At 66.7% G+C, this 56482-nt stretch carries 51 protein-coding genes and 1 tRNA gene (2 of these 52 only partly in view); 32 read left to right on the forward strand and 20 right to left on the reverse strand.

Annotated features, from left to right (window positions below; translation table 11 throughout):
- From DK847_RS01170 to DK847_RS01185, 4 genes are all read left to right on the forward strand, one after another.
- A protein-coding gene (locus DK847_RS01170; RefSeq protein ID WP_111195786.1) for an extracellular solute-binding protein crosses the window boundary here: on the forward strand, nt 1–543 show its final stretch. 618 nt of this gene lie to the left of the window's left edge; only the last 543 of its 1161 coding nucleotides appear in the window; its start codon lies off the left edge, out of view; its stop codon occupies nt 541–543.
- 155 nt (nt 544–698) lie between these two features.
- Complete coding sequence (locus tag DK847_RS01175) at nt 699–1784, forward strand: ABC transporter ATP-binding protein (protein WP_111195787.1); 1086 nt, start codon at nt 699–701, stop codon at nt 1782–1784.
- The gene (locus DK847_RS01180) at nt 1777–2781 is read left to right on the forward strand and encodes an ABC transporter permease (protein ID WP_111195788.1); all 1005 of its coding nucleotides are present in this window, start codon (nt 1777–1779) and stop codon (nt 2779–2781) included. Before DK847_RS01175 ends, DK847_RS01180 begins: the two co-directional genes overlap by 8 nt.
- Nucleotides 2778–3671: an ABC transporter permease gene (locus tag DK847_RS01185; protein ID WP_245414491.1), complete on the forward strand. Its 894-nt coding sequence runs from the start codon at nt 2778–2780 to the stop codon at nt 3669–3671. The genes DK847_RS01180 and DK847_RS01185 overlap by 4 nt, the downstream gene beginning before the upstream one ends.
- 27 nt (nt 3672–3698) lie before the next feature.
- Here DK847_RS01185 and DK847_RS01190 read toward each other — a convergent pair whose 3' ends face one another.
- Both DK847_RS01190 and DK847_RS01195 read right to left on the reverse strand, forming a co-directional pair.
- On the reverse strand, nt 3699–4394 hold the full coding sequence (locus DK847_RS01190; protein WP_161957089.1) for a Crp/Fnr family transcriptional regulator: 696 nt from the start codon (nt 4392–4394) through the stop codon (nt 3699–3701).
- 145 nt (nt 4395–4539) lie between these two features.
- The gene (locus DK847_RS01195) at nt 4540–5550 is read right to left on the reverse strand and encodes a zinc-binding alcohol dehydrogenase family protein (protein WP_111196304.1); all 1011 of its coding nucleotides are present in this window, start codon (nt 5548–5550) and stop codon (nt 4540–4542) included.
- A 62-nt stretch (nt 5551–5612) separates the two neighbouring features.
- Here DK847_RS01195 and DK847_RS01200 point away from each other — a divergent pair, with 62 nt between their 5' ends.
- The 3 genes from DK847_RS01200 (at nt 5613) to DK847_RS01210 (ending at nt 11473) form a co-directional block, all read left to right on the forward strand.
- Complete coding sequence (locus tag DK847_RS01200) at nt 5613–7064, forward strand: mannitol dehydrogenase family protein (protein ID WP_111195790.1); 1452 nt, start codon at nt 5613–5615, stop codon at nt 7062–7064.
- Nucleotides 7061–8233, forward strand: coding sequence for a mannonate dehydratase (gene uxuA / locus DK847_RS01205; protein WP_111195791.1), 1173 nt, complete (start codon nt 7061–7063; stop codon nt 8231–8233). The genes DK847_RS01200 and uxuA overlap by 4 nt, the downstream gene beginning before the upstream one ends.
- A 171-nt stretch (nt 8234–8404) precedes the next feature.
- Nucleotides 8405–11473 (forward strand): autotransporter outer membrane beta-barrel domain-containing protein, encoded by a 3069-nt coding sequence (locus tag DK847_RS01210; protein WP_111195792.1) that lies wholly within the window; start codon nt 8405–8407, stop codon nt 11471–11473.
- A gap of 12 nt (nt 11474–11485) precedes the next feature.
- Here DK847_RS01210 and DK847_RS01215 read toward each other — a convergent pair whose 3' ends face one another.
- A complete protein-coding gene (locus tag DK847_RS01215; protein ID WP_111195793.1) occupies nt 11486–11914 on the reverse strand; it encodes a YccF domain-containing protein in 429 nt (142 codons plus the stop codon).
- Nucleotides 11915–12021: 107 nt separating this feature from the next.
- On the opposite strand from DK847_RS01215, the gene DK847_RS01220 reads away from it, so the two are divergent.
- Together DK847_RS01220 and DK847_RS01225 are read left to right on the forward strand one after the other, a co-directional pair.
- The gene (locus DK847_RS01220; protein WP_161957090.1) at nt 12022–13149 is read left to right on the forward strand and encodes a metallophosphoesterase family protein; all 1128 of its coding nucleotides are present in this window, start codon (nt 12022–12024) and stop codon (nt 13147–13149) included.
- Nucleotides 13146–15791: an AAA family ATPase gene (locus tag DK847_RS01225; RefSeq protein ID WP_111195795.1), complete on the forward strand. Its 2646-nt coding sequence runs from the start codon at nt 13146–13148 to the stop codon at nt 15789–15791. Before DK847_RS01220 ends, DK847_RS01225 begins: the two co-directional genes overlap by 4 nt.
- Here DK847_RS01225 and DK847_RS01230 read toward each other — a convergent pair.
- From DK847_RS01230 to DK847_RS20750, 3 genes are all read right to left on the reverse strand, one after another.
- Entirely contained in the window at nt 15788–16543 is a 756-nt protein-coding gene (locus tag DK847_RS01230) for an SDR family NAD(P)-dependent oxidoreductase (protein WP_111195796.1), read from the reverse strand. The two genes, DK847_RS01225 and DK847_RS01230, sit on opposite strands and share 4 nt — an antisense overlap.
- A 10-nt stretch (nt 16544–16553) precedes the next feature.
- Nucleotides 16554–17201, reverse strand: coding sequence for a VOC family protein (locus tag DK847_RS01235; RefSeq protein WP_111195797.1), 648 nt, complete (start codon nt 17199–17201; stop codon nt 16554–16556).
- A gap of 101 nt (nt 17202–17302) precedes the next feature.
- Nucleotides 17303–17464 carry a hypothetical protein gene (locus tag DK847_RS20750; RefSeq protein WP_193548167.1) on the reverse strand — a complete coding sequence of 54 codons (162 nt, stop codon included), beginning with the start codon at nt 17462–17464 and terminating at the stop codon, nt 17303–17305.
- 321 nt (nt 17465–17785) lie between these two features.
- Between DK847_RS20750 and DK847_RS01240 the strand changes: the two genes are divergently transcribed.
- The 3 genes from DK847_RS01240 (at nt 17786) to DK847_RS01250 (ending at nt 21631) form a co-directional block, all read left to right on the forward strand.
- Nucleotides 17786–18367 (forward strand): BA14K family protein, encoded by a 582-nt coding sequence (locus tag DK847_RS01240; RefSeq protein WP_146256001.1) that lies wholly within the window; start codon nt 17786–17788, stop codon nt 18365–18367.
- 159 nt (nt 18368–18526) lie between these two features.
- The gene (locus DK847_RS01245) at nt 18527–18883 is read left to right on the forward strand and encodes an ArsR/SmtB family transcription factor (RefSeq protein WP_111195799.1); all 357 of its coding nucleotides are present in this window, start codon (nt 18527–18529) and stop codon (nt 18881–18883) included.
- A gap of 720 nt (nt 18884–19603) precedes the next feature.
- A complete protein-coding gene (locus DK847_RS01250; RefSeq protein ID WP_111195800.1) occupies nt 19604–21631 on the forward strand; it encodes a PKD domain-containing protein in 2028 nt (675 codons plus the stop codon).
- On the opposite strand, the gene DK847_RS01255 is transcribed toward DK847_RS01250, so the two are convergent.
- Together DK847_RS01255 and DK847_RS01260 are read right to left on the reverse strand one after the other, a co-directional pair.
- Nucleotides 21591–23051 carry a phosphohexomutase domain-containing protein gene (locus tag DK847_RS01255; protein ID WP_111195801.1) on the reverse strand — a complete coding sequence of 487 codons (1461 nt, stop codon included), beginning with the start codon at nt 23049–23051 and terminating at the stop codon, nt 21591–21593. The genes DK847_RS01250 and DK847_RS01255 overlap by 41 nt on opposite strands.
- 12 nt (nt 23052–23063) lie before the next feature.
- A complete protein-coding gene (locus DK847_RS01260) occupies nt 23064–24506 on the reverse strand; it encodes a mannose-1-phosphate guanylyltransferase/mannose-6-phosphate isomerase (protein ID WP_245414492.1) in 1443 nt (480 codons plus the stop codon).
- A 337-nt stretch (nt 24507–24843) separates the two neighbouring features.
- Between DK847_RS01260 and DK847_RS20500 the strand changes: the two genes are divergently transcribed.
- A complete protein-coding gene (locus DK847_RS20500; protein ID WP_161957091.1) occupies nt 24844–25197 on the forward strand; it encodes a MarR family winged helix-turn-helix transcriptional regulator in 354 nt (117 codons plus the stop codon).
- A 6-nt stretch (nt 25198–25203) separates the two neighbouring features.
- On the opposite strand, the gene DK847_RS01270 is transcribed toward DK847_RS20500, so the two are convergent.
- A complete protein-coding gene (locus DK847_RS01270; RefSeq protein ID WP_111195803.1) occupies nt 25204–25758 on the reverse strand; it encodes a hypothetical protein in 555 nt (184 codons plus the stop codon).
- Nucleotides 25759–25999: 241 nt separating this feature from the next.
- Here DK847_RS01270 and DK847_RS01275 point away from each other — a divergent pair, with 241 nt between their 5' ends.
- The 4 genes from DK847_RS01275 to DK847_RS01290 all read left to right on the forward strand — a co-directional run bounded on the left by DK847_RS01275 (nt 26000) and on the right by DK847_RS01290 (nt 31834).
- Nucleotides 26000–26203: a YgaP family membrane protein gene (locus tag DK847_RS01275; RefSeq protein ID WP_111195804.1), complete on the forward strand. Its 204-nt coding sequence runs from the start codon at nt 26000–26002 to the stop codon at nt 26201–26203.
- A gap of 94 nt (nt 26204–26297) precedes the next feature.
- The gene (locus DK847_RS01280) at nt 26298–27287 is read left to right on the forward strand and encodes an efflux RND transporter periplasmic adaptor subunit (RefSeq protein ID WP_111195805.1); all 990 of its coding nucleotides are present in this window, start codon (nt 26298–26300) and stop codon (nt 27285–27287) included.
- Nucleotides 27284–30514 (forward strand): efflux RND transporter permease subunit, encoded by a 3231-nt coding sequence (locus tag DK847_RS01285; protein WP_111195806.1) that lies wholly within the window; start codon nt 27284–27286, stop codon nt 30512–30514. The genes DK847_RS01280 and DK847_RS01285 overlap by 4 nt, the downstream gene beginning before the upstream one ends.
- Before the next feature lie 27 nt (nt 30515–30541).
- Entirely contained in the window at nt 30542–31834 is a 1293-nt protein-coding gene (locus DK847_RS01290) for an NAD(P)/FAD-dependent oxidoreductase (protein WP_111195807.1), read from the forward strand.
- Here the strand turns inward: DK847_RS01290 and DK847_RS01295 are convergent.
- The 4 genes from DK847_RS01295 to DK847_RS01310 are packed head-to-tail and all read right to left on the reverse strand — an operon-like array spanning nt 31831 to nt 35769.
- The gene (locus tag DK847_RS01295; RefSeq protein ID WP_111195808.1) at nt 31831–32586 is read right to left on the reverse strand and encodes an SDR family NAD(P)-dependent oxidoreductase; all 756 of its coding nucleotides are present in this window, start codon (nt 32584–32586) and stop codon (nt 31831–31833) included. The genes DK847_RS01290 and DK847_RS01295 overlap by 4 nt on opposite strands.
- A gap of 10 nt (nt 32587–32596) precedes the next feature.
- Complete coding sequence (locus DK847_RS01300; RefSeq protein WP_111195809.1) at nt 32597–33628, reverse strand: proline racemase family protein; 1032 nt, start codon at nt 33626–33628, stop codon at nt 32597–32599.
- 12 nt (nt 33629–33640) lie between these two features.
- Entirely contained in the window at nt 33641–34873 is a 1233-nt protein-coding gene (locus tag DK847_RS01305) for an NAD(P)/FAD-dependent oxidoreductase (protein WP_111195810.1), read from the reverse strand.
- Between the two features lie 8 nt (nt 34874–34881).
- A complete protein-coding gene (locus DK847_RS01310; protein ID WP_111195811.1) occupies nt 34882–35769 on the reverse strand; it encodes a dihydrodipicolinate synthase family protein in 888 nt (295 codons plus the stop codon).
- Between the two features lie 81 nt (nt 35770–35850).
- Here DK847_RS01310 and DK847_RS01315 point away from each other — a divergent pair, with 81 nt between their 5' ends.
- The gene (locus DK847_RS01315) at nt 35851–36582 is read left to right on the forward strand and encodes a GntR family transcriptional regulator (RefSeq protein WP_111195812.1); all 732 of its coding nucleotides are present in this window, start codon (nt 35851–35853) and stop codon (nt 36580–36582) included.
- A 39-nt stretch (nt 36583–36621) separates the two neighbouring features.
- The gene (modA, locus tag DK847_RS01320; RefSeq protein ID WP_425358677.1) at nt 36622–37434 is read left to right on the forward strand and encodes a molybdate ABC transporter substrate-binding protein; all 813 of its coding nucleotides are present in this window, start codon (nt 36622–36624) and stop codon (nt 37432–37434) included.
- 83 nt (nt 37435–37517) lie between these two features.
- Here the strand turns inward: modA and DK847_RS01325 are convergent, their stop codons facing one another.
- Complete coding sequence (locus DK847_RS01325; RefSeq protein ID WP_146256002.1) at nt 37518–37964, reverse strand: hypothetical protein; 447 nt, start codon at nt 37962–37964, stop codon at nt 37518–37520.
- Between the two features lie 484 nt (nt 37965–38448).
- Here DK847_RS01325 and DK847_RS01330 point away from each other — a divergent pair, with 484 nt between their 5' ends.
- Nucleotides 38449–38838: a hypothetical protein gene (locus DK847_RS01330; protein ID WP_111195814.1), complete on the forward strand. Its 390-nt coding sequence runs from the start codon at nt 38449–38451 to the stop codon at nt 38836–38838.
- A 61-nt stretch (nt 38839–38899) separates the two neighbouring features.
- Here the strand turns inward: DK847_RS01330 and DK847_RS01335 are convergent.
- From DK847_RS01335 to mnmA, 3 genes are all read right to left on the reverse strand, one after another.
- Nucleotides 38900–38976, reverse strand: a tRNA-Met gene (locus DK847_RS01335).
- A 37-nt stretch (nt 38977–39013) separates the two neighbouring features.
- Complete coding sequence (locus DK847_RS01340; RefSeq protein ID WP_161957092.1) at nt 39014–39835, reverse strand: CDP-alcohol phosphatidyltransferase family protein; 822 nt, start codon at nt 39833–39835, stop codon at nt 39014–39016.
- Nucleotides 39836–39953: 118 nt separating this feature from the next.
- On the reverse strand, nt 39954–41102 hold the full coding sequence (gene mnmA / locus DK847_RS01345; protein ID WP_193548168.1) for a tRNA 2-thiouridine(34) synthase MnmA: 1149 nt from the start codon (nt 41100–41102) through the stop codon (nt 39954–39956).
- A gap of 183 nt (nt 41103–41285) precedes the next feature.
- Here mnmA and sciP point away from each other — a divergent pair, with 183 nt between their 5' ends.
- From sciP to DK847_RS01370, 5 genes are all read left to right on the forward strand, one after another.
- Complete coding sequence (gene sciP / locus DK847_RS01350; protein WP_111196308.1) at nt 41286–41564, forward strand: CtrA inhibitor SciP; 279 nt, start codon at nt 41286–41288, stop codon at nt 41562–41564.
- 100 nt (nt 41565–41664) lie between these two features.
- A complete protein-coding gene (locus tag DK847_RS01355) occupies nt 41665–42267 on the forward strand; it encodes an NAD(P)H-dependent oxidoreductase (protein WP_111196309.1) in 603 nt (200 codons plus the stop codon).
- Nucleotides 42264–44126, forward strand: a complete 1863-nt coding sequence (locus DK847_RS01360) for a monovalent cation:proton antiporter-2 (CPA2) family protein (RefSeq protein WP_111195816.1) — start codon at nt 42264–42266, stop codon at nt 44124–44126. Before DK847_RS01355 ends, DK847_RS01360 begins: the two co-directional genes overlap by 4 nt.
- A 163-nt stretch (nt 44127–44289) precedes the next feature.
- On the forward strand, nt 44290–45231 hold the full coding sequence (locus tag DK847_RS01365; protein ID WP_111195817.1) for an aminotransferase class IV: 942 nt from the start codon (nt 44290–44292) through the stop codon (nt 45229–45231).
- 2 nt (nt 45232–45233) lie between these two features.
- Complete coding sequence (locus DK847_RS01370) at nt 45234–45950, forward strand: sulfotransferase-like domain-containing protein (RefSeq protein WP_204508202.1); 717 nt, start codon at nt 45234–45236, stop codon at nt 45948–45950.
- Nucleotides 45951–46061: 111 nt separating this feature from the next.
- On the opposite strand, the gene DK847_RS01375 is transcribed toward DK847_RS01370, so the two are convergent.
- Nucleotides 46062–46442: a flagellar export protein FliJ gene (locus DK847_RS01375; protein WP_111195818.1), complete on the reverse strand. Its 381-nt coding sequence runs from the start codon at nt 46440–46442 to the stop codon at nt 46062–46064.
- A gap of 396 nt (nt 46443–46838) precedes the next feature.
- Between DK847_RS01375 and ctrA the strand changes: the two genes are divergently transcribed.
- Nucleotides 46839–47549 (forward strand): response regulator transcription factor CtrA, encoded by a 711-nt coding sequence (gene ctrA, locus DK847_RS01380; RefSeq protein WP_111195819.1) that lies wholly within the window; start codon nt 46839–46841, stop codon nt 47547–47549.
- Nucleotides 47550–47631: 82 nt separating this feature from the next.
- Here ctrA and chpT read toward each other — a convergent pair whose 3' ends face one another.
- A complete protein-coding gene (gene chpT / locus DK847_RS01385) occupies nt 47632–48273 on the reverse strand; it encodes a histidine phosphotransferase ChpT (protein ID WP_111195820.1) in 642 nt (213 codons plus the stop codon).
- Nucleotides 48274–48401: 128 nt separating this feature from the next.
- Here chpT and cysQ point away from each other — a divergent pair, with 128 nt between their 5' ends.
- The 5 genes from cysQ to bchJ all read left to right on the forward strand — a co-directional run bounded on the left by cysQ (nt 48402) and on the right by bchJ (nt 53119).
- Nucleotides 48402–49181: a 3'(2'),5'-bisphosphate nucleotidase CysQ gene (gene cysQ / locus DK847_RS01390; RefSeq protein ID WP_111195821.1), complete on the forward strand. Its 780-nt coding sequence runs from the start codon at nt 48402–48404 to the stop codon at nt 49179–49181.
- A 138-nt stretch (nt 49182–49319) separates the two neighbouring features.
- The gene (locus DK847_RS01395; protein WP_193548169.1) at nt 49320–49916 is read left to right on the forward strand and encodes a DUF1134 domain-containing protein; all 597 of its coding nucleotides are present in this window, start codon (nt 49320–49322) and stop codon (nt 49914–49916) included.
- A gap of 132 nt (nt 49917–50048) precedes the next feature.
- Nucleotides 50049–50855, forward strand: coding sequence for a hypothetical protein (locus DK847_RS01400; RefSeq protein ID WP_146256003.1), 807 nt, complete (start codon nt 50049–50051; stop codon nt 50853–50855).
- A 75-nt stretch (nt 50856–50930) separates the two neighbouring features.
- The gene (gene bchE / locus DK847_RS01405; protein WP_111195824.1) at nt 50931–52526 is read left to right on the forward strand and encodes a magnesium-protoporphyrin IX monomethyl ester anaerobic oxidative cyclase; all 1596 of its coding nucleotides are present in this window, start codon (nt 50931–50933) and stop codon (nt 52524–52526) included.
- Entirely contained in the window at nt 52523–53119 is a 597-nt protein-coding gene (gene bchJ / locus DK847_RS01410; RefSeq protein ID WP_111195825.1) for a bacteriochlorophyll 4-vinyl reductase, read from the forward strand. Before bchE ends, bchJ begins: the two co-directional genes overlap by 4 nt.
- 67 nt (nt 53120–53186) lie before the next feature.
- Here the strand turns inward: bchJ and DK847_RS01415 are convergent, their stop codons facing one another.
- Nucleotides 53187–54803, reverse strand: coding sequence for a CmcI family methyltransferase (locus tag DK847_RS01415; protein ID WP_146256004.1), 1617 nt, complete (start codon nt 54801–54803; stop codon nt 53187–53189).
- Between the two features lie 142 nt (nt 54804–54945).
- Here DK847_RS01415 and ilvD point away from each other — a divergent pair, with 142 nt between their 5' ends.
- Nucleotides 54946–56482: the 5' portion of a dihydroxy-acid dehydratase gene (gene ilvD, locus DK847_RS01420; RefSeq protein WP_111195827.1), read on the forward strand. 188 nt of this gene lie beyond the right edge of the window; 1537 of the gene's 1725 nt are visible here — the first part of the coding sequence; its start codon is at nt 54946–54948; the stop codon falls past the right edge of the window.

Genomic DNA, 56482 nt, shown 5'->3' on the forward strand with positions numbered 1-56482 from the left:
GGCAAGATGCCGTCCAACCGCATGCTCGACGGCTACAAGGACGAAGAGAACTTCAAGAAGCTGTGGGACCCGATCCTCGCCTTCGCCATCGAGCACAAGGCCTGGGTGAAGCAGTTCTGGGATTCGGCCGACAACACCAAGTCGGGCCTGATGGAGAACGACGTGTGGATCGGCCAGACCTGGGACGGCCCGCCGATCTCGCTCAAGAAGGCCGGCAAGCCCGTCAACTACCAGGCCCCGATCGAGGGCGCCATCACCTGGGTGGACGGCATCTCGCTGCTGAAGTCGGCGAAGAACACCGATCAGGTCTATGCCTTCCTCGAATATCTCCAGACGCCGGAAGTCTCGGCCCAGGTTGCAGAAGGCTCGGGCTACAACCCGGTCGTCAACGGTGCTGACAAGTTCCTCTCCGACCAGGCCAAGCAGATCTTCCAGCAGGCCTATCCGGGCGAGTCGCTGATGAACCTCTGGCCCTGGCCGGCGGAACCCACCTGGTACGCGGAAATCCGCAGCCAGTACGTGGACAAGTTCAAGGCCGCCTGATCGAGCCTTCACAACTCTTGCGCCAGCCCCGCGATCCGCGGGGCTGGTTCATTTTCAGGCCACGGTTGGTTCTACTTGAATTCCACCGGGCGACGATAGAAACTCCGGCCAAAGGCCGCAGCAGACGGCCAGTATCAATTCAGGGGTGGCAGCACATGAGTGCGGGCGTTGAACTCGATCACATTACCGTCCGTTTCGGTCAGTTCACCGCCGTGGACGACGCCACGCTGGACATCCGGGGCGGCGAATTCTTTTCCTTCCTCGGCCCCTCGGGCTGCGGCAAGACCACGATCCTGCGCACCGTCTCGGGCTTCCTCGATCCGTCCCAGGGCAAGGTCCGGATCGGCGGACAGGACATGGCGGGGATCGGCCCCAACAAGCGCCCCACCGCGCTGATCTTCCAGAACCTCGCGCTCTTCCCGCTGATGACGGTGGCCGACAACATCACCTATGGCCTGCGCGTGCGCGGCGTCTCGAAGGAGGAGCGCAGGAAGCGTGCGGGCGAGCTGCTCGACCTCATCGCCCTTCCCGGCCAGGGCGACAAGCTGGTGAGCGAACTGTCCGGCGGCCAGAAGCAGCGCGTGGCGATCGCCCGCGCGCTGGCCGTCCAGCCCAAGGTGCTGCTCCTCGACGAGCCGCTCTCGGCGCTCGACCTCAAGCTCCGCCAGCACATGCGCAACGAGCTGCGCGCCATCCAGCAGCAGGTCGGCATCACCTTCATCTACATCACCCATGACCAGGGCGAGGCGCTCACCATGTCGGACCGCATCGCGGTCATGTCCGACGGCGTCATCCAGCAGGTGGCCGACGGCAAGACCGTCTACGACCACCCGGACACCCCCTTCGTCGCCTCCTTCGTGGGCGAGAACAATCCCTTCGCCGGCAAGGTGGTCTCCGCCGACGGCGAGCATGCCGCCATCGAAACCGCCCATGGCGTGCTGCGCGGCCGCAACGACAGGAAGCTGAAGGCCGGCGACCGTGCCATTCTCTTCGTGCGCCCTGAGAGCTTCCGGCTGGGTGCCGGCGCGTCGGATGCGACGATCGTCTCCGAAACGCTCTCCAGCGCCTTCGAGGGCAATGCCACCCACGTCTTCCTCAAGGGCTCGACCAAGAAGGACATCACCGTCACCGTCGCCCGCCACGGCAGCCACAGGATCCCGGCGCAGGGCGAAGCGGCGGCGATCCACTTCGACCCCTCGATGGGCGTCGTGCTGCCGGAAGGGAAGATGGCCCGTGAGTAGCCGCCTCTTCGTCTTCCTCGTTCCGCTGGTCGTCATCGCCATCTTCTGGTTCATGGCGCGGGCCGAGAAGGGCAAGCATCACGATCCGACGCACAAGGGCTTCTTCGAGCGCAACGGCACGGCGCTCGGCATCGTCTTCATCGCGCTGGTGGCCTTCTGGACGCTGTTCCTCGTCACGCTGCCCTATCTCTACATGGTGGTCGAGAGCTTCCACCCGAAGCTGCCGCCCGCCCAGCGCGGCGGCCCGACGGACGTGCTGACGATCGCGCAATACAAGTCCTTCTTCATCAACCCGGTCGACAACGAGATCAACACCACCCACATCTGGGCCTTCGTCTTCTCGATCATCACCTCGGTGCTGGTGACGGCCGTCAACTTCGCCATCTGCTATCCGCTGGCCTATTACATGGCCCAGGCCGGCACGGCGCAGAAGGTGCGCCTCATCATGCTGGCGCTCATCGTGCCCTACTGGGTGAACGAGATCCTGCGCGCCTTCTCGCTGCGCCTGCTGCTCGCCTCCAAGGGCCTCATCAACCAGGCGCTCATGGGGCTCGGCATCACCTCGACGCCCATCGACTTCCTGTCGATCAATGTCGGCCTCTATGTCGGCCTGTCCTACGCCTACCTCCTCGTCATGATCTTCCCGCTCTACAACGCGATCGAAAGCCTCGACAAGAACCAGATCGAGGCCGCGCGTGACCTGGGCGCCCCCTGGTGGAAGATCCACCGCGACGTGGTCATCCCCTATGCCAAGCCCGGCATCGCGTCGGGCTGCACCATGGTCTTCATGCTGGCGGCGGGTTCGCTCGCCGCACCGCAGTTCCTGGGCGGCCCGTCCACGCTGTGGTTCACCTCGATCGTCTATGACTTCTTCTTCCAGGCCTTCAACTGGCCGCGGGGTGCAGCCTATGCCTTCATCCTGCTCACCGCCTGCATCGCCTTCGTGCTGCTGATGCTGCGAATGTTCAAGGTATCGCTCGGGGAGACGATCAAGTGAGCTCGAAACTCGTCATGAAGGCGATGATCGGCTTCTACATCGCCCTGTTCTTCCTCTATCTCTTCGGCCCGCTCGCGGTGATGAGCGTCACCGCCTTCAACACGCCCAGCTACCCTCAGGCCATCCCCTTCGAGGGCTTCACGCTGGACTGGTTCGTCAAGCTGTGGAACCACCGCGCCATGATGGAGGGCCTGAAGAACTCCATCATCATCGGCCTCGGCGTCGTCGCCGTCTCCGTGCCGGTGGGGCTTGCCGCCGCCATCATCATGAACCAGATCTACCACCGCGCGCGCAGCACCTTCTATCTGGTCACCGTCTCGCCGGTGCTCACCCCCGGCGTCATCATCGGCATCTCCACCGTCATCTTCTGGAAGGACATGATGGGGATGACGGATGTCACCAAGGCGTGGTTCTACAAGGGCATCATCCTCGCCATCCTCGGCCAGTCGAGCTTCGTTGCGGCCTATGCGCTCCTGATCATCATGGCCCGCCTGCAGCGCTTCGACCGCGCGCAGGAGGAAGCCGCCCTCGACCTCGGTGCCTCGCACCCGCAGGTCTTCTGGCACATCCTGCTGCCCTTCCTGAAGCCCGCGATGATTTCCGCCGGCGTCATCGCCTTCCTCTCGAGCTTCGAGAACTACAACACCACGACCTTCGCCATCCTCGCCGACAAGACGCTCGTCACCGTGCTCGCCGGCGAAGTCCGCCAGGGCACCACGCCCGCCTTGTCAGCCCTCGCCGTCATCATCATCGGCCTCTCGCTCCTCGGCGCCATCATCTACGAGGTGATGAAACGGCGCGAGGAAGCACAAGCCGAACGCAGCAAGGAAAACGCCAAGATCGCCGAGAGAAGCGACCTCGGCGAAGCGGGGCCCGCGGGGCTGAAGTAAAGGCCCCGAACCCTCCCCGGAAAGCCTTCACCCCACCGCCTCCACCACCCTTCCCGCCAGCTCCGACTTCGCCACCTTCATCGCGAGGTTCCGGTTCATCGCCGCGGTGAGGGCGCCGCCCAGGGCGGGCTTGGCGTCCATCGCCTTCTTCAGGTCCTTGGAGGTCCAGACGAAGTAATAGCAGCCGCGCTCCAGCGTCACCGTGGCGGTGGCCGGACGGTCGAGCAGGAAGGCGATTTCGCCGATGAAGGTTTCGGGCTCGGTCAGCGCGCGGCGTCCGGCCTTTTCGATCAGCACCTGGCCGGTGAGCACGAAATAGAGCTGGGCCAGCGGCTGGCCCTCGCGCGTCACCACCATCTCGGCCTCCGCGCGGCCCTGCCGGGCGAGCTTGAGGAGCTGGCGGAACTGGCCCGGCGTCAGGTCATGCAGCACGTCGAACAGGCGGCGCTCCTCATCCGTCAGCGCGAAGTGGCGCTGCTCGGCCAGGATCATCCCGATCATCCACAGGTTCACCGCCACGAACAGCGAGCTCCAGAAGATCGCGCCCCACAGGGGCGTTGCCGGCGCCAGCCAGAAATACAGGATGTAGACCACGTCGCCCGCGATGATCAGCCCGCGCAGCAGGATCTGGTTCCGGAACAGGAAGCCAGCGAGATAGAACAGCGCGGCGATGTGGACGATGTTGTCCTTGTGGAAAATGCCGTCGAAAAGCGTATCCGTCACGATCAATGCCCTCCCGCCCGCAAGGCTAGGGTGGAAGCCCCGGGCGATCAACGTTCGATTGGCTATTTCGGGAGTATGCGCCTTTCTAGCACGGCGAGCGCGCGCTGTCAAGGACTATTATCCTGAAATGGAATATTCGCCCTTGCTAAAGCTCCAGCACTGCCTTCACCGTGCCCGCCTCGGGCCGGATCCATTCGGGCATCCGCTCCCCCGCCTCCCACAGCGGTGCGCTGTGGGTGCGGATGGCGCGGGTCGGCACCTGCCCCGCCCGCATCGCCCGCATCACCGTCGCGAAATCGGCCAGCGTCGCATTGCGGCTCGAGAGCAGCGTGGTCTCGCGCCTGTGGAACTCCGGGTCGCTGAAGGAAATGTTTCCCTGCACGATCGAGACCAGCACATAGGTCCCGCCATGCGCCACGAAGCCGAAGCCGCGCTCCATGGCCCTCGGGCTGCCCGTGCAGTCGAACACGCCGTCGTAGAACTCGCCGTCGGTGTTCTCCCTCATCCGCTCCACGTCATGCTCGCCCAGCCGCACCGTGTGCCGCACGGCCTCGAGCCGGCTGGCGAAGGCCAGCCGGTCCTCGCGGCCATCCAGCACCGTCACCTCGGCCCCGGCGAGGCCCGCAAAGATCGCGACGCCCACCCCGATCGGCCCCGCACCGACAACGAGCACCCGCTGCCCGCGGCTCGCCTTCGCCCGCCCCACGGCATGGGCGCCGATCGCCAGGAACTCCACCATGGCGGCCTCGTCGAGCGTGATCCCCTCGGCCCTGAACAGGTGCGTCTCGGGCAGCGAGAGGTATTCGCACATCCCGCCGTCGATGTGCACGCCCAGCACCTTGAGGCTGGTGCAGCAATTGGTCTTGCCCGCCCGGCAGGCGATGCACTGCCCGCAGTGCAGATAGGGCACGATATAGACAGGCTCGCCCGGCTTCAGCGCAGAGCCTGGCCCCACCTCCACGATCTCGCCCGAAAGCTCATGCCCCATCACGCGCGGGTAGGTGAAGTAAGGCTGGTTGCCCTGGTAGATGTGCATGTCGGTGCCGCAGACGCCGATGCGGCGGATCTTCACCAGCGCCTCGCCGGGCTTCCGCTCCGGCACGGGGTAGGTCACGATCTCGATCTCACCGGGGTTGCGGCAGATGACGGCGCGCATCGTCTCGGGCATGGGCGATCCTTCTTGAGCGGAGGAGCCTTGTATAATAGCACTGTGCCCCGATGACGAGGCTTTCACTCAAGACCGCGCGGCCCGCCTATGACCCGCAGCTCACCGACATCGGGATCGTGCATCTCGGCGTCGGCGCCTTTCACCGCGCCCACCAGGCGGACTACACCGATGCCGTGCTGGCGAAGGGCGACCGGCGCTGGGCCATCCTCGGCGCCAGCCTGCGCTCGGCCGACACGCGCGATGCGCTGCGCCAGCAGGACTACCTCTACACGCTGGCCGCCTCGGACGAGTCGGGCGAGCGCTGCAAGGTGATCGCGGCCCTGCGCGGCGTCCTTGTGGCCCCGGAGAATCCGCAGGCGCTGGTCGAGGCCATGTGCCTGCCCGGGGTGAAGATCGTCTCCCTCACCGTCACCGAGAAGGGCTACTGCCACGACCCGGCCACCGGCACGCTGAATGATCAGCACCCGGACATTCTCCACGACCTCGCTACTCCCGATGCGCCGCGCTCCGCGCCCGGCTTCCTCGTCGAGGCGATCCACGCCCGCAAGGCCCGCGGCCTGCCGCCCTTCACCGTCCTGTGCTGCGACAACCTGCCCGCCAACGGCCGCACGGTCGCGAAGGTGGTTGCGCGCCTCGCCGAACTCCGCAGCCCCGCGCTTGGGGCCTACGTGGCGGAGCACGTCGCCTTTCCCGCCACCATGGTGGACCGCATCGTGCCCGCCACCACGGATGCGGACCGCGCCCGCATCGCTGCCGCGACAGGTCTCGATGACGCGTGGCCCGTCGTCACCGAGGCCTTCACCGACTGGGTGATCGAGGACCACTTCCCGCAAGGCCGGCCGGACTGGGCCGCGCGCTTCGTCACCGACATCGCCCCCTTCGAGACGATGAAGCTGAGGCTCCTCAACGGCGCCCATTCCTCGATGTCCTATCTCGGCTACCTCGCCGGCCACGAGACCATCGCCAGCTGCATGCAGGATGCGGCATTGGCCCATTTCGTCAGCTGCCTGATGAATTCGGAGGTGACCTCCACCCTCACCGTTCCTCCCGGCACCGACGTTGCGGCCTACAAGCAGGCCCTCCTCGGCCGCTTCCGCAATCCGGGCCTCCGCCACCGCTGCTGGCAGATCGCCATGGACGGCTCGCAGAAGCTGCCCCAGCGCCTGCTCGGCACCATCCGCGACCGGCTGAAGGCGGGAGAGCCGATTGACGCCCTCGCCCTCGGTGTCGCCGCCTGGATGCGTTACGTCACGGGCGTCGACGAGACGGGCGGCGCAATCGACGTGCGTGACCCGCTGAAGGACGAGCTCCGCGCCAGGGCCGATGCCGCGGGCCTCGATGCGGAGCGGCTCGCCCCTGCGCTGCTCGGCATCGAGGCGATCTTCGGCCGCGATCTGCCCGTTGATCCCCGCTTCACCGCCGCCGTCACGGCAGCACTCGACAGCCTGATCCGCCACGGTAGCAAACAGACCTACGAGACTTTCCGGAGCACGCACCCATGAAGCAGACCTGGCGCTGGTTCGGACCTGACGACCCCGTGACGCTGGCCCATGTCCGTCAGGCGGGTGCGGTCGGCGTCGTCTCCGCCCTCCACCACATGAACCGCGGCCAGGCCTGGACCGAGGACGAGGTCATGAAGCGCAAGGCCGAGATCGAGGCGGCGGGCCTCAGCTGGGACGTCTGCGAGTCGATCTCCGTGCCGGAGCCGGTCAAGACCCGCACCGGAAACTTCCGTACACTGATCGACAATCACAAGGCCTCGCTCCGCGCCGTGGCCAAGGCCGGTGTGAAGGTCTGCTGCTACAACTTCATGGCCATCACCGACTGGACACGCACCGACCTCGACTGGCCTCTTTCCAATGGCGGCACCGCGCTGCGCTTCGACGTCGTCGACTTCTGCGCCTATGACGTCTTCATCCTGAAGCGCCGCGATGCGGAGGCCGATCACCCGCCTGAGCGCATCGCCGCCGCGCGCCAGCGCATGGCGGCGTGGCCCGAAGGCAAGGCCGCCCAGCTCGAGCGCAACCTCATCGACTGGGTCCCGGCGCGCGAGACGGTCTATGACCGCGCCAGTTTCCTGAAGCAGCTCGACGCGTACCGCGACATCACCGTCGAGGGCCTGCGCGAGCACCTTTTCCTTTTCGTCCGCGAGATCTCGGAGACCGCGGAAGAGGTCGGCATCAGGCTCGCCATCCACCCCGATGACCCGCCCTTCCCGCTCTTCGGCTTGCCGCGCGTCAACTCCACGGAGGCCGACACCCGGAAGCTGCTGGACGCCGTGCCCAGCCCCGCCAACGGCGTCACCCTCTGCACCGGTTCCTATGGCGCGAACCCGGCGAACGACCTCGTACGGATGGCGCGCAGCCTTGGCCCCCGCATCCACTTCGCGCACCTCCGCAACACGACGCGCGAGGCGGACGGCTCGTTCTACGAGGCCGAGCATCTCGACGGCGACACCGATATGATCGGGGTGGTGGCCGCCCTCCGCGATCTCGAGACCCGTGAGGCACGCGAAATCCCCATGCGCCCCGACCACGGCCACCTCATCGTCGATGACTTGGCCAAGAAGGTGAACCCCGGCTATTCCTGCATCGGCCGCCTCAAGGGCCTCGCCGAACTCCGCGGCGTGATGCGCACCGTGGATGCCTACCGCGCAGGAGTCGTGCAGTAGTTTCACCCGTAGGTTGTTTTGCGCCTCGTGACGCAGCCTTAGATTCGTTCAGCGAATCAATTCTGGTGATTATCAAAATCTCCAGTTGACTCCGCAGTCATTTGGAGTCCGCAGGTCAGTCTGTCCAGGCGCGTCCCAGCCACATTCCCACGCCAGCAAAATCGGTACACCGTGAACACTCGCTCACTCGTGCAGCGCGCGATCCCTTTCGCATGGCTGCTTCTCAGCTCCACCCCGGCGGTGGCCCAGCAGGTCATCAACGGCACGACAGTCACGGTGCCGAGCCTGTCGCAGCCAAGTCCGTGGAACACCGGCGCCCTGACGGTCGGCAGCACCGGCACGGGCACGCTCAACGTCGGGGCCGGCGGCGTGGTCAATTCCACCGCCAGCACCCTGGGCTCCACCGCGGCCGGCAGGGGAACGGTGAATGTCAGCGGCGCGGGTGCGAGCTGGACGGCTGCGAATGGCGGCGGCGCGACGCTCACGGTGGGCAGCCTGGGCGCCGGCTCGCTCACCATCGGCAATGGCGGCCGCGTGCAAACCATCGGCAACGCCTCCGCCAATGTCGGTTCGGCAACGACCGGCACCGGCACGGTGACGGTGACGGGAGCAGGCTCGTCCCTGTCGGTCGCCAATGCCCTCTTCATCAACGCGGGCACCATGCAGGTCGCGAATGGCGGCTCGTTGAGCGCCGCCACGGCCACCCTCAATGGCGGGTCGCTGTCGCTCACGGGAAGCGATTCGAGACTGTCGCTCGTCAACAACATCTTCATTCGCAACGCCGCATCCGTCATCCTCGCCGATGGCGCCCAGGCGACGAGCTTCCGTGTCTGGATCGGCGAGCAGGCCTCGGCAGCCACCTCCCGCCTCACCGTGCGCAACGGCGCGCGCTGGATCATGGATCCTTCCCTGAACCCGCTTACCTACAGCGTGCTCACGGTGGGCCGGCGCGCCAATGGCGAGCTCCTGATCGAATCGGGTGGCGTGGTGAGCGGCGTCCGCACCACCATCGGCGGCGAGGAAGCCAGCAACGTTCCGAACGTGTCGGGCGTCGTGACGGTGGCGGGCAGCGGCTCCCTGCTCGCCACCAGGGAGTTCATGAACGTCGGCGAACTGGGCACCGGCACCCTGTCGATTTTGCAGGGCGGCACCGTCACCAGCGGAAGCGCCACCGTCGGAACCCTGCCAACGGGGCACGGCAGCATCACGGTGGATGGTGCTGGCTCATCGCTCATCGTCGGCCAGGCGGCGTCCGGCCTGTCGCGCACCTTCGTCGTCGGCAACAACGGCAACGTCAACAGCCTCACGGTGTCGGGCGGCGGCCTGGTGGAGGCGCATGACAGCTTCACCGTGGGCCGCCAGCTGGGCGCCCATGGCAACAGCGTCACCGTCACCGGCGCGGGCTCGAAACTGTGGGTCGACGGCGGCTTCGCAGTGGGCCGCAACGGCGCCAACAACAGCACGCTGGTGCGCGACGGGGCACGGCTCGAGACCTTGGACCAGGCCTGGATCGGCGGTGCCGCGGGCTCGCCCGCCATCGGCAATCACGTCGACATCACCGGCGCGGGCACCATGTGGCTGCTGGGCGGCGACCTCCACATCGGCAGTGCAACCTCGCCATTGAAGGACGGCGTGGAGGACACGCCGCCCCCGGTGGTGACGGCCACGGCCGCCAACAACTACCTGCTCGTCAGCGGCGGCGGTGCGGTGACGCAGACGGGTGGCGGCACCACCATCGGCGCGGGCGGCAACCAGCTGCTGGTCGACGACAATTCCACCTTCACCTCGGATGGCGCGATCAGCGTGGGCGATGGCAGCCACCTGTCGCTCGGCGCCGATGCCCGCGTCAATGGCGGCAGCCTGGCGATGTCCGCCGGCTCCCAGCTTGACGTCTTCGCGCAGGAGGGCAACTCGTCGCTCCTCAGCTTCAGCGGCAAGGCGGAGCTGGGCGGAACCCTCAGTGCACTGATCGATGGCCGCAGCTCGCTCAGCTATCGCTTCCTCGTGCTGGAAGCCGGCGAGGTCGACGGCACCTTCGACAGGGCCGTGCTGAACGATTACTCGGCGAACCTCGGCTGGACGGTCCAATACACGCCCGAGCAGGTTTGGCTGCAGCTCAACGCCATCATCGGCGACGTCGAAGGGCTCAACGAGAACCAGCGCAACGTGGCGGACTCGCTTGATGACTATTTCAACAGGGGTGGCCAGCTGCCACCGAGCTTCGTTCCCATCCTCGGCCTCACCGGCAGTGAGCTGGGCCAGGCGCTGAGCCAGCTTTCGGGCGAGGTGGGCGCCAGCGGCGGGGCCGCCGCCGCGGCGAGCGCCAACACCTCCTTCCTGCGAAGCATGCTGAACCATGCGGCACCCGCCTGCGAGGCGCGGCGCGAGGATGATCCCCTGCGGCGCTGCGAACATGCCGTCTGGGCCGCAGCCTTCGGCAGCACGGCGGAGCTGCCCGGCAACGGCGCCAAGGGCAGCCATGACACCACCATCACCACGTCGGGCCTTGTCACCGGCTGGGACTATGCGAAGGACGACATGCGCGTCGGCGTGGCCATCGCCGGCGGCGGCACCGGCTGGAACCTCGATGGCAGCGGCATGGGCAATGGCGATGCCACCTTCCTGCAGCTCGGCGCCTATGGCACCAAGCAGATGGGCCAGGCCTATGCCGCCCTCGCCGGCGCCTATGCGCTTCAGGCCATGTCCACCGAGCGCCGCGTCACGGCGCTGCAGGACGAGTCGCTCGATGCCGACCTGATCGCGAATGCCGTCGCTGGCCGCGGCGAGGCGGGCTATCGCTTCGGCGCCGCTGCGGGCCTCGGCGTCACACCCTATGCCGCGCTGCAGGGCCAGGCCATCAGGCTGCCCGGCTATGATGAAAGCGGCACACTGGATGATGGCAGCTATGCGCTGTCCTTCAATGCCACCACCACCACCGCGGTGCGCAGCGAGCTTGGCCTCGGGCTCGACATGGACACCGCCGCCGCGGCGTTCTCCGCCCGCGCTGCCTGGGCGCATGACTGGCTGAACGACGGCTATGCCCGCGCCGGATTCCAGTCGCTGCCGGGCACCAGCTTCATCGTGAATGGCGCGGAGGCGCCTGCGGACATTGCGCTGGTGTCGCTCAGCGCCGAAGCGGACCTGTCGGAGCAGACCGCCGTGACGGCCCGCTTCGACGGTGAATTCGGCGCGGATTACCAGAGCTACGCCGGCACGCTGGCGCTCACCTATTCCTGGTGAGCGCCCGCTCGCTCAGACGCGCGGGTGGGCCGGCATGCCGGCCTCGTCCTTCGGCACGATCATCTTGCCCACCGGCCACAGCGCGATGCCGGCGAGCTTCAGGTGCGCCCAGGCGAAGGGAATGCCGATGATGGTGATGGCCAGTGCGATGGCCCACACCACGTGCATCAGCGCCAGCCACCAGCCGGCGAGAACCAGCCAGATGATGTTGCCGATGGTGCCGAGCGGCCCGGTGCCGATATCCTCCTGGCCGGTGTGCCGGTCGCGCGGCACGGCCGTGTAGCCGAAGGGCATGAGCGTATAGAGCGCGATGTTGACCGCGGCGCGCGCCCAGGGAATGCCGATGATGGTCACCGCCATGATGACGGCCGCGACCAGCCAGCCGAAGGCCATCCAGGCGCCGCCCAGCAGGATCCAGATGATGTTCAACAGCAGGGACATGGTGACCTCCAGATTTCTCGGCCAGACATATGGGGAGTTGCGCGCGCTTTCGCCAGCGGAATCTTGCGGCGGTTGACCCCCGTGCGCCGGGCTTTCATGCTGGCGCCATGCGATTCATCCACACCGCCGACTGGCAGATCGGCAAGCCGTTCCGGAACTTCGGCGAGAAGGAGAGTGTGCTGCGCCAGGCGCGGCTTGCCGCCATCGAAACGATCGGCCGCCTCGCCGTGGCCGAAGGGGCCGCCCATGTGCTGGTGGCGGGCGACCTCCATGACACCGAGGCCCCTGCCCAGAAGACCCTGCTCGAACCGCTGGAGCGGATGCGCAATTTTCCCGGCGTGGCGTGGCACGTCATTCCCGGCAACCATGACTATCACCGCGGCAATGGCCTGTGGGACCGCGCCCGGGCGCTGGGCCTGCCGGGCAACGTCCACCTGCACCTCACGCCCGAGGCGGCAGCGCTGGGGGATGACGCCGTGCTGCTCCCCGCGCCGCTGCGCCGCAAGAGCGAGGTGAACGATCTCACCGAGTGGATGGATGGCGCCGGCACTGCCGCGGGCAAGATCCGCATCGGCCTCGCCCATGGTTCGGTGCAGGGCTTCGGCGCCAGCGGCGAGGCCAACAACCCGATCGCCGCGGACCGCGCGCGGCGCGCCGGCCTCGACTACCTCGCACTGGGCGACTGGCACGGCACGCTGCAGGTGGGCCCCGCCACCTGGTATGCCGGAACGCCGGAGGCCGACCGCTTCAACAGCCAGGAAGTGGGTCAGGTGCTGCTGGTCGAGATCAGCGGACCGGGCAGCCCGGCCAGGGTCACCGCGCATCGCACCGGCGCCTATCGCTGGATCAGCCAGGCGGAGCAGCTTTCCGCCGCAGCCGACCTCGAGGGACTGGAGCGCCGCCTGCGGGCATTGCCCGATCTCCCGAACCTTCTCATGCGGCTCGACCTCACGGGCACGCTGGATCTCACCGCGCGCGCCGATCTCGCGCGCCGCCTCGCCGCGCTCGAGGCGGCGATGTTCTGGCTGGAGCCAGACCTCGAGGCGCTGCATGTGCGCCCCACCCTGGCCGACCTCGAGAAGATCGACTTCGACGGCGTGCTGCGCGAGGCAGCCGAGACACTGCGCCTGCAGGCGGAGAATGCCGGCCTGGGCCCCGTGGAGCGCCGCCGCGCCGAGGAGGCGCTGGTGCAGCTCTACCTCCTCACCCGTGACAGCCATGGAGAGGCGGCATGAAGCTCAGCCATGTCTCCGTCGAAGGTTGCGGCCGCTTCGGCACGCCGGCACGCATCGAGGGCTTCGGCACCGGCGTCAATATCCTCTCGGCGCGCAACGAGGCCGGCAAGTCCACGCTCTTCCGCGCCATCCGCACCTGCCTGTTCGAGCGCCACTCCTCCACCGCGAAGGACATTGCGGCCCTGGCCACCGATGGCCTGTCATTGCCCGTCTCGATCCGCGTCGGTTTCGAACATGGCGGCAGGCAGTATGAGATCGCCAAGTCGTTCCTCAAGGGCAAGAGCGCCAGCCTGACGCGCGACGGGGTGGAGATCGCGCGCAACGCGGAAGCCGACGAACATGTCTGGGACCTGCTGGGCATCGCGCCCCGGTCGACGCGCGCCCTGGACGAGGCCAGCTACGGCCTGCTCTGGGTCCAGCAGGGCCACTCCTTCGCCCTGCCGGAGCCATCGGAGGCGGCGGCAAGCCAGCTCAATGCCGTGATCCAGCAGGAGGTGGGCACACTCGTCGGCGGCGAGCGCGCCCGCCAGCTGCTCGCCACGGTGAAGGACGAGCTCGGCAAATACCTCACCGACAGCGGCAGGCCGCGCGTGGGCGGTGCGCTCCATGCCGCGATCGAGGAGACCGCCCGGCTCACCGCCGAACGCCTCGATGTCGACAACCGCCTCGCCGCCCTCGACGCCAAGCTCGACGAACTCGGCCACCAGCGCGCCGAGCTGCGCAGCGCCGGCGACCACGCCATGGCCGCGCAGATGAAGGCCGATCTCGAAGACACGCGGCGCAAGCTGGCGGAGGCCGAGACGGCAGGCGAGGAACTGAAGCGGCTGCGCGACGACGAGCGCCAGGCCCATGAACTGGCGGAAGCGCAGGAGGGCAGGCTGCAGGAACTGAAGCGCCGTGCCGCCACCATCGACGCGCAGCGCGCGCGGCTGAAGACGCTGGCCGGAGAAATTGCCCCGCTGGAGCAGGAGATCGCAGCCGCCACCGCGGCCCTCGACGAGCTGGCGCGCCGCCGCAAGGCGCTGGGCGATGAGGCCGATGCGCTGGAACGCGAGGAGCGCGAGCTGGCCCGCCTCGCCGATCTGGCGGAGAAGCGCGCACGCCGCGCCGCACTGGCCGGGCGCCTCGACAGGCTGCAGCAGCTGCGCGGCCGGGCCGCCGCCAACGAGGCCGCCCTGAAGGCCGCGCTCGTCGATGAGGCCGCACAGAAGGCGCTGGACGCGCTGGAAACCGAGGAGGCGAAGCTGCATGCCCGTCTCGACGCCGGCGCGCCGCGCGTCGCCATCGAGGCGAGGCCCGGCGCGACGGTGATGATCGATGGCACGGCGGTCTCCGGCACCGCCGCGAAGTCGGTCACGCAGCCCGTGGTCATCACCGTGGGCGATGATGTGGCGATCACCGTGTCGCCGCCGCAGGCCACGCGTGAGGCGGCCGAGGCGGCGCTGGCCGCCCACCGCGAGAAGCTCAGGGCCCTGCTCGCCGCCTGTGGCGCGGCGGATGCCGCGGAGCTCCGCCGCCTGCGGGCCGAGCGCGTGGCGCTGGAGGACCAGGCCCGCGACATCCGGGCCGAGCGCAACGCACTCGCCCTCGGGGACGGGGTGAACGCCGAGATCGACCGGCTGCAGGCGGCGATCGGCGAAATCGACGCGGCCGCCGTGGACGAGGCTGAAGCCGATGCTTCGGCTCTGGATGCGCGCAAGCAACAGGCCACCGAGCGGCACAGCGCGCTGCGCGCCGCACTCAGTGGCGTCACGGCGCAGATCGGCGCCCAGGGCGATCTGCTCGGCAAGCTGCGCGAGGCCCGCGCCTCGCTCGCCGGCCAGGCGGAGCAGATTCATGCCGGCCTCGCATCCGATCTCGCGCTCTTGCCCGATGCCGGGCGCGACAGGATGCTGGGTGACTGCGACAGCGAGCTTGGCCGCCGCCGCGACGCCCACCGCGTCAAGGCCGCCCTGCTGGCGGAGAAGCAGGCCCAGGCGCCGGAGGACGGCGCGGTCGAGCGGCTGCGGGCGCGCATGGACCGCCTGGCCGCAGCCATGAAGGGCCAGCAGGAAAGGCTCGACCAGTTGCGTGAGCGCATCGCCAGGCTCGAGGGCGAGGTGCAGGTGGCGGGCGGCGACGGACTGGGTGAACGCGCCGCGACGCTGGCACTGCAGCAGCAGATGGCGCTGGCCGAGGAAGCCCGCATCGCCGAGCGCGTCGAGGTGCTGAAGCTGCTGCGCCGGACGGTGGAGGAGAGCTACGCCCAGCGCCGCGAACAGCTGAACGCGCCGCTCCGCCGCCACCTGAAGCCCTTCCTGCATGACGTGTTCCCCAGGGCGGAGATCGAACTCGGCGAGAATTTCGCCATCGCGGGGCTGAGCCGCTCGGGCCCGGCGGCAGAGCTGTTCGGCCGCCTGTCGCTGGGCACGCAGGAGCAGGTGGCGGTGCTGGTGCGCCTCGCCATGGGCGCCATGATCTGCGAGCGCGGCGCCGACGTGCCGATCATCCTCGACGATGCGCTGGTGTTCTCGGATGATGACCGCATCGAGCAGATGTTCGACGCCATCAACCGCGCCGGCCGCAACCAGCAGGTGATCGTGCTCACCTGCCGGGCGCGCTCCTTCACCTCGCTGGGCGGGACCCAGCTGCAGATCGTCTAGAGATAGGCGGCCCCCGAGGCGATGCTCTCCGCCCCGTCCAGCGTGAACACCGCGCCCGAGGCATAGGCCGCCTCGTCGGATGCGAGGTAGACGTAAAGCGAAGCCAGCTCTTCCGGCCTTGCGTGGCGCTGCAGGGGGATGATGCCGTTCACCTCTGCCAGCATCTCGGGCGAATATTCCGCTTCCTGCATCGGCGTCATGGTGTAGCCGGGGTTCACCGCATTGACGCGGATCTTCGGCGCCAGCTCGATGGCCATGGTGCGCATCATGGCGACGAGCGCGCCCTTCGAGGCGTTGTAGTCGGCATAGTGGCGATAGGCGGTGACGGCGGAGGTCGAGGCCGTCATCAGGATCGCGCCGCCCGCGTCCTGCGCCAGCATGTGGCGCGCCGCCAGCTGGCTGACATAGAACACGCCATGCACGTTGACCCGCATCACCCGGTCGAACTCCTCGCGCGGAATGTCGATGAAGCTGTGGCGGATGGAAATGCCGGCATTGCAGATCAGCACGTCGAGGCCACCCAGGCGGTCCAGCGACTGCGCGAAGGCGCGGTCGACGCCCTCGGGGTCCGCGACATCGACCGCCGCCACCACGGCAAGGCCGGGGAGTTCCGCGGCGATGGCCTTGGCATTGGACGGGTTGCGGCACCATACGGCGACGCGCGCCCCCTCGGCCAGGAAGCGCCGCGCCACCGCGGCGCCGATGCCGGTGGACCCGCCGGTGACGATCACGCGCTTTCCCTGAAGCCTCATCGTCTCCTCCTCAGATCACGTAGCCGCGCGGCACGGGCGCGAAGGACTGCAGCGTCATCCGCCCCTTTTCGCTTTCGAGCACCACTTCCACCCGCGCCTCCTCGGCGGCGAGCACCGGGATCTCGAGGCCCAGCGTGCCGAACAGGGCGCGCAGGCGCTCGGCCTCGGGCGTGTGGATCAGGAAGGTCGCGATGCGCCCGCCGCGCGGCGCCGAGCGTGCGGGATGTTCGCTCTCCCGCCAGTCGATGAAGAACGGCACGAGCGAGCCGAAGCCATGGCCCGAAAGCCCCCAGCACACCCAGTCGAGGCGCTTGCCATCAGGCTTGAGGCGGCCACCGGGAACCAGCGCCCCGCCGGCAAGACCGGCCGCTGCAGCCCTTTGCGCGAGCTCGGCCAGATCCACGCCGCCCACGGCCCAGTGATAGAGGCCATGCCCGCGCAGGCCGGCCACCTCCGGGTCGAGGCGCGCCTGGTCCTGTGCCGTGTCGCGGCCGAGAATTTCGAGATAGGTGGATGGCCCCAGGGAAAGAAGCGCGTTGGCGGTGCCTTCGCCCGGATGCTCGCCACCGTAGACCGGCTCCGCATCCATCTGCGCCGCGAAGTGGCGGCACCCATGGTCGAGATCGGCATTGTACCAGACGAGATGATCGATGCGCATGCCGGCATATGAGCCGAGGCCGCCGCATCTGTCGACATGCCGGAAGGCGAAAGGCCCGGTGGTTCTGCCACCGGACCCTGAATTTGCTCGCCGGGTGCCTGCTAGCGCTTGTCGTCGCCGCGGCGCTCGCCGTCGCGCTCGGCACCGCCCTGCTGGCGCTGCCCGCCGCCCTGCTGGTCCTGCTGGCGCTGCCCGCCACCCTGCTGGTTCTGCTGCTGACCCTGGCGCTTGTGGTCGTTCTGGTTCTGATTCTGGTTGGCCATGACTGGTTCCTCTTCATCAGTTTGCCGCGGGCCGCATGGTGCCGCCCGCAGCAGGTCAACGTCCGCGGCCGCGGGGGGTTCCGGGCCGGAACATCACGACGGCTGCCACCGTTGCAACCGCTGGCCGCGCGGGGGATGACCACAATTATTTTCCCTTTCAACACGATTCCGCCACGTTCATCGCTGAAAGGAACGTTCGGCAACCTGTTCCTGCGCGTGGTTGAGTTTGACCAGAAGGCCGGCGTCACCGACGTCCACGCAAAAGGATTGGCCGAAAGGCTGTTGGGGCAAGTGGGGCACCTTCTGGGAGTTTCAAGCAACATGAAACCTATTGGTATTGGCCTGCTGGCAGCAGGCCTGATTGCGGCTGCAACCGTGCTGACCAGCCTGCCCGCCGCGGCGCGCGGCGGTGGCGGCGGCATGATCTGGATTCCCCCCATGGGCGGGGGAATGGGTGGTGGCATGGGCGGCGGCCGCGGCGGCGGCTGGGGCCCGGGCAACAACTATGGCGACCCCGGTGGCTGGGCAGCCAACCCGCGGGGCGGCAACTACCATGGCGGCAAGCCCTATCAGGGCTGGGGCAAGGGCAATGGCTGGCGCGGCTGGAACAACAACACGTGGTACGGCAAGAACTGGTACCGCAATGGCCGCTGGTATGGCCCGCGCTACCGCTATCGCTACCCCGGCTTCAACTACTACTATGGCGGGTTCTGGTATCCGTGGCCGTGGTGGAGCAGCACCTGGAACTTCCAGATCGGCGAAAACTACGGTTACGCCGGCGGCGGCTATGGCGCGCGCCACGTGGCCTGGTGCCAGGGGCGCTATCGCAGCTACAATGTGCGCACCAACACCTTCACCGGCTATGATGGCCGCCAGCGACGCTGCAACAGCCCCTATGATTGACGGCAAGTGACCCGCGGGCGCGTCAACACGGCGCGCCCGCCGACCTGCAAGACTGCCTGCCCGGCGACAATCTGCCAGCGGAACTTCTGCTACAGCGGCGGGTGATGACGCATGGGCAATGCGCCCTCGCATCCCATTGTTCAACTTCGGCGTGACAGAATGAGCATCCTCGATTTCCCGACAGCCTCCCGCAAGGACCGCAAGGAGGTGATCGCCAAGGCGCGGCGCGCCACCGACATTCTCAAGTCGCTCTCGCATGAGGGCCGCCTGCTCATCCTCTGCCTGCTCACCGACGGCGAGAAGTCAGTCTCCGAGATCGAGGACCTGATGGACATGCCGCAGGCCGCCGTGTCGCAGCAACTCGCCCGCCTGCGCCTCGACGGCCTCGTGGCAGCGCGCCGCGACGGCCGCAGCATCTTCTATTCCATCGCCAGCGATGACGCCGCGCGGCTGATCTCGACCCTGCATGACATGCTGGGCGGCCAGCGGCGCCCTGCCACCCGCCGCCGCCACTGACGCCGGAAGGGCGCCCCACATCTCCGGCGTTAACCGGCTTGTTCACCTGAGCGGCGTCCTCTGCTCCCGCTGGGCCCTCCCCAGCGCTGCATCAGATTCAGGCGCAAGGCCCGTTGCACATTAACCAGGCTGTCCACTCCGGCACGCGGCAGGAACGTCACGTCAACCGCACCGGCCCTGTCAGCGTGAGGAAGCGGTAAACGCGCCAGCCGCTCCTCATCGCCAAGCTTGAAGAGGGCATTCACCATGTGCTGGTGCAGGTGACCCTGCGCCAACCGTACGCCGCAGTCCGGAAGATCGCTGCGAGCGGGCGCACGCCACACAGGGTGAAGTGTGTGTGCGAAACGCGACGCAGCGGGACCCACTGCAAGATTTACTATAGCGAAATCACCAGGGTAAACGGCCGGTGACTCATCAGGCGTTGCATTTGCGGATGTTCGCTAGGTGAAATCAACGATGCCACCGACGCTTGGTATACGTGTTAACTCAAGTGGTATTTACCCTAACTTGCCCGCAATAACCCTAATATCGGCATCTGCTGTTCAGCGCGAAAACACACGCCATAAGTAAGCACGCGGATGTTCATATATAAGTTCTCCCAGATTGTGGGAGCGCAAATTACCTGACAGTTTTTCGTCCTATGTGAACTCCGTGAAGAGACGATCTGCAGCAGCCCGGACGGGCGCAGTCGCTGCTCACGAAGGAAGGCGTAGGTTGGTTATGATTACGGGTTTCAGGCGCTTCGCGCAGCTGCTGTCGGCATCACTTGCAGTTGGTTCCATGCTTGCGATGGCCAATGTTGCCCTGTCCCAGCAGATCGTGCGTGAGCGTATCCGGCCCGCCTTCCCCGAGATCAATTTCACCGAGCGCCAGCTGGTGGGCAGGGCTGCGGTCGACCGCCTCGGCGCGCGGCTCCCTGAAATTGCAAGCTGGTACGGCACGAGCGCGGAGCAGTTCCGCAAGCAGCTGCTATTCGATCGCGGCATGCGCATCGACAGCAAGGGCCGGCTGTTCGTCGTCGAGGAAATGGAAGCACCGCTCCAGGCCGTCACCACCGGCGCGCCGCAGAACGTGGTCGACGGCCTGCTTTCGCCGCTCGAGCAGACCTTCCAGCTGCACAGCAAGCCGGGCTCCAACCGCACCATCTACCTCGATTTCGACGGCGCCGCGCTGACGGGTACGGCGTGGAACTCCGGCAGCGGAACGATCTACGCCAAGCCCTTTGACATCGACGGAAATGCCGCCGCCTTCTCCACCGCCGAGTTGGAGCGCATCCAGTACATCTGGCAGCGCGTGGCCGAGGATTACGCAGCCTTCGACGTTGACGTGACGACCCAGGCCCCCACCCCGGACCGCCTGTCGCGCAGCGATGCCAACGACCAGATCTTCGGCACCACGGTGCTGATCACCCACAACAGCGGCGTCTACAACTGCTCGTGCGGCGGCATTGCCTATGTCGGCGTGTTCAACAGCACGACCGAGAAGTACAAGCCGGCCCTCGTCTTCTACAACATGCTCGGCAACGGCTCCGAAAAGGCCGTGGCGGAAGCGGCCTCGCACGAGGCCGGCCACAACATGGGCCTCAGCCATGATGGCAACGCCAGCACCGCCTATTACGCCGGCCAGGGCACCGATGCGCTCACCGGCTGGGCGCCGATCATGGGCGTTGGCTACTACAAGCCGCTCGTGCAGTTCAGCAGGGGCGAATATGCCGGCGCCAGCAACAAGGAAGACGACTTCGCGGTGGCACAGAGCTACGGCCTTCCGCTGCGCGCCGACGACTATGGCAGCTCGATCTATGCCGCTGCCCCCTTCCCCGGCCCCGGCGGCACGCAGGACGGCATCATCGAACGCGCGAGCGACGTCGACGTGTTCTCGATCAGCGCGGCAGCCGGAACCTTCACGGCGGCACTTTCTCCCGCCGGCCGCTCGGCCAATGCCGACCTGGTGCTGACACTGATGAACAGCGCCGGCGCGGTTCTGGCGACCAGCAACCCGCAGAATGCGCTCAATGCCGCCATCACCTATCAGATCCCGGCGACGGGCACCTACTACATCGCAGTGCGCGGCACTGGCCAGGGCGACCCGCTGGCCACCGGCTACACCGCCTATGGCTCGGTGGGCAATTTCCGCCTCACCGCGGCCTACACCGGTGCGACCGGCGCTGCGCCGCGCGCCGTTCTCAACACCAGCGCCACCTCGGGCATTGCGCCCGCCGCCATCACGCTCGACGGCAGCCAGTCGACTGACAGCGACGGCACGGTCAGCTTCTATTACTGGGATTTCGGCGACGGCACCGGCGACACGACGGGCACGCTCAAGTCGGTCACCAAGACCTACGCGACCCCCGGCGTCTACACCGTGCGCCTCACCGTGGTCGACAACAGCGGCTTCCGCTCCAGCGCCACGCAGTCGATCTCGGTTGCCTCCGCCGCGCCCGTCAACACCGTCTCGGTGCAGTCGATCACGCTCAGCATGAAGGTGTCACGCTCCGGCGTTGCCAAGGTCAAGGCCGTCGTCGTCGTCGTCAACCAGCTTGGCCAGGTGATGAGCAATGCCTCGGTGACCGGAACCTGGAGCGGCGTCGTCACCTCCTCCAAGGTGCTGAAGACGAAGCGCGGCAAGGTGACCTTCAACTCACCGGGTTCCAGTGCAAGCGGCTGCTTCGTCCTCACCATCACCGGCATCAGCCTGACGGGCTACAGCTTCAACGGCGCGCAGCTGCCGACGAACCAGGTGTGCCGCTGAGCAGGCGCTGAAGACGCGACAGGCAGGTGCCGCACAGGCGCTCTGCCTCTTCCGCCGTTGCCGCCTCGGCATAGCAGCGCAGTTCCGGCGCATTGCCGGAAAGCCTGACATGCAGGATGCCGCCATCCGGCAGCGTGGCACGCAGGCCGTCCGTGCGGTCCACCGCTTGCGGCGGCGCGCCGAACAGCTCCACGAGTCCTGCGGGTGTTTCCTCAGCCCTTGCAAGCAGCGCCCGGCAGCGGGCGGGATCGATGTCCTGCAGCCGGTCACTGAAGCTGTGGCGCCGCGGCAACTCCGCCATCAGCGACGAGAGCGGCCGCCCGGCGCGGCGCGCGGCAGACAGTGCCAGCAGGATCGGCAGCACCGCGTCGCGCGTGGCAAGCGGTGCGAGTGGCGCCGCGCCCAGTTCTGCCGGACTGCCGAGCAGGAAGCCGCCATTGGCCTCGAAGCCAACCACCGGCCTGTGCTGCGCCTGCGCCATTCCCGCAATCACGTGCGGCGAGCCGATGCGGGTGCGCCGCACGTCCCGGAACAGTCCTGACAACTCGATTGCCGTGGTGCTGCTCACCGGTGTCACCACGCAGGCCGCGCCGATTTCACGCGCGCAGAGCAGCCCCAGCATGTCGCCCCGCAGCCAGGTGCCCGTCTCGTCGGCCACCAGGGGCCGGTCGGCATCGCCGTCGGTGGTGACGATGGCGTCGAGGTGCTGTTCGCCGGCCCAGTGCAGGGCCAGCGCCCGGTCCTCGGCGCGCACCGCCTCGGTGTCGATCGCCACGAAGCCGGCGCTGCGGGCAAGACCCACGGTCTCGGCGCCCAGCGCGCGCAGCACCTCATGCAGCAGGTCGCGCGCCACCGACGAGTGTTCGTAGACACCGATGCGCAGCCCTGCCAGCGCAGCGGGCCCGAAGGCCCGGCGATAACGCGCGAGGTAGAGCGATTGGGCCGCGCCATCGGGCGGCGGCAGGGGCGGAGGCGCGGCGTCATCGAGGGGCCAGTCCACGGAGGCGGCCAGAATGCGCTGCTCGTCGTCCTTCGAGATCTCGCCCGCGGCGCGATAGAACTTCAGCCCGTTGCGGTCGAAGGGGATGTGGCTGCCGGTGACCATGATGGCCGGAAGGCCCATCTCCTGCGCCGCGAAGGCAAGTGCCGGAGTGGGCAGGACACCGGCATTGATGGTTGCAACCCCGCGGGCCCGCGCCGCGTCATGGCAGGCGGCGGCGATTGCCGGGCTGCTGGGGCGCAGGTCATGGCCGATCAGCAGGCCGCGCGGCCGTTCCCCCAGCATTGCCAGGAAACCCGCCGCATAGGCCCGGCACAGGCCCGGCGTCAGGCTGGTGACCAACCCGCGCACCCCGCTGGTGCCGAAGCCCGCGCCCTGCTCCGCGGCAATCCCGCCCAGCGGCCGGTTGCCCTGGCTCATGCGCCGCCCATGCTACTGCCGGGCATAGATGTCCTCGTAGCGGATGATGTCGTCCTCACCGAAATAGCTGCCGGTCTGCACCTCGATCAGCACCATGTTGGTGCCGCCGGGGTTCTCGAGGCGGTGCTTCTCGCCCAGGGGGATGTAGACCGACTGGTTTTCGCTCACCAGGCTGACGGCCTCGCCCACGGTCACGCGGGCGGTGCCCTCGACGACGATCCAGTGTTCGGCGCGGTGGCGGTGCGACTGCAGCGACAGCGCCGCCCCCGGCAGCACGACGATGCGCTTCACCTTGAAGCGGTCGCCGGTGGCCAGCGTCTCGAACCAGCCCCAGGGGCGCCGGTCGCTGCGGAAGGCGGTGGCCTGCGCCACCTTCTGGGCCTTCATCGCCTCCACCGCGTCCTTGACGCGCTGCGCATCGGCCTTTCGCGCCACCAGCACGGCATCCGGCATGGCCACGGCGACGATGCCATCGAGGCCGATGCCGACGAGCTGCAGGCCTTCGTCCTCGGAGCGCAGCAGGCTGTCGCGGCAATCGAGCGCCAGCACCGGCCCCTGCTGCACCACGTCCGTGCCGGCGCCGGCCCCCTCGCTCCAGATCGCGGCCCAGCCGCCGAGGTCGGTCCAGCCGCCGCCATAGGGAACTGCCCACAGCCCCGCGGCGCGCTCCATGATGGCATAGTCGATGGAGATCGCGTCCACCTCGTCCCATGCGGCAGGCGCCAGCCTGAGGAAGGTGAGGTCGGGCTTCGCCGCGTCGATGGCGCGCGTCACCGGCGGCAGCAGGCCGGGTGCGAGGCTGGCGAAGCTGCTGATCATCACGTCGCTGCGGAACAGGAAGATGCCGGCATTCCACAGATGCCGCCCCGAGGCCACCATGGCGGTGGCGGCGGCGAGGCTGGGCTTCTCGACGAAACGGCTGAGCGGCACTGCGCTGCCGTCGGCCGGTGCGGAAGCAAGTTCCAGATAGCCATAGCCGGTTTCCGGTGTGTGCGGCGTGATGCCGAAGGTCACGATGCCGCCGGCCCTTGCCTGCCGGGCGCCTGCCGCAACGGCAAGCCGGAACGATGCGGGATCGGGCATGAGGTGGTCCGAGGGCGCCACCAGGATCAGCGTACCGGGGGCGCGCTGTTCGAGCCACAACGTGGCGGCAAGCACCGCCGGGGCGGTATTGCGCGGCGCGGGCTCGATCAGCACGGCGGCCGGCGTGATGCCGATGGCCGAGAGCTGGTCACGCACCACGAAGCGGAAATCGGCGGAGGTGACGACGACGGGCGCCGCGAAGCCCTCACCCGACAGCCTTCGTGCGGTCGCCTGAAACAGGCTCTCTTCTCCCACCAGGCGGGAGAATTGCTTTGGAAAGCTCTGCCGCGACACCGGCCAGAGCCGCGTCCCCGATCCGCCGCAGAGGATGACCGGATGAATGAGGCCGCTCGCCTGACCTGCCACCATCATTGCTGATCATCTCCAAGTTGCAACCCTGCTGCCGGAGCCGCGATTCACCGGCACGTTGAGTGATAAGGGACGCGCTACCCTCAGGCAAGCCGAGGCAAACACGGTGTCTTGTGGCCATCGCCGAGCATGGCAGCCATGCAGGATGCATCCGCCATCAGGGATTGTTTTTTGTAACCCCCGCATGTTTTTCGGGATAAATTCGGATGAGACAAATTTCCGCCCAAGATTCCTTAGCAATATTGTACGGAAACAGTTACCTAGTATACTGCAATCGTTTCCGCTAATCGAGGACTCGTGCGCCGTGTCATCGACATCAAAGGGGAATAGGCAAATAACCGTGGACAAGAACCAGCTGATCTTCCGCATCAACCGGGTCGTCCGGGCGATCGAGGCGACATCCGGACTGGATGAGCTCGACATCTCCGCGCGCGCCATCCTGAGCTTCATTGGCGAGGCCGAGACCGAGCAGCGCACGCTGAACGTGTCAGATGTGGTGAAGGGTCCGGGTTTCGGCACCGCCCCCACGGTCTATTCGCGTTTGGCCGAACTCGAGAAGGCCGGCTGGATCAAGTGCACGCCCGATCCGCGTGATGGCCGTGCCAAGCAGGTCCTGCTGACCGCGCTGGCCCGCCGCACCTATGCCAAGATGTCCAGCGAAGCCCAGAAGCTGGTGGCGGCTCAGCGCGCCTGACACCCCTCAGCCACTCCTCCTGCGCAGGATGCGCAGGGCGAGGAAGACGACGAGAACCGCCAGCAGCGTGCCGATGAAATCGCCGGCTGCCATGGCGGTCGTGTTGCTGGAAAAGCTTGGCCACGCCTCGAGGCCAAGCAGGCCGAACAGCACATTGTGCAGTACCGAGGACCCGAGTGCGACGCCGAGGCAGATGAGCGGCAACCGCACCGCAGTGAGCTTCCTGAGCCCCCAGTCGACTCCCGTGGCCCACAGCGACGCACGCAGCGCGAGATAGGGGAAGAGGCCGCCGCAGGCTGCGACCAGGGCAATGATGCCGGGCTGCATGGTGTGAAATTCGCGGCCGGTGAGAACCAGCCCGCCGAGCCCGATGCCCACCACCGCCCAGATGCCGCCAATCAGGATGGCTATCAGCCTCACGCCGGACGGAATGAAGACGAGATCGATTCCAGGGGCATGACTGAACAGCGAGAGGAAGCGCTCCTGAAGCGCGAAGGCCGAAACCCACGCCACGCCGGACACCGCAACGATCAAGACGTTGACCTTCAGGTTTTCCGTCAATGTGGGCGCTTTCCCCGGATACCCGGCCAAACCAACGTCAGCATCATCATGGGCTGACTTCTAAAATCATTTTACGCTTCGGCAGGTCGACGGATCATAAAAAAATCTTTTCCATCTGGGCGGGTTGATTGGCGCCCTTGCAACCGCCGGCGGCGATGCCGGGCGCTGCCCGGAAGCGGCTTGACATGCACCCGACCTCTATCTATTAGTAATATCTAATATTAAGCGGAAGGAGTTTCCCATGAACCTCGACAAGGCCGTTCTCGCCTTTGCCGGATGCGTGGTGCTGGTGTCGGTGGCCCTCGCGCACTTCGTTTCGCCCTGGTGGCTGCTGCTCACCGCCTTCGCAGGAGCCAACATGCTGCAGGCATCCTTCACCGGATTCTGCCCCGCGGCCATGATCTTCAAGAAGATCGGCTGCCGCTCCGGCGAAGCCTTCCGCTGAGGATTTCGCCCAAAGGCTGACCGCCCGGCGCTTGACTTTCGAACTCTCTAATATAAGATATATCTAATATTGAGAGTCCTCCGAAGGAGCGCCGATGTTCAGGTCTCACGTCGTCCCGGCCCTGCTGGGCCTTGTCTCGTTCACCGCGCTGGCGGCGGCGGCCGAGGTTCCGGTCACGCTCACCGAACGGCCCGACCTCAAGGCCGTCTTCGGCCAGGTGGAAAGCCGTGACGTGGTTCCCGCCCGCGCCCGCATCGGCGGCACCGTCACCTCGCTCTCGGTGGAGGAAGGCTCCGCCGTGACGGCGGGCGACGTGATCGCCCTCGTGGTCGACGACAAGCTGGCCCTGCAGCTCGGCGCCATCGATGCCCGCATCAAGGCCATCAAGGCCCAGCTCGACAATGCCAAGACCGAGCTTGACCGCGCCTCGAAGCTGCTGGCCGGGGGCGTGGTTCCGAAGACCCGCGTCGACCTGCTGCAGACCCAGTTCGACGTCCTCACCAACCAGTTGACCGCGGCGGAGGCCGACCGCGCCGTGCTCGTGCAGCAGCAGAGCGAGGGCGAGGTCATCGCCCCTGCCCCCGGCCGCGTCCTCACCGTTCCGGTGACCAAGGGGTCCGTCATCATGCCGGGCGAGCCGGTCGCGCGCATCGCCGGCGGCGGCTATTTCCTGCGCCTGTCGCTGCCAGAGCGCCACGCCGGGCACATCAAGCCCGGCGACGAGGTGATCGTCGGCAGCCGCGGCATGACCGACCTCGGCAAGGATGCCCCGCTCGGCCAGGGCAAGGTGGTGAAGGTCTATCCCGAGATCGACAACGGCAATGTACTGGCCGATGTGGAGGTCGCTGACCTCGGCGACTTTTTCGTGGGCGAGCGCACGCGGGTGTGGATTCCCGTCGCCATGCGCAGGGTCATCTCCGTTCCCGCCGCGGCCATCACCACCCGCGCCGGCGTGGATTACGTGAAGCTCGCCGAAGGCACCGACGTTCCGGTCATCATCGGCCAGCGCTTCGATGACAAGGGCATCCCCGCGGTGGAGATCCTCTCCGGCCTGAAGGACGGCGACACGGTGGTGACGCCATGAAGGAGGCCCGGAACCTCGGCATCGCCGGGCGGCTGACGCGCAGCTTCATCCAGTCGCCGCTCACACCGCTCTTCCTGCTCGCGGCACTCGCCGTGGGCCTCGTGGCGCTGCTCACCCTGCCGCGCGAGGAGGAGCCGCAGATCTCCGTGCCCATGGTCGACATCATGGTCGAGGCCAATGGCCTCAAGGCGGAAGACGCGGTGAAGCTCGTCACCGAGCCGCTGGAGACCATCGTCAAGAGCATCGACGGCGTCGAGCATGTCTATTCGCAGACGCACGACGACAAGGTGATGGTCACCGCCCGCTTCCTCGTCGGCACCTCGTCGGACGCCGCCATCCTGCGCGTGCACGAGAAGCTGCGCGCCAACATGGACCGCATCCCGAAGGGCATTCCCGAACCCCTCATCGTCGGCCGCGGCATCGACGACGTGGCGATCGTCGTGCTCACCCTGTCTCCCAAGCCTGAAGCCGCAGCGCGCTGGACGGCCAATGACGTGAGCCGCGTGACGCGCGAGCTGCAGGTGGAACTGGCCAAGCTCGACGACATCGGCCTCACCTACATCACCGGCAGCCAGCCGGAGGAAATCCGCATCGTGCCGGACCCCGAGAAGCTGTCGCTCTACGGCATCACGCTGCAGCAGCTCTCGGGCAAGATCGCCGCCGCCAACCGCTCCTTCGAAGCCGGCACGCTGAGGAACGACGGCAAGCAGATCGCCATCATGGGCGGGCAGACGCTGCAGTCGCCCGCCGACATCGCCAATATCCTGATCTCGGCGCGCGACGGCCGCCCGGTCTATGTGCGCGACGTGGCCCTCGTGCTGCTCTCCACCGACTCGCGCGAGGTGCGTGCCGCCAATGTGGTGAAGACGGCGTCCGGCACCGCCACGCTGCCTGCCGTGTCGCTGGCCCTTGCCAAGCGCCCGGGCACCAACGCGGTGGTCATCGCCGAGCGCATCACCGAACGGCTGGAACAGCTCGAGGGCACGCTGATTCCGCAGGACCTCACCGTCACCATCACCCGCAACTACGGCGAGACGGCCAACGAAAAGGCCAACGAGCTGCTGTTCCACTTAGGGCTTGCCACCATCTCGATCGTCATCCTGGTCGCCGTCGCCGTCGGCTGGCGCGAGGCCCTCGTGGTGGCGGTGGTCATCCCCACCACCATCCTGCTCACCCTCTTCGCCGCGCGCATCATGGGCTATACGCTGAACCGGGTGAGCCTCTTCGCGCTGATCTTCTCGATCGGCATCCTGGTCGATGACGCCATCGTGGTGATCGAGAACATCGCGCGGCACTGGGCCATGAAGGATGGCCGCTCCCGCGTCGACGCCGCGGTCGATGCCGTGGCGGAAGTCGGCAACCCCACCATCGTCGCCACCCTCACGGTGGTGGCGGCACTGCTTCCCATGCTCTTCGTCTCCGGCATGATGGGGCCTTACATGAGCCCCATCCCGTCGACGGCCTCAGCCGCCATGATCTTCTCCTTCTTCGTCGCCGTGATGGTGACGCCCTGGCTGATGATCAAGTTCGGCGGCAAGCCCGGCGACCACGGCGAACACGAGGCAGCCGATGGCGGCATTCTCGGCCGCGCCTATGTGGCGGTGGCCCGCCCCATCATCAAGAGCAAGGCGCGCGCCTGGACCTTCCTCCTGCTGGTCGGCATTGCCACACTCGCCTCGCTGTCGCTGTTCTACACGCGCGACGTGACGGTGAAGCTCCTGCCCTTCGACAACAAGTCGGAGCTGCAGGTGGTGGCCGACCTGCCCGAGGGCTCCTCCGTCGAGGACACCGCGCGCGTTCTCGCCCAGGCCGCCGACGTGGCGCTGACGCTCCCTGAGGTGATATCGGTCCAGACCTATGCCGGGGAGCCTGCGCCCTTCAACTTCAACGGCCTCGTGCGGCACTACTACATCCGCAACGCGCCGGAACTGGGCGACGTGCAGGTGACGCTTTCGGGCAAGTCGGAGCGCGACCGCTCCAGCCACGACATCGCGCTCGAGCTGCGCGAGAAGCTGAAGGCGCTGGCGCTTCCCGAAGGCACCGTCATCAAGGTGGTGGAGCCACCGCCGGGCCCGCCCGTGCTGGCAACGCTGCTCGCCGAAATCTATGGCCCCGATGCCGAAACCCGCCGCGCCACCGCCGAGAAGGTGCGCGAGGCCTTCAGGGCCGTGCCCTTCGTCGTCGACGTGGACGACAGCTTCGGCCAGCAGACGCCGCGCATCCGCATCGCCATCGACCAGGACAATCTGGAATACCAGAAGGTCGAGGAAGGCGATGTCTATGACACGCTGCAGGGCCTCTATGCCGACAACACGGTTGGCTACTCGCACCGCGGCGGCGGCCGCCAGCCCATTCCCATTACCGTGGGCCTGCCCAAGTCCGGCAAAGTCATCGACGAGCGCGCCCTCTCCACCCCGGTTCCCGCCAATGCGCTGCCCGGCGCCCGCGGCGTGGTCGAACTCGGTGACGTGGTAAGCGTGAAGAAGGAGCTCTCCTCCTTCCCGATCTTCCGCCACAACGGCAAGCCCGCCGAGATGGTGACGGGCGAACTCGCCGGCGCCTTCGAGGCCCCCGTCTATGGCATGATCGAGGTGGGCCGCGCGCTGGACAGGCTCGACTGGACGGGCCTCACCAAGCCCGAGATCGCACTTCACGGCCAGCCCATCGACGAATCGAAGCCGGTCCTGCTGTGGGACGGCGAATGGGAGGTGACCTGGGTCACCTTCCGCGACATGGGCGGCGCCTTCATGGTGGCGCTGCTGGGGATCTACATCCTCGTCGTGGCGCAGTTCGGCTCCTTCAAGCTGCCGCTCGTCATCCTCACGCCCATCCCGCTGACGCTGATCGGCATCATGCTCGGCCACTGGCTGTTCCATGCGGCCTTCACTGCCACCTCGATGATCGGCTTCATCGCGCTTGCCGGCATCATCGTCAGGAACTCGATCCTGCTGGTCGATTTCGTGCGCCACGAGAGGAAGCCCGGAATGGACCTGCGCGAGGTGCTGCTGAAGGCCGGCGCCATCCGCTTCAAGCCCATCCTGCTCACCGCGCTTGCCGCCATGATCGGCGCAGCGGTGATCCTCACCGACCCGATCTTCCAGGGCCTCGCCATCTCGCTGCTCTTCGGGCTCGCGTCTTCGACACTGCTCACCGTGCTGGTGATCCCCGCCATCTACATCGTGCTGCGCTTTGCGCCAGCAGAGAAGGTCAAGAACGTGCCTGCATAAACAGCCATTCAATGGGAGTGAACTGAAATGGCCCATATCGTCGTTCTCGGAGCCGGGCTTGCCGGCACCATCATGGCCTATGAGATGAAGGACCAGCTGCGCCCCGGCGACACGCTGACCGTCGTCACCAAGGAGCCGAAATACCACTTCGTGCCCTCCAACCCCTGGATCGCCGTGGGCTGGCGCAAGCCCGGCGACATCGAGGTGGAACTCGCCCCCGTGTTTGCCAAGAAGGGCATCGGCTTCAAGCCGGTGGCGGCGACGAAGCTCCACCCCGAGAGCAACACGCTGGACCTCGCCGACGGCACCTCCCTCACCTATGACTACCTGATCAACGCCACCGGACCGGAGCTTGCATTCGACGAGATCGAGGGCCTCGGGCCCGAGGGGCACACCCAGTCGGTCTGCCATGTCAGCCACGCCACCCGGGCGCATGAGGCCTTCGAGGCCTTCTGCAAGGATCCGAAGCCGATCATCGTGGGCGCCGTCCAGGGCGCCTCCTGCTTCGGCCCGGCCTATGAGTTCCTGTTCATCCTCGAAACCGAGCTGCGCCGCCGCAAGATCCGCGACCGCGTGCCGATGACCTTCGTCACCGCCGAGCCCTATATCGGACACCTCGGGCTCGATGGCGTGGGCGACACCAAGGGCCTGCTCGAGAGCGAGATGCGTTCGAAGCACATCAAGTGGGTGACCAGCGCCCGGGTGAAGAAGATCGACCCCGGCGTGATGACGGTCGAGGAAGTGGCGGACGACGGCAGCGTGAAGGCGACGAAGGAGCTGCCCTTCGGCTTCTCCATGATGCTCCCTGCCTTCCGCGGCATTCCGGCGATGCGCGGGCTCGAGGGCTTGTCCAACCCGCGCGGCTTCACGCTGATCGACAAGTTCCAGCGCAACCCGAAATACCCGAACGTCTTCGCCGTCGGCGTCTGCGTGGCGATTGCGCCCGCGGCGGCGACACCCGTCGCCTGCGGCGTGCCCAAGACCGGCTTCATGATCGAATCCATGGTGACGGCCACCGCCCACAACATCGGCGCCCTGCTGCGCGGCCAGGAGCCGAAGGAGCAGGCCACGTGGAACGCCGTCTGCCTTGCCGACTTCGGTGACTCGGGCGTTGCCTTCGTCGCACAGCCGCAGATCCCGCCCCGCAACGTCAACTGGTCATCGTCGGGCAAGTGGGTGCATGGCGCCAAGATCGGCTTCGAGAAATACTTCCTGCGCAAGATCCGCAAGGGCACCAGCGAGACCTTCTACGAGAAGCTGGCACTCGACGTTCTCGGCATCGCCAAGCTGAAGCAGACCGTCGAGGTAGGCCCCAACTAGGCCACGGCCTGGGCGCCGGTGATCTCCACCAGCGAACCGCACATGAAGGGCGCCTCGTCGCTCGCCAGGAAGGCGACGAGCGCGGCCACCTCCTCCGGCTTGCCGATCCGCCCGAAGGGCACCAGCCTGTCGAGATCGGCGATGGTGCGGCCGGAGCGCTTGACGCCTGCCTCCAGCATCGGCGTGTGGATCTCGCCCGGGCAGACGGCATTCACGCGGATCCCGTGGGGCGCATAGTCGCGCGCCAGGTTCTGCGTGAAGCTCGCCACCGCCGCCTTGGACACGTTGTAGGCGATGTGGCCGGGTGCCGGATGGAGGCCCCATTGCGAGGCGGTATTGACGATGGCGCCGCCGCCCCGGTCCATCATCTGCGGGATCACGGCGCGGCAGAGGTGGAACATCGCGTCGATGTTCACCGCGAAGGTCTGGTCCCAGTCGTCTTCCGAAATGGCCATGATGTTGCCGCGGCGGTTGATGCCGGCGTTGTTGACCAGCACGTCCACCGCGCCCTGCGCCGCCAGCGCCTGGCTCACCAGCGCATGGCATTCCGCCGCCTTCGCGATATCGGCTGCAATGCTCGACGCCCTGTGCCCGCCGGCGCGGATCGCGGCGGCCACCGCCTCGGCGCCCGCGGCATTGACGTCCGTTACCACCACATGGGCGCCTTCCGACGCGAGCCGCGCCGCGATGGCCGAGCCAATGCCGCCACCGCCGCCCGTCACCAGCGCCACCTTGCCCTGAAACCTGTTCATCGCCTTCTCCTCAGCCCAGTTCGCCCACCTGCGGGCCCCATGTGTCCGAGAGTGCAAAGCCCCTCGGGAAGGGATCGTCCGGATCGATGCGCAGTTCCTCGCGGCCATAGACCCAGGCCTCGCCGGTGATGCGCGGCAGCACGGCCCTGATGTTGCCAACGGCGGCCTCGCCGATGGCCTCGGCCCTGAAGGTGCCACCGATGATGGAGCGCGAGAGGCGCGCGTCACCCGTCTTCACCTCGCCCCGGGCATGCAGCACCGCGAGATTGGCGGACGATCCCGTGCCGCAGGGGCTGCGGTCGACGCGGCCGGGCTTCAGCGTGGTGCAGGTCCTCACCGCGCCGTCGGCATCGCGGTCGCGGAACATCACATAGGCGATCTCGTCGAGGCTCGCGATCTCCGGATGTGCCACCTTCACCTGCTCCTTCAGCAGCGCCTTGATCGCGATCCCGGCCTCGGCCAGGGCGCGGGCATTGTCAGGCACGATGGCGAGCCCGACCTGCGCCACATCGACCAGGGCATAGAACACGCCGCCAAAGGCGATGTCGGCGCGGATGGTGCCCCACTTCGGCGTCTTCACCTGCGCATCGATGTCCAGCGCGAAGGCCGGCACGTTGTCGAGGCTCACGGAGAGGCAGCGCCCGCCCCTGCAGCGCGCCCGCGCCGTGATGAGGCCCGCGGCGGTGTCGAGCCTCACCACCGTCTCGGGCTCGACCATCCTCACCCGCCCCGATTCGAGCAGGGCCGTCACCACGCAGATGCAGTTCGAGCCTGACATCGGGTGCGCACGGTCGGCCTGCAGCACGATGAAGCCCGCATCGGCATCGGGCCGCGTCGGCGGCAGAGCCAAGTTCACCGTCATCGCCACATGGGCGCGCGGCTCGAATGTCACGAAGCGGCGGAGCCGGTCGTCGACGGTGTTGATGTGGTTCATCTTGTCGAGGATGCTGGCGCCGGGGATCTCCGGGGCACCACCCACGATCACCTTGCCGATCTCGCCCTGGCAATGCACCAGCAGCAGCTCGAGGCTGTTCTTCCACATGGGCCGCACTCCCTAGAATCGGTCGACGCGATAGGGCGTCATGTCGATGGGCGGTGGGGCGCCCGTGATGAGATCGGCCATCAGCCGCGCATTGGTGGCGGCATAGGTGAGGCCAAGATGGCCGTGGCCCGTTGCATAGAACAGGCCCCTCGTCTTCGCGGAGGCAGACATCACCGGCACCGTGTCCGGGAACGCCGGACGATGGCCCATCCATTCGGTGAAGTCCTCGCATTGCAGGTTCGGCAGCGCCTCCCGGGCGCGCTTCACCGTGATCTTCGAGCGGCGGTAATCCGGCGGCGCATCGATGCCCGCCATTTCCACCGTGCCGCCGACGCGGATGCCGCCCGCCGTCGGCGTGACCATGAAGGCGCGCGCCGGCCAGATGATGGAATGCGTCATCGTGATGCCGGGCTTCATGATCTGCGTGTGGTAGCCGCGCTCTGTCTCGAGCGGGATGGGCTCGCCCAGCATCCTGGCCAGCTTCGCCGAGTGCACGCCGGCTGCGACCACCACCTCGTCAGCCGCGATGCGCCGCCCGTCCTTCAGCAGCACGGCCCGCATGGCCTCGCCCCGCTCGAAACCCACCACCTCGCCCTGCTCGATGCGGCCGCCGAGTGCCGAGAAGCGCTCGGCCAGCTTCACCACCAGCTGGTAGGGATTGCGCATCGAGCGGTTCTGCGGGAACAGCACGGCGAGCCCCACCGTGTCGGAGAGTTCCGGTTCCAGCGCCCGGATGGCCTGCCGCCCGATCACCTCATGCGGGAAGCCGAAGCGCTCGAGGATGTCGATGTGCTCCCGGTCGGCCCTGAACTCGGCCTCGTCGGTGTAGAGCGACAGGCAGCCGGCCTCCGACAGTTCGCCCGCGAGGCCCGTTTCCTTCAGCAGCGGGTCGAGATCGTCATATACGCGGGCACACAACGCTGCGCCTTGCGCTTCGAGTTCGCGAAGCTTCGCGGGCCGCGAGGCCGCGATGAAGCGCAGGAACCACGGCGTCAGCCTCGGCATATAGGCGGGGCGCACGCGCACCGGTCCCTCCGGGTCCATCAGCCAGCCCGGAATCTGCTTCCAGACCGATGGCCGCGACGCGGGCATGAACTCGGTCACGGCAATCGAGGCCATGTTGCCATAGGACGCGCCCCTGCCGGGCGCATCGCGCTCGATCAGCACCACGTCACGGCCACGCTTCTGCAGCTGATAGGCCAGCGTGGTGCCGATGATGCCGGCGCCGATGACGGCGGTGGCCATGGGCTGCGTTACCTCCAGCTGATGATGGGTTCCATGGCGGCGCGGAAGGCGGCCTTCTCCTCCGCCGTCAGGGGCCCCAGCGGCAACCGGCTCTCGCCCACCGGGATGCCCTGCAGCTCGCAGCCATATTTCACCTTCTGCACGAACTTGCCGGACTCAAGTTCCTTCATGGCCTGGAACAGGGTGGCCATCTGGGCCCGCGCCTTCTTCATGTCGCCGGACCGGAAGCTGCGGTCGAGGTCGCAGCAGGCCCTGGCCATGCAGTTGGCCGGCCCGCAGATCCAGCTGTCCGCGCCCCAGAACATGAAGTCGAGGGCCGCATCGTCCGAACCGGAGACCAGCTGCAGCCTTCCGTCATAGCGCGCGAAGATCTCGATCGCCCGCTGCAGCACGCCCGAACTTTCCTTGATGCCGATGACGCGCGGATGATCCGCCAGCGCATCGAGCACCTCGAAGCCGATCTCCACCCCGTCCTTGGCGGGATAGCTGTAGAGCACGATGTTGACGTCGACCGCATCGAGCACCGCCCTGAAATGGGTGATCATCTCCGCCTGCGAGGGCTTGGTGTAGAAGGGCACGGCAAGCAGCACGGTGTCGTAGCCGATGTCCCTGGCCCGCCGGGTGTTGGCGATGACGCCCTTGGTGTGGGGCGCATTGGTGCCGGCGATCAGCGTTTCGCCGGGCCTCGCGAAATCCTTCACGAAGCGCAATACCTGATCGCGTTCCCCATCCGAGAGGAAGCTGTATTCGCCCGTCGAGCCGCAGGGCACCCAGCCGGTGACGCCCGCCGCGCGCAGCGTGGTCAGCAGCGCCTCGAAGGCCTTGAAGTCGACCTCTCCCGTCGCGTCGAACGGCGTCACCAGGGCGGGCATCACGCCCGACAGCTTCTTCTTCATCACCCTCTCCAAGGATCATCTTGCATGTCGACTTATTGTCGACTATTTGTCGACAAAGTCAAGAGGCGAGGCGCGGGACCCATGGCGAAGGCAGCGAAGAAGGCGGCGAAACCCCGCTCGGCGGGCTGGACAGGCGTCTATGAAACGCTGCGCCACGACATCCTGTCGCTGGCGCTGGCACCGGGCGAGCTGCTCGATGAAATGAGCCTGTCGCGCCGCTTCGGCTTCTCGCGCTCGCCGATCCGCGAGGCCCTGATCAGGCTCTCCTCCGATGGCCTTGTCGTCAACCTGCCCAACCGCACCACCATCGTCGCCCCGGTCGACATCGCCCGCTTCCCGCAATATGTCGACGCGCTCGACCTGGCGCAGCGCATCAACACGCGCCTTGCCGCGGAACTGCGCACGGAAGCCGATATCAGGGACATCGAGGCCGCCCAGCAGGGCTTCATCGCTGCGGTGAAGTCGAAGGACCACCTTGCCATGTCGGAGGCCAACAAGCACTTCCACATGGCCATCGCGCGGGCGGGCAGGAACGCCTGGTTCGCCGCTTTCTACGAGAAGCTGCTCGACGAGGGACGCCGCATCCTGCACCTCCATTTCGACTACATCGAGCGCACCAATGACGGCCGCCTCCTCACCGACGAGCATGAGGAGATGATCAAGGCCATCCGCGCCCGTGACGTCGCCCGTGCCGACCGGCTGGCGCATGATCACTCGCGCCAGTTCCGCGACCGCTTCCTCGATTTCCTGCGCGCCAACTACAGTTCCTCGATCGACCTCGATGCACCGGGGCCCTCCACCGCGCGCCGCTGACACTTGACGGGATTTCGACATCGTTATATCTCGTTGGATATAACGAATCGAAGGAGACTGGACGTGATCACGCGCCGGAACCTTGCCACGGGGCTCCTGGCTTCGGCCCTTGCCCTGGCGGCCTTGCTGCCAATGCCCGTTGGCGCCGCGGAGAAGGTGACGGTCTTTGCCGCCGCCAGCCTGAAGAACGCGCTGGACGAGGTGAGCGCAGCCTGGATGTCCAGCGCGGGCAAGGAAACCACCAATTCCTACGCGGCCAGTTCGGCCCTGGCCAAGCAGATCGAGTCCGGCGCTCCTGCCGACGTCTTCATCTCGGCCGATCTCGACTGGATGAAATACCTGGCGGAGAGGAATCTGGTGGCGGCAGGCAGCGAGGTGCAGCTGCTGGGCAATGAACTGGTGCTGGTGGCCCCGGCCGGGTCCACCGCCACGGCCACCATCGCACCGGGCTTCGACCTTGCGGGCCTTCTGGCTGGCGGCAGGCTGGCGGTGGGCGACGTCAAGTCGGTGCCTGCCGGCAAATATGCCAAGGCGGCGCTGGAGAAGCTGGGCGTCTGGCCCAGTGTGGAGAACAGTCTCGCCCAGGCCGAGAACGTGCGCGCCGCGCTGAAGCTCGTCGCGGCCGGCGAGGCGCCGGCCGGCATCGTCTATCAGACCGATGCACGCGAGGACGACAAGGTGAAGGTGCTGGCCACCTTCCCGGCGGACACACACCCGCCCATCATCTATCCCGCCGCCCTCATGGCGGCTTCGCAGAATGCCGATGCGGCGGCCTTCGTGGCCTTCCTCCAGACGCCGGCCGCGCTGGACATCTTCCGGGCCCACGGCTTCACCATTCTCGCCGGCAAGTGAGCATGGCAAAAAAGCCCGCAGCACCTTGCGGCGCTGCGGGCTCAGATGGATGTCTTGCGGCTGAAGCTTACTGACTTACGAAATCAATGGGCGCGGGCGGCGCGCAGCGGATGGGCAACACCTTCCACCGCAACGGCTTCGCCGGCGGCCTCGAGCAGCATGTCCTTCTTGCGCTGCAGGTCGACCTGCACGGTGATCAGCTTGGCGCGCAGCGTGTTGTTCTGCTCGGTGAGCAGGTTGACGATCCGGTCGAACTGGCGGATCTTTTCCTCACGGATGGCAACTTCCTCGGTCCGGCGGGTGCCGTCGGCGGCCATGCGATGGGACAGTTCCAGAATGTCGTTCTCGGTGGAGGAGGCGAGATACTCAGCCCCGAACCCCACGAGCAGGCTCACCAGCGTCAGCGCACCGGCAGCCGCCAGCATGGTGGAGTCTTCCGGCAGCGCCCACACGAAACCGGCGAGCGGCAGGCTGATCAGCAGCAGCGCCTTGCACATCATGCGAAGAACACGGCGTTTCGCGGCGGTCATGCTCAACTTCCTCCAGCAACCGCCACACCGGGCGGGTGTGGCACAGCGCGCAGGTTTACCAGAAGGCGCACTCGGTAAGGTTACGTAGCAGTTTTACCATATGATTCAATACAATCCTTTTCACGACTTTGGCCGAGGATGCGTCGGATTGTCGCATGTACTGTAAACTCTGCCATAGCCAAGCAGTGCGTGATTCGCATGCCTTGGCCCTTCTTCTGGCCCAGCCATGCACCCATCGCGCAGCTCATACACTCAGAATTGTGGAGGGCGCCCGTTCTGGCACCGTCCCTCCCGCAATGCGAGGCTTGTGGCCACGCCCGGCCGGTGCCTACTATCTCCCTGCATGCAAAGGAAAAAGTAACCTCTGCATGCGGCGCGGGGGTTGGCTATGTCGAGTGCGTATAATTCGTCCAGCAGCGTGGTGTGGCTCCCGGCCGGCAGCGGCTTTCATTCTCCATCACGCCCCTCTGGCGACGCAGTCTACATGTTCGCCCTGCGCTTTGCCGGCCACCTGGCCTATTTCAAGCTTGCTTCCACGCTCCTGCTGCAACAGGGGCTGAGCAATGGCGGGGTGGTGGTGGCGACGGCGGCCTTCGCCCTGGGCTGCCTTGCTGCCTCACGGTGGATTGCCGGGCTGCGGCGGGTTGCCGCCGAACCTCCCCATCCGGCGGCCCTGCCGCTGCTCGGCGCCACCGCCGTCCTGATCGCGATGATGGTCATGGGCCCGGTGATCTCCACCCTCCTCCCGCGCCACCCGGAGCGCGCGCTCGAGCTCATGCCACTGATCCCCGCCTGGTTCGCCCTTCTGGCGCCCCCCTGCACCGGCTTCATCGCCGCCCAGATCCTCACGGCCCGCCGTCCCACCCGCACCTGACGGCGCACCCCGTCTCCAGACCGAAAAGCCGCCTGCCCATGGGGCAGACGGCTCTGGAAGATGGTAGCGGGAGAGGGAGTTGAACCCCCGACCCCAGGATTATGATTCCCGTGCTCTAACCAACTGAGCTACCCCGCCGAAGTGGCGCGGATATAGGGCGGCGGCGGGCGGCAAGTCAAGCCGTGTGTTGGTCCTCCGGGCCATGGTCGTGGTCATGGTCGTGATCGGTGTCGCGGTCCTTCTGGATGAAGGTGCGGTAGATCGAGATGAACAGGAAATAGAGGCTCGCCGCGATCCACACCCAGAGCTGCACCGTCTCCACCTTGCCCCAGTTCGCCCGGTCCTTGGCCTGGATTATGAGGGAGAGCGACATGGCCGCCCACAGCACCGTCATCGGCACGGTGATCTCGCGCCAGTGCTGCACGCGCAGCGGGTGCACGAACTTGATGGGGATGAAGGTGAGGACGCAGAGGAAGGCGATGGTGATGATGTTGGTGAGCGGCCCCGTCTGCAGGATGAAGAAATACAGCACCACCACGTTCCAGATCGCCGGGAAGCCGACGAAGTAATAGTCGTCCGACTTCATGCCCACATTGGCGAAGGTGTAGCAGGACACCGCCATGATCGCCGCCGCCGAGATCAGGCTCCAGGTCTGGCCCGAGAAGAAGAAGTCGAGCGGCGTCATGTCGAACCAGTAGACCATGAGGGCCGGCACCGCGACATAGGTGAAGAAGTCGATGACGTTGTCGAGCGTGCGGCCGTCGACATTGGGCGTATATTCGAGGACCCGGGCCTTGCGGGCCAGCGTGCCGTCCACCCCGTCCACGAACAGGGCGAGGCCCAGCCACATGAAGGCCGCCACGGGGTCGTTCTTCAGCACCGAAACGAGTGCCAGGAAGCCGAGGACGATACCGCAGGTGGTGAAGGCATGGACCGCCCACGCGACACCCTTCTTCACATCGCGGTCGATGTTGGGGTGCAGGTTGATCTTGGCCAAGGCACGGATTCTCCCATGTGAGACCCGACTATAGGAAAGCCGACTGCCGGAGGCAAATGTCTAGCCCAGCGTGTGCGGTCACGGGCGTGTGCGGAAACGGCGGTGCGGAGGGGAGGTTTCAGCCGCGCGCGATGAATCCGCCGCCCAGCACCCGCTGGCCGGGCCCCTCACCGGCGTAAATGACGCAGGCCTGCCCCGGCGAGACGCCATATTCCCCGCCCCTGATGGTGACGACCGGCCGCTCGCCGTCCAGCCGGATGTCGGCCGGCACCGGCGGCCGGGCCGAGCGGATCTTGGCGAAGACGGCCCGCGGCACCTCGGTCAGCGACTCGCCCAGCCAGTTAAGGTCGCCGACGCGAATGTCCTCCTGCCGCAGCGCCTCGCGCGGGCCGACGATGACGCGCTTCGCCTTCGCATCGATCTGCACCACGTAGAGCGGCTCCGCCCGGGCGATGCCGAGGCCCCGGCGCTGGCCGATGGTGTAATGGATGATGCCCTCGTGCCGCCCCAGCACCCGGCCATCGAGGTGCAGGATGTCGCCGGGCTCCACCCCCTCGGGCCGCAGCTTGCGGATGAGGGACGCATAATCGCCATCGGGCACGAAGCAGATGTCCTGGCTGTCGGGCTTGTCGGCCACCGCGAGGCCGAGATCGGCGGCAATCGCCCGCGTCTCCGCCTTGGTCAGCGTGCCCAAAGGAAAGCGCAGGTAGTCGAGCTGCGGCTGCGTGGTGGCGAAGAGGAAATAGCTCTGGTCGCGGGAGAGGTCGGCCGGCGTGAACATGTCGCGCCGTCCCGAGCCATCGCCGCGCGCCCGGCTCTCGACATAATGTCCCGTCGCCAGCACCGCGGCGTCGAGCTCCCGGGAGCGTGCGAGGAGGTCGGCGAACTTGACCGTGCGGTTGCAGGTCACACAGGGGATCGGCGTCTCGCCGGCGAGGTAACTCTCCACGAAATCGTCGATCACCGCTTCCCTGAAGCGCGATTCGAAGTCGAGCACGTAATGCGGAATGCCGATGGCGGCGGCGGCGCGCCGCGCGTCGTGGATGTCCTGGCCGGCACAGCAGGCGCCCTTCCGGCGGATCGCTTGCGCATGGTCGTAAAGCTGCAGCGTGATGCCGACGACATCGAAACCCGCCTGCTTCAGCAGCGCCGCCGTCACCGTCGAGTCGACCCCGCCCGACATGGCGCAGACCACGCGGATTCCCGCCGGGTCGCCTGCAAGGCCAACCGTTTCGCGCACGCCATCGATGAGGGCCTGACCGATCATGCCGCCTAGATGGGGGATGGCGCTCATAATGTAAACGGCTTCCGGTGCCCGGTTGTAGCGAAATGGGACCGCCGGAGTCCGCCCGTTTGGGAAATCTTCAGAACTACTTAGGCGATTTTTAAGAGGCGGGGCATAGGCTTGGGGCCAGTGAGTAAGGTGCGTATCGAGTTGGTTGAGTCCTTCATGAACGGTCAGTTGCGTTCCCGCGTCAATTACGTCATCGGCCCCGATGGCAGCCCGCTGACGGTTGCCGACCTGCCGCCCCCCGGCAATCAGCGCTGGGTGATCCGCCGCAAGGCGGAGGTGGTTGCGGCTGTCCGGGGTGGTTTGTTGAGTTTGGAAGAGGCGTGCGACCGCTACGTCTTGACCGTGGAAGAGTACCTCAGTTGGCAGCGGTCGATCGACCGCCACGGGCTCGCTGGCCTGCGGACCACCCGCATCCAGGATTACCGGGCGTCCTAAGTCTCTGCAAAGAAGTTGAGTAGCGGGGCCGGAGCTTTCTCCGGCCCCTTTTCATTGTTGCAGCCCTTCCCATTGCACGCCGATGTGGCAGATTGCGGCGATGAAGCTGCTTGTCCTCCACGCCCATCCGCGCCTTTCGACTTCCGTCGTCCAGCGCGCCATGCTGCACGCCCTCTCGGGGCTTGAAGGCGTCAGCCTCGTTGACCTCTATGCCGAATACCCCGCCATGGACATCGACGTGGCGCGCGAGAAGCAGCGCCTCATCGACCATGACGTCATCATCCTGCAGCATCCCTTCTACTGGTACTCGAGCCCCGCCATCATCAAGGAGTGGCAGGACCTGGTGCTGGAGAATGGCTGGGCCTATGGCCCCGGCGGCACGAAGCTCGCCGGCCGCTTCCTGATGCAGGCCATCTCGACCGGCGGGCCGGAACAGGCCTACCACACGCAGGGCCGCAACCGCTTCGCGATCACCGAGCTGCTCGCCCCCTTCAACCAGACGGCCTATCTCTGCTCCATGGCCTATCTGGCGCCCTTCGTGATCCATGCGGGCCGCCGCATGTCCGCACCCGAACTCTCCACCGCCGCCGAACGCTACCGCGACCTCGTCGTCGGCCTGCGTGACGGCACGATCAATCCGCTCTCCCGCCTCGCACCCGGCTACAAGCTGCCGCCGCATTTTCCGGAAGGGATCGTCCGATGAACCCGCAGGACCTCCTTCTCGGCGCCTTCATCTATTTGGCCGCTGCCGTCATCGCCGCCCCCATCGCCACCAGGCTGGGGCTCGGCTCGGTGCTGGGCTATCTCGTCGCCGGCATGATCGTCGGTCCCTCGGTGCTGGGCCTCATCGGGCGCGAGGGGGCGGACGTCATGCATTTCGCCGAATTCGGCGTGGTGGTGATGCTCTTCCTCGTCGGCCTCGAGCTCCAGCCCTCGAAGCTGTGGGAGCTGCGCCGCCCGATCATCGGGCTGGGCGGCCTGCAGGTCGTCATCACCGCCGCGGTGATCGGCGGCGGCGCATTCCTGATCGGCTTCGACTGGAAGGCCGCACTGGCGACGGGCCTCATCCTCGCCATGTCGTCGACGGCCATCGTGCTGCAGAGCCTGAACGAGCGCGGGCTGCTCAAGACCACCGCCGGGCAATCCTGCTTCTCCGTGCTGCTGTTCCAGGACATTGCGGTGATCCCCATCCTCGCCTTCCTGCCGCTGCTAGCTGCAACCCAGGCGCATGACGCGCATGGCGCGACTCTCATCGGCGACCTGCCGGGCTGGGCGCAGACCGTGGCGGTGCTGGGTGCCGTCGCCATCATCGTGCTCGCCGGCCGCTTCCTCACCAGGCCGCTCTTCCGCCTCGTGGCCGAGACCGGCATCCGCGAGGTCTTCGTCGGCCTCGCGCTGGTCATGGTGGTGGGCATCGCGCTGCTCATGCAGCTCGTGGGCCTCTCCGCCGCGCTGGGCACCTTCCTCGCGGGCGTGGTGCTGGCCGAGAGCGAATACCGCCACGAGCTCGAAATGGACCTCGAGCCCTTCAAGGGCCTGCTGCTTGCCGTCTTCTTCATCGCGGTGGGCGCGGGCATCAATTTCGGGCTCCTGCTCAGCCAGCCGCTGCTGATCCTGGGCCTCGTCCTCGGTTTCATCGCGGTCAAGCTCGCGGTGCTGTTCATCCTCGCCCGCCTCTTCGGCATGTGCACGCCCGATGCCTCGCGCTTCGCCTTCTCGCTGGCGCAGGGTGGCGAATTTGCCTTCGTGCTGATTTCCTTTGCCGCGGGCCTTGCCCTTCTCGACGCCGAGCAGGCGGGCCTGCTCGTCGCCGTCGTCGCCCTCTCCATGGCCGCGGCCCCGCTGCTGATGATCTTCGACTCCAAGGTGGTGCAGCCCCGCTTCGATGGCGAGGGCACATCGCGCGCGGATGACAGGATCGAGGAGTCCGGCACAAGGGTGATCATCGCCGGCCACGGACGGTACGGCATGACGGTGGGCCGCCTCCTCTCCGCCAGCGGCATCCGCGCCGTGGTACTCGATCATGATGCCGAGCAGATCGATGCGCTCAGGAAGTTCGGCTACAAGGTCTATTACGGCGACGCCTCGCGCCCCGACCTGCTCGAAGCAGCGGGGGCTGGCGAGGCGCAGGCCCTCGTCATCGCCATCGACGACAAGGAAAAGGCGCTGGAGATCGTCGAGACGGCGCGCCGCCACTTCCCGAAGCTCCGCATCCTCGCCCGCGCCTTCGACCGCGTGCATGCCTACCGGCTGTTCAACGCGGGTGTCGAGGATGTCTATCGCGAGGTCTTCGCCTCCTCCGTCGACATGGGCGAGCAATTGCTGGTGCGCCTCGGCGTCCACCCCTTCGAGGCTCACCGCGCCGCCAACCGCTTCAAATCCCACGACGAGAAGCTCATCCGCCGCGCGGCAAGGCACGTCGACGACACCCAGCGCCTGATCGACCTCGCCCGGCAGGGCAGCGAGGAAATCGAGCGCGTGCTCGCCACCGACATGGGCGGCGTCCATGTTTCGCCCGACCACGGCTGGGAAGCGCCGGACGCGACGCGGGGGGAATCATAAATGCCGACCGTCATCCCGGCGAAAGCCGGGACCCCGCTTTCTTTCCTCATAAGCGGATGCAAAGCTAGGCCCCGGCTTTCGCCGGGGTGACGGCCGCTACAGGGGGATGCATCCCCCCGCGCCCTGCGCTAAAAGCCCGCCATCGCATTTCGAGAAAGCCCCGATGGCCGACAACATCCACGACGTCCAGATCGACCCCCGCAACCTGAACATCCTCATCTCCGTCAACGGCACGCTCACGCCGCGCGCGGAGGCCATGGTCTCCGTCTTCGACTCCGGCTTCATCCTGGGCGATGGCGTGTGGGAGGGGCTTCGCATGGTGAAGGGCGGCGTGCCCTTCCTGCGCGAGCACATCGAGCGGCTCTATGAGGGGGCCAAGGCCATCTTCATGGACATCGGGCTCACACCGGACGAACTGGTGAAGCGCCTCTTCGACTGCCTCGATGCCAACAGGATGGAAGACGGCGTCCACATCCGCCTCATGGTCACCCGCGGCGTGAAGGCCACCCCCTACCAGGACCCGCGCGTGACGATCGGCAAGCCCACCATCGTCATCATCCCCGAATACAAGACACCGAACCCGGAGAAGAGCGCCAAGGGCCTGTCGCTCCACACCGTCAATGTGCGGCGCGGCTATCCGGACGTGCAGGACCAGAAGCTCAACTCGCATTCCAAGCTCAACTGCATCACCGCCTGCATCCAGGCCGCCAATGCCGGTGCCGACGAGGCGCTGATGCTCGACCCGCACGGCTTCGTCGCCACCTGCAACTCCACCCATTTCTTCATCGTGCGGCGCGGCGAGCTGTGGACCTCGACGGGGCAATACTGCATCCCCGGCATCACGCGCGGCAACATGATCAGGCTCGCGAAGGACCTCGGCATCCCGGTCTTCGAGAAGCCCTTCTCGCTCTATGACGTCTATGGCGCCGACGAGGCCTTCGTCACCGGCACCTTCGCCGGCCTCATCCCGGTGCGCGTCATCGACGGCCGCCCGGTGCGCAATCCTCTGTCCACGGAGGACTGGTCGGGTGCGGGGCCCGTCTCGCGCCGCCTGTCCGAGGCCTACAAGGCGCTCTGCGTGAAGGACGCGCGGAGGAGCCTCTGAGCATGAGCACCAACATCGCCATGTGGTCGGGCCCGCGCAACATCTCGACCGCCATGATGTATTCCTTCGGCAACAGGCCGGATTGCGTCGCCTGGGACGAGCCCTTCTACGCCTTCTCGCTGGTCCACCACGGCAACGACCACCCGATGCGGGACGAGATCATCGCCGCGGACGAGTCCGACTGGGACAGGCTCGTCGCCAGGTGCACGGCCCCCGCGGCAAGGCCCGTCTTCTACCAGAAGCACATGACCCACCACATGCTGAGGGGCTGGGACCGAAGCTGGATCAGGGGCCTCACCAACGCCTTCCTCATCCGCGCGCCGGAGCGGGTGCTGACGAGCTATACGAAGAAGTGGTCAGACGTCACGCTGCGCGACATCGGCTTTGTCGAGCAGGCGGAGATCTTTGACATGGTGGCCGATCACCTGGGGTCCGCGCCGCCGGTGGTCGACACCGACGATATCCTCATCAACCCGCGCGCCACCCTCACCCGCCTGTGCGAGGCTTGCGGCATTCCCTTCGACGAGGCGATGCTGTCTTGGCCCTCCGGCCCCAAGCCCTTCGACGGCGTCTGGGCCCCGCACTGGTACAATGCCGTTTGGGCGTCGACGAGCTTCGGCGCGCCGCCGCCCGAACCGCCGCCGCTGCCCGCGCATCTCCAGAAGATCGCGGATGAGGCGCGGCCCTATTACGAGCGGCTGCGGCAGTACAAGCTGTAACGCCCCGAGCTCATCATGCCCGGGCTCGTCCCGGGCATCCTCTATGGCACGCGCAAAAAAGATCGCCGGGACAAGCCCGGCGATGATGTGTCTCTATGATCTCGCGGCGTATCACCGCATCGCGGCGGCGACCTGCAGTGGCATGGCGGCGCCGAAGCCCATGGCGTCCTTCTCCGCCAGCATCTCGGCGCGGCGCAGTTCCTGCTCCTCGTTGGCGAGGTGCAGCTGCGCCTCGCCCAGCTGGTCCTTCAGCTCGCCGATCGAGCGCAGCAGGTTGTCGCGCCGCGCGCGCGCCGACTTGGCGGAGAGCGAATAGTTGAAATGGCTGGGGTCGGAAACGCCAGTGCGGCTTTCCTCGAACTTCACCTGGGCATCGAGATCGTCGAACTTCCGGGTGAAGTCCTGGATCATGAACTCGATGTCGGCAACCTGGCGCCGCTTTTCCTCGGTGCGGAATCGGTGCAGCCGGAGGAGCGTTTCGCGTGAACGCATGATGGACCCCTTACTCTACTCACAACACTCTGGGCGACGCCCAAAGCGCCCCCTTCCCACGATTCGCCGAATCAACTACGCAAGAGATTCCGGCAGTCGTGCTGTCACATGATGACCCGGGTAAGCTTAAGGGGCGGTTACCGGACAGTCGTGCCGGTCCACAGGGGTTTTGGCGCTGTCGCGCTGCTGTTGGCATCAAGATGTAGCGGTCATGGGGAATCGGCCCCTACATCTCGGTTAACGAGTCAACAGGAATCTGCGGTGGGATTAGGGTTTGTTAACCTTTCCCGTCTTATCTTGAGCAGCATCGTTAACGGTTAGTTGTGCGCCAAGGCCCGGTCAGGCCGCGCAAACCGGAATGCCCCGGCAGGGGCTGGGGACCATAGGGGATTCGAGATGAGGGTATTGCTGATCGAGGATGATACCGCGACGGCCCAGAGCATCGAACTGATGCTCAAGTCTGAAGGTTTCAACGTCTACACAACCGACCTGGGCGAAGAAGGCGTCGATCTCGGCAAGCTCTACGACTACGACATCATCCTGCTGGACCTCAACCTGCCGGACATGTCGGGCTACGAAGTGCTGAAGACGCTGCGGGTGGCCAAGGTCAACACGCCGATCCTCATTCTCTCCGGCCTCGCCGGCATCGAGGACAAGGTCCGGGGCTTAGGGTTCGGCGCCGACGACTACATGACCAAGCCCTTCCACAAGGATGAGCTGGTGGCGCGCATCCATGCCGTCGTCCGCCGCTCCAAGGGCCATGCCCAGTCGGTGATCGTGACGGGCGATCTCTGCGTGAACCTCGATACCAAGACCGTCGAAGTGGGGGGTGCCCGCGTCCACCTCACCGGCAAGGAATACCAGATGCTGGAGCTGCTCTCGCTCCGCAAGGGCACCACGCTCACCAAGGAAATGTTCCTCAACCACCTCTATGGCGGCATGGATGAGCCCGAGCTCAAGATCATCGACGTCTTCATCTGCAAGCTCAGGAAGAAACTCGCCAATGCGGCGGGCGGCAAGAACTTCATCGAAACCGTCTGGGGCCGCGGCTACGTGCTGCGCGAGAATGCGCCGCCGATGGGCGAAGAGATCCGCGAAAGCGCATAAGTTACACGCTCATTGCACGAAAGGCCGCCCGGTGGGCGGCCTTTTCGCTATCGGGCTGGCCTGATCGCGAAGCGCCGGGCCCTCAGGCCGCCTTCACCAGCACGTCCGCCCCGTCCATGTCCATCGCCAGCGACAGCCCGGCGGAGCGCGCCAGCTGCTTGGCGTAGTAGGGCTGCACCAGGCGCGCGTCGAGTGCGGTGAGTTCGGTCGTGCCCGCCAGCACGCCGGAGATCGGCTCCGGCACCTTGGCGCGGTCGCCCGCGGCACGCGCCGTGAAGGTGTCACCCTCGACGGTGACGGTGACGAGCCCGCCGCGCGGGATCCCCGCCATCGCCATCAGCATCATGTTGAGGACGAGCTTCACCTGCTGCTTCGGGCGGTTCTCACGCGGGGCGTTCCACTCGAGCTTCACCTTTTCGTCGCCGACGAAGGCCTTGGCGATCTCTCCCGCCTCGCCCATGTCGATCAGCGCGCCGGCGGAGCCCGCGGCACCGAAGGCGATGCGGCAGAACTTCAGCTTGGCGGCGGCCGTCTTGGCGGAACTGCGCACCATGTCCAGCGCCGTTTCCTTGGTTTCGGCATCCATCTCCGGGTCGTCGATCAGCTCGAGGCCATTGGCGATGGCGCCCACCGGCGAAATCACGTCATGGCAGACGCGGCTGCACAGCAGCGCGGCCAGGTCGAGGTCGGAGAGTTTCGCGTCCACGGGGGCGAGGTCGGACATGGCGGTTCCTTGGAGAGCGGGTGATTCGTGTGACTGTTGTACCACCGGGCCTTAAATATTTCCGCATTGACGGCCCGGCATTTCGCGACCATGAAACGCCCAAATTTCGCGCCGGAGTGCTCCTTTCGATGACCCGCCTTCCCTCCCCCCTGATGCAGTCCCTCATCGACCTGTCGATCCGCGCCGGAGCCGAGATCATGGCGATCTATGCCACCGATTTTTCCGCCAAGGAGAAGGGCGACCTGACGCCGGTGACGGAAGCCGACGAGGCGGCGGAACGCATCATCCTCACCGGCCTGTCGCGCATCGACGGCTCCATTCCCGTGATCTCCGAGGAGGCGGCCTCTGCCGGCCGGATCCCGGAGGTTTCAACCAGGTTCTTCCTCGTCGACCCGCTCGACGGCACCAAGGAATTCATCTCGAAGAACGGCGAGTTCACCGTCAACATCGCGCTCGTCGAACATGGCGAACCGGTGGCGGGCGTGGTCTACGCCCCGGCGCTCAAGCGCATCTTCTGGGGCGAGAAGGGCGTGGGCGCCGCCCACGGCAAGGTCGAGAACGAGGTTGCCGGCCACTGGCATCCGCTCGGCGTGCGTGCGCTGCCGGCCGACGGGGCAACCGTGGTGGCCTCGCGCTCCCACCGTGACCAGGCCACCGAGGACTGGCTGAAGAAGGTCAAGGTCAAGTCGCTGTGCTCGGCTGGTTCCTCGCTCAAGTTCTGCCTCGTCGCTGCGGCGGAAGCCGATCTCTACCCGCGCTTCGGCCGCACCATGGAGTGGGACACGGCGGCCGGCCACGCCGTGCTGCTGGCGGCGGGCGGCAAGGTGCTCACCGTCGAGGGCCCGGCGCTGACCTATGGCAAGCGGGCGCGCGGCTACGACAATCCGGGCTTCATCGCCAGCGCGTAAAAGGCGCTCGTTTGGCTTGAGGAAGCGTTAACCAACGCGCAAGCCCCCGCTGTTACTCTGCGCGCCATGAGGGGTGCTGCCATCGGCCTGCCACGGGCTGCTGGCATCATCTCGGTGTCAATTGCGTTGAGGAGTCCCATGCTCAAGAAGTCCCTGATCATCACGCTGGCGCTCGGCCTCGCGGCCGCGGCCCCGCTTCCCGCGCTGTCCCAGACCACCGGTTCGGTGTCCAAGGCGCAACAGACCTCGAGCGACACCTTCACGCCGGACGAAATCGTCACCGCCGGCCACCAGTTCTTCGGCAAGACCTCGCGGGACCTGGCGCGCGCCGTCGAATCGGTTTTCGAGAAGCAGGGCCAGCCCACGGCCTACATCGTGGGCGAGGAAATGGCCGGCTCCTTCGTCGGCGGCCTGCGCTATGGCGAAGGCACCATCTACTACAAGACGGGCGAGAAGCAGCGCATCTACTGGCAGGGCCCCTCCGTCGGCTTCGATTTCGGCGGCAACGGCTCGCGCAGCCTGGTGCTGGTCTATAATTCGCACAGCCCCTCGGACCTCTACACCCGCTTCGGCGGCGTCGAGGGCTCGGCCTATTTCATCGGCGGCCTGGGGGTCAATTTCCAGCAGCAGGGCGACATCGTTCTGGCTCCCATCCGCACCGGCGTGGGGGCGCGCCTCGGCGCCAATGTCGGCTACCTGAAGTATTCGAAGAAGCCGAACTGGAACCCCTTCTGACCTCCGCGCGTTAGCCGCCACTGCGGTGGCCGGCCATGCTCCGGCCACCTTTCGCGGGTTACGGCAATCCTCGCCGCAGGCTGGCATTCTGCCAGGCGATTGGCTACTGTAGGCTGAGTGCCGGAGGGGGCTATGTCTCAGACCGAGACGATATTGCTGATCGTGCTGGGGTTCTCGCTGGCGAGCCTCATCGCGCTGTTCATGGCGCGCGGACTGTGGACGGCCGCGGTGAAGGTCGGCGCGCGCCGCATGCAGCGCCAGGTGCCCTCCTCCCTCGTCGGGCTGCAGACCGAGCGTGACCGGCTGCGCGCCGAATATGCCATGCTGTCGCAGCGCCTGGGCGCCCGGCTCGAAACCGCCAAGCTGCAGATGGCGGAGCACATGGCGGAGGTCAGCCGCCATCGCAATCGCCTTCACGAGCTGGAAGCGCTGGAAATGAACCGCGGCGCCGAGAATCGCCGCCTCGCCGTCCGTGTCCATGAGCTGGAACAGGCCTTGAACCATGCCCGCCTGCAGGAAGACATGCTGCGGCGGGACCTTGCCGCGCGGGATGAGGCGCTGGCCCATGCCACCCGTGCCCACCAGCCCCACAGGCCGGCACCCGACGCGCCGCACGTGACGTCCCCGCCGCCGGCCGATGATGCGGAGGCCCGCCTGCGCCAGCGCATCGACCGCCTCACCGAGCTGGCCAAGGCGCCGCCGCCCGAAGATCTCGTCATCCACGCCCCGCCCCCGCCGGAGGATCCGCTGGTGGCCGAAAAGCTGGCGGAGGCCGAGCGCGAGACGGCCGACCTGACCCGCGACCTCGAGCGCCTCGACGCCGAATGGCAGCAGCGCCTTGCCGAGGCCAACATCGCGGAATCGGAAGCTGACGCGAACGTCATCTCGCTCTCCAACCGCATCCGTGAGCTCAAGAAGAGCCTTGGGCAAGCGTCCTGAAAGTTTGACCCGGATCAAAGTGTCAGCCTGAACTGACGTATAGCCTCCCTGACAGCTGATACAGGGAGACCGGCCATGCGCATCCTTCTGCTCCACCCGAATTACCACTCTGGCGGCGCTGAAATCGCGGGCAACTGGCCCCCGGCCTGGGTGGCCTATCTGGCCGGCGCACTGAAGAAGGCGGGCTACCCCGACCTCCGCTTCGTCGATGCCATGACCAATGACCTCTCCGAGGACCAGATCCGGGCGATCCTGCGGGAAGAGAAGCCGGACGTCATCGGCTGCACCGCCATCACGCCGTCCATCTACAAGGCCGAGCGCCTGCTCGAGATCGCCAAGGAAGAGCATCCCGATGCGGTAACCGTGCTCGGCGGCATCCACGCCACCTTCATGTACAACCAGGTTCTGGGCGAGGCGCCGTGGATCGACGCCATCGTGCGGGGCGAGGGCGAGGAGATTATCGTCAACCTCGTCAAAGCCATCGACGAGAAGCGCTGGCCCGAATGCCGGAAGGAGATCAGGGGCATCGCCTATCGCGACGGCTCCGACGTCATCGCCACGGTGGCTGCCCCCACGGTGAAGGACCTCGACGGCATCAACCCTGACTGGTCGGTGCTCGAATGGGAGAAATACATCTACATACCCATGGGCAAGCGTGTCGCCATCCCCAACATGGCGCGCGGCTGCCCCTTCACCTGCTCCTTCTGCTCGCAGTGGAAGTTCTGGCGCGACTATCGCATCCGCGACCCGAAGAAGGTGGTCGACGAGATCGAGACACTGATGCGCGAGCATGATGTCGGCTTCTTCATCCTCGCCGACGAGGAGCCCACCATCAACAAGAAGAAGTTCGTCGCCTTCTGCGAGGAGCTGATCAGGCGCGACCTCAAGATCCTGTGGGGCATCAACACCCGCGTCACCGACATCCTGCGCGACGAGGCGCTGCTGCCGCTCTATCGCAAGGCTGGCCTCATCCACGTTTCGCTGGGCACCGAGGCCGCGGCGCAATTGCAGCTCGACCGCTTCAACAAGGAAACCACCGTCGCCCAGAACAAGAAGGCCATCGAGCTCCTGCGCAATGCCGGCATCGTGGTCGAGGCCCAGTTCATCGTCGGCCTCGAGAACGAGACGCGCGAAACGCTGGAAGAAACCTACCGCATGGCGCAGGACTGGAAGCCTGACCTCGCCAACTGGTCGATGTTCACGCCCTGGCCCTTCTCGGACCTGTTCCGTGACTTGGGCGACAAGGTCGAGGTCTTCGACTACGACAAGTATAATTTCGTGACGCCCATCATGAAGCCCGACGCCATGGACCGCGCCGAGCTCTTGGACCGCGTGATGCACAATTACCGCCGCTTCTACATGAAGAAGGCGCTCTTCTCCTACCCGTGGGCGGGCTCCGGCGAGCGCCGCCGCTATCTCCTGGGCTGCCTCAAGGCCTTCCTGAAGTCAGGCTTCGAACGCAAGTTCTATGACCTCGGCCGCGTCAACTACTGGGGCAAGAAGGACACGGTGGACTTCGCCTTCGACCGCACCCGCCAGCGCGCCGACATGAGCAAGGTCGAATGGCAGACCACGCACAACCGCAAGTCCAACAAGCAGGTCGGCCAGGAAGCCGCCGAAGCCATGGCCTGCGGCGGCGGCAAGGAGCAGATGGAAGACGCGATGCAATGAGCGATGCGGCCCACACGGGCCGGATCGGCCCGAACGCGGTGATCCGCCTCGCCGAGGCGCTCGATGCGCTCGAGAGCAAGGCAGTGACGAGAAGGCTCTTCATCGCTGCCGATCTCGAGGCCTATGTGCACACGCCACCGCAGGCCATGGTGCCGGAGGATGACGTCACCCTCCTCCACCGCCAACTCCGCCACGAGCTCAGCGCGACGCGCGCTGCCTCCGTCTCATGGCTCGCGGGCCAGCGCACCGCCGACTACCTGCTTGCGAACCGCATCCCGAAGCCGGTGCAGCGCCTTCTGAAGCTGCTGCCGGCGCGTTTCGCCGCCTTCATCCTGCTCAAGGCGATCGGCGCCCATGCCTGGACCTTCGCGGGCACCAGCCGCTTCACCTGGTCGATGAGCCGCCCCATCACGCTCACCTTCGAGAACTGTCCCCTCTGCCGCGGCGGGCAGGCGACGGCGCCCTGCTGCAGCTACTATGCAGCGACATTCGAGAGATTGTTCCGTGAACTGATCAGCGCGGAGACGGATGTGCACGAGACGGAGTGCATTGCAGCGGGTGGTGCGGCGTGCAGATTCGAGATAGCATTCTGACTCGCTGAACGACCCCCAACCCTACCTCCCCACACGGGGGAGGCGAATGAATCGGCGTCTCTATGGCCTATTCCGTCATCCAGCCGGGCATGCGGTTGGCCTGCACGATGTTGCTCTCCTCGTCGTTGCGGCCTTTCCGCACGAAGACGATGTTGTGATAGAAGTGAAGCCCTGAGATGTTGAGGTCACAATAGGTGGGCTCATAGCCCGGCGCATGGACCTCGCGCCAGTTCAGCCCGTCGACGAGGTTCTTGAAGAACTCCATCATCGACAGCCGGCGCGAGCCCGCGGTGTCCAGTGCGCCGAACTTCGCCCAGTTCGCGGTCTGGGTATCCTCCACCACATACCAGCCGCCCTCCTTCAGGAAGGGAAACAGCATCATGAAGGTGGCGGTCACATGCTCGCTGCGGTGGCTGCCGTCGTCGATGATGATGTCGAAACCGCCCTCGCCCACGGCCTCGATCAGGCGCGCCAGCACGCGCGGATCCGCCTGTGACCCCTGGAACACCCGGATGCGCTCCTCGCTAATGTGCTTGGGGTGATAGTCGAGCCCGAAGACCTCGCCCTGCGGAAAATAGTCCCGCCACATGCGCAGCGAGGCGCCGCCCGCATGCGGGTCCTCATAACCGCCGATGCCGATCTCCAGCAGCTTCAGCGGCGTGCTGCGCAACGGCGCGAAGTGGCTGTGGTAAAGTGCGGTGTAGCTATGGCCGGCGTTCTTGTCGGACCCATGCAGAAGCGCCAGCCGCGACAGCTCGTCCTGCTCACCCGCCGCCTGGTCCATCATGAAGCTCCTGTCGAGGTTGCGCACGAAGCGCTGCTTGCCGAAGCGCGCCGCCTCGAAGGCGAAGCTCGAGCCCGGCGTTCCGGTGATCACCGGGCAGCGCGAAATATAGAGGAAGTCCACGAAGGCGCGCAGGTGGTCCGGCATCCCCGGCTGGCGCAGGCCGCCATAGTCCACCGTGCGGCCGCCCGCTGCCGTGATGGCTGCCGCCACCCGCCCGGCTGCCTCCGCCTCGTCGCTGAACACTGCAATGGGGCCACGGCCGTGCAGCGCCGCTGCCCAGTGGCACAGCGCGTCGAGCGCCTGGTTGCTTTCGGGGCTGTACTGCAACAGGTCACCGCGCCGCACCGTCAGCGCCACGGCAGCGGCGGGCACCGACTCTGCCAGCGCCCGGAAGGCCGCCCGCGGCCGCAGCAGCGCATAGGCCTCCGACATCAGGGCATTCCAGTCCGGCTCGCTCGCGGCGCCGCCCAGATCTTGGCTCAGCCGCTCGGCCATGCTGGTTTCGAGCAGCACCACGGGCGCCGCGCAGCGGGCCACCATGTCGGCCAGCGGCACGCCGCCTTGGGGGTTCTGCGGCAGCAGCAGCCACAGGCGCTGCGCGCTGGATTGCACCGCATGCCAGCCATCGCCCGGCACCCATTCGCTGAAGCAGGCAGAGATCGACCGCATGTCGTCCGGCATTGCTGCCGGCAACGCGCGGCAGGGCTCGAACAGGTCTTCGAAGCCGATCCGCTGCAGGGCATTCACGTTGGGGCGCGGGTCATTGGGCTCGCCGGGCGTCCAGCAGTGCAGGCAGCGCCGGCCGGTCTGCCGCGCCAGCACTATGGCCGCCGCAACCGCGCGCAGCCTGTTCCCCAGCCCCGCCTGGGGGGAAATGATCAGCAACCGCTCACTCAAGGCCCACTCCTGCCATTGCCTTCTTCCCTATGCGGAAATCGATTAATTTTTGCGATAGACGGCCGTGGGCCGTGCCGGCCGTCATGCCGTCTTGCCGCCCTTCGCCGCCCGTCTATGATCGCGCCCTCCAGGAGGACCGACCATGGACAAGCCCACCTTCGACAAGTCGAAGCTGCCCAGCCGCCACGTCAGCGTCGGGCCGGAACGCGCACCCCACCGCTCCTACTACTACGCCATGGGCCTCACCGCCCAACAGATCGGCCAGCCCTTCGTCGGCGTCGCCTCCTGCTGGAACGAGGCCGCCCCCTGCAACATCGCGCTGATGCGCCAGGCCCAGGCCGTGAAGAAGGGGGTGGCCGCCGCTCACGGCACCCCGCGCGAGTTCTGCACCATCACGGTAACGGACGGCATCGCCATGGGCCACCAGGGCATGAAGGCCTCCCTCGTCTCGCGTGAGGTGATCGCGGACTCGGTCGAGCTCACCATGCGCGGCCATTGTTATGATGGGCTGGTCGGCCTTGCCGGCTGCGACAAGTCGCTCCCCGGCATGATGATGGCCATGGTGCGGCTGAACTGCCCGTCGATCTTCATCTATGGCGGCTCCATCCTGCCGGGCATCTTCCGTGGCCGCCAGGTGACGATCCAGGACATGTTCGAGGCCGTGGGCAAGCATTCCGCCGGCCTGATGTCGGACGAGGACCTGGCCGAGATCGAGAAGGTCGCCTGCCCCTCCGCCGGCTCCTGCGGCGGCCAGTTCACCGCCAACACCATGGCCACCGTGGCCGAGGCGATCGGCCTCGCCCTGCCCTATTCCTGCGGCGCCCCTGCCCCCTACGAGGTGCGCGACACCTTCTGCTACACGGCGGGCGAAAAGGTGATGGAGCTCATCGCCCGCAACATCCGCCCGCGCGACATCGTGACCAGGAAGGCGCTGGAGAATGCCGCGACCGTCGTCGCCGCCTCCGGCGGCTCCACCAATGCCGCCCTGCACTTGCCCGCCATCGCCCACGAGGCAGGGATCAAGTTCGACCTCTTCGACGTCGCCGAGATCTTCAGGCGCACCCCCTATATTGCCGACCTGAAGCCCGGCGGGCGTTATGTCGCGAAGGACCTGTTCGAGGCGGGCGGCATCCCGCTGCTGATGAAGACCCTGCTCGATTACGGCTTCCTCCATGGCGACTGCCTCACCGTCACCGGCCGCACCATGGCGGAGAACATGGCGGCGGTGAAGTGGAACCCCGACCAGGACGTGATCCGCCCCGCCGACAATCCCTTCACCGCCACCGGCGGCGTGGTGGGGCTGAAGGGCAACCTGGCGCCGGAGGGCGCCATCGTGAAGGTTGCGGGCATGACGAACCTGCGCTTCTCAGGCCCCGCCCGCTGCTTCGACAATGAGGAGGCCTGCTTCGACGCGGTGTCGAGGAAGCAGTACAGGGAAGGCGAGGTGCTGGTCATCCGCTATGAAGGCCCGCGCGGCGGCCCGGGCATGCGCGAGATGCTGGCCACCACCGCCGCCCTCTATGGCCAGGGCATGGGCGACAAGGTGGCGCTCATCACCGATGGCCGCTTCTCCGGCGCCACGCGCGGCTTCTGCATCGGCCACGTGGGGCCGGAGGCGCAGCTCGGCGGCCCCATCGGCCTGCTGAAGGACGGCGACATCATCACCATCGATGCGGTGG

The sequence above is a fragment of the Aestuariivirga litoralis genome, assembly GCF_003234965.1.
In the GTDB taxonomy this organism is placed as follows: Bacteria; Pseudomonadota; Alphaproteobacteria; order Rhizobiales; family Aestuariivirgaceae; genus Aestuariivirga; species Aestuariivirga litoralis.

What these genes read in the sequence shown, in the direction of transcription:
- ctrA (WP_111195819.1), top strand. Translation starts at nt 46,839, where the DNA reads ATGAGGGTATTGCTGATCGAGGATGATACCGCGACGGCCCAGAGCATC.
- DK847_RS01195 (WP_111196304.1), bottom strand. Translation starts at nt 5,550, where the DNA reads ATGCGCGCCGTCATCTGCCGCAACCCCGGTGAGATCGAGATCGTGACC.
- DK847_RS01360 (WP_111195816.1), top strand. Translation starts at nt 42,264, where the DNA reads ATGAACCCGCAGGACCTCCTTCTCGGCGCCTTCATCTATTTGGCCGCT.
- DK847_RS01240 (WP_146256001.1), top strand. Translation starts at nt 17,786, where the DNA reads ATGAAACCTATTGGTATTGGCCTGCTGGCAGCAGGCCTGATTGCGGCT.
- DK847_RS01245 (WP_111195799.1), top strand. Translation starts at nt 18,527, where the DNA reads ATGAGCATCCTCGATTTCCCGACAGCCTCCCGCAAGGACCGCAAGGAG.
- DK847_RS01235 (WP_111195797.1), bottom strand. Translation starts at nt 17,201, where the DNA reads ATGCGCATCGATCATCTCGTCTGGTACAATGCCGATCTCGACCATGGG.
- DK847_RS01305 (WP_111195810.1), bottom strand. Translation starts at nt 34,873, where the DNA reads ATGGCCACCGCCGTCATCGGCGCCGGCATCATCGGCACCACGCTGGCC.
- DK847_RS01220 (WP_161957090.1), top strand. Translation starts at nt 12,022, where the DNA reads ATGCGATTCATCCACACCGCCGACTGGCAGATCGGCAAGCCGTTCCGG.
- DK847_RS01275 (WP_111195804.1), top strand. Translation starts at nt 26,000, where the DNA reads ATGAACCTCGACAAGGCCGTTCTCGCCTTTGCCGGATGCGTGGTGCTG.
- DK847_RS01355 (WP_111196309.1), top strand. Translation starts at nt 41,665, where the DNA reads ATGAAGCTGCTTGTCCTCCACGCCCATCCGCGCCTTTCGACTTCCGTC.
- DK847_RS01330 (WP_111195814.1), top strand. Translation starts at nt 38,449, where the DNA reads ATGTTCGCCCTGCGCTTTGCCGGCCACCTGGCCTATTTCAAGCTTGCT.
- cysQ (WP_111195821.1), top strand. Translation starts at nt 48,402, where the DNA reads ATGACCCGCCTTCCCTCCCCCCTGATGCAGTCCCTCATCGACCTGTCG.
- DK847_RS01250 (WP_111195800.1), top strand. Translation starts at nt 19,604, where the DNA reads ATGATTACGGGTTTCAGGCGCTTCGCGCAGCTGCTGTCGGCATCACTT.
- uxuA (WP_111195791.1), top strand. Translation starts at nt 7,061, where the DNA reads ATGAAGCAGACCTGGCGCTGGTTCGGACCTGACGACCCCGTGACGCTG.
- DK847_RS01200 (WP_111195790.1), top strand. Translation starts at nt 5,613, where the DNA reads ATGACGAGGCTTTCACTCAAGACCGCGCGGCCCGCCTATGACCCGCAG.
- DK847_RS01310 (WP_111195811.1), bottom strand. Translation starts at nt 35,769, where the DNA reads ATGAAGAAGAAGCTGTCGGGCGTGATGCCCGCCCTGGTGACGCCGTTC.
- DK847_RS01230 (WP_111195796.1), bottom strand. Translation starts at nt 16,543, where the DNA reads ATGAGGCTTCAGGGAAAGCGCGTGATCGTCACCGGCGGGTCCACCGGC.
- DK847_RS01175 (WP_111195787.1), top strand. Translation starts at nt 699, where the DNA reads ATGAGTGCGGGCGTTGAACTCGATCACATTACCGTCCGTTTCGGTCAG.
- DK847_RS01290 (WP_111195807.1), top strand. Translation starts at nt 30,542, where the DNA reads ATGGCCCATATCGTCGTTCTCGGAGCCGGGCTTGCCGGCACCATCATG.
- DK847_RS01370 (WP_204508202.1), top strand. Translation starts at nt 45,234, where the DNA reads ATGAGCACCAACATCGCCATGTGGTCGGGCCCGCGCAACATCTCGACC.
- DK847_RS01285 (WP_111195806.1), top strand. Translation starts at nt 27,284, where the DNA reads ATGAAGGAGGCCCGGAACCTCGGCATCGCCGGGCGGCTGACGCGCAGC.
- DK847_RS01300 (WP_111195809.1), bottom strand. Translation starts at nt 33,628, where the DNA reads ATGTGGAAGAACAGCCTCGAGCTGCTGCTGGTGCATTGCCAGGGCGAG.
- bchE (WP_111195824.1), top strand. Translation starts at nt 50,931, where the DNA reads ATGCGCATCCTTCTGCTCCACCCGAATTACCACTCTGGCGGCGCTGAA.
- mnmA (WP_193548168.1), bottom strand. Translation starts at nt 41,102, where the DNA reads ATGATCGGTCAGGCCCTCATCGATGGCGTGCGCGAAACGGTTGGCCTT.
- DK847_RS01255 (WP_111195801.1), bottom strand. Translation starts at nt 23,051, where the DNA reads ATGAGCCAGGGCAACCGGCCGCTGGGCGGGATTGCCGCGGAGCAGGGC.
- DK847_RS01375 (WP_111195818.1), bottom strand. Translation starts at nt 46,442, where the DNA reads ATGCGTTCACGCGAAACGCTCCTCCGGCTGCACCGATTCCGCACCGAG.
- sciP (WP_111196308.1), top strand. Translation starts at nt 41,286, where the DNA reads ATGAACGGTCAGTTGCGTTCCCGCGTCAATTACGTCATCGGCCCCGAT.
- DK847_RS01215 (WP_111195793.1), bottom strand. Translation starts at nt 11,914, where the DNA reads ATGTCCCTGCTGTTGAACATCATCTGGATCCTGCTGGGCGGCGCCTGG.
- DK847_RS01395 (WP_193548169.1), top strand. Translation starts at nt 49,320, where the DNA reads ATGCTCAAGAAGTCCCTGATCATCACGCTGGCGCTCGGCCTCGCGGCC.
- DK847_RS01260 (WP_245414492.1), bottom strand. Translation starts at nt 24,506, where the DNA reads ATGATGGTGGCAGGTCAGGCGAGCGGCCTCATTCATCCGGTCATCCTC.
- bchJ (WP_111195825.1), top strand. Translation starts at nt 52,523, where the DNA reads ATGAGCGATGCGGCCCACACGGGCCGGATCGGCCCGAACGCGGTGATC.
- DK847_RS01365 (WP_111195817.1), top strand. Translation starts at nt 44,290, where the DNA reads ATGGCCGACAACATCCACGACGTCCAGATCGACCCCCGCAACCTGAAC.
- DK847_RS01400 (WP_146256003.1), top strand. Translation starts at nt 50,049, where the DNA reads ATGTCTCAGACCGAGACGATATTGCTGATCGTGCTGGGGTTCTCGCTG.
- DK847_RS01280 (WP_111195805.1), top strand. Translation starts at nt 26,298, where the DNA reads ATGTTCAGGTCTCACGTCGTCCCGGCCCTGCTGGGCCTTGTCTCGTTC.
- DK847_RS01225 (WP_111195795.1), top strand. Translation starts at nt 13,146, where the DNA reads ATGAAGCTCAGCCATGTCTCCGTCGAAGGTTGCGGCCGCTTCGGCACG.
- DK847_RS01295 (WP_111195808.1), bottom strand. Translation starts at nt 32,586, where the DNA reads ATGAACAGGTTTCAGGGCAAGGTGGCGCTGGTGACGGGCGGCGGTGGC.
- DK847_RS20750 (WP_193548167.1), bottom strand. Translation starts at nt 17,464, where the DNA reads ATGGCCAACCAGAATCAGAACCAGAACGACCACAAGCGCCAGGGTCAG.
- DK847_RS01325 (WP_146256002.1), bottom strand. Translation starts at nt 37,964, where the DNA reads ATGACCGCCGCGAAACGCCGTGTTCTTCGCATGATGTGCAAGGCGCTG.
- chpT (WP_111195820.1), bottom strand. Translation starts at nt 48,273, where the DNA reads ATGTCCGACCTCGCCCCCGTGGACGCGAAACTCTCCGACCTCGACCTG.
- DK847_RS01315 (WP_111195812.1), top strand. Translation starts at nt 35,851, where the DNA reads ATGGCGAAGGCAGCGAAGAAGGCGGCGAAACCCCGCTCGGCGGGCTGG.